At 45.5% G+C, this 57671-nt stretch carries 51 protein-coding genes (2 of these 51 cut by a window edge); 23 read left to right on the top strand and 28 right to left on the bottom strand.

Annotation, left to right across the window (positions count from 1 at the left end; all coding sequences use genetic code 11):
* Positions 1-249 carry the 5' portion of a HEPN domain-containing protein gene (locus ABD852_RS16885; RefSeq protein ID WP_345031037.1) on the bottom strand. 1356 nt of this gene lie to the left of the window's left edge, so only the first 249 of its 1605 coding nucleotides appear in the window; the start codon lies at positions 247-249; its stop codon lies beyond the left edge, outside the window.
* Between the two features lie 154 nt (positions 250-403).
* On the opposite strand from ABD852_RS16885, the gene ABD852_RS16880 reads away from it, so the two are divergent.
* Entirely contained in the window at positions 404-811 is a 408-nt protein-coding gene (locus ABD852_RS16880) for a helix-turn-helix transcriptional regulator (RefSeq protein WP_345031036.1), read from the top strand.
* A 242-nt stretch (positions 812-1053) separates the two neighbouring features.
* On the opposite strand, the gene ABD852_RS16875 is transcribed toward ABD852_RS16880, so the two are convergent.
* The 10 genes from ABD852_RS16875 to ABD852_RS16830 form a co-directional block, all read right to left on the bottom strand.
* A complete protein-coding gene (locus tag ABD852_RS16875; protein ID WP_345031034.1) occupies positions 1054-1893 on the bottom strand; it encodes a hypothetical protein in 840 nt (279 codons plus the stop codon).
* A 50-nt stretch (positions 1894-1943) separates the two neighbouring features.
* Positions 1944-4061, bottom strand: a complete 2118-nt coding sequence (locus tag ABD852_RS16870; RefSeq protein ID WP_345031033.1) for an NACHT domain-containing protein — start codon at positions 4059-4061, stop codon at positions 1944-1946.
* Between the two features lie 159 nt (positions 4062-4220).
* A complete protein-coding gene (locus tag ABD852_RS16865) occupies positions 4221-4595 on the bottom strand; it encodes a hypothetical protein (RefSeq protein ID WP_345031031.1) in 375 nt (124 codons plus the stop codon).
* Between the two features lie 452 nt (positions 4596-5047).
* Positions 5048-5893, bottom strand: coding sequence for a relaxase/mobilization nuclease domain-containing protein (locus ABD852_RS16860; RefSeq protein ID WP_345031028.1), 846 nt, complete (start codon positions 5891-5893; stop codon positions 5048-5050).
* Positions 5883-6560, bottom strand: coding sequence for a plasmid mobilization protein (locus ABD852_RS16855; protein ID WP_345031027.1), 678 nt, complete (start codon positions 6558-6560; stop codon positions 5883-5885). Before ABD852_RS16855 ends, ABD852_RS16860 begins: the two co-directional genes overlap by 11 nt.
* Before the next feature lie 188 nt (positions 6561-6748).
* Positions 6749-7291 carry a hypothetical protein gene (locus ABD852_RS16850; RefSeq protein ID WP_345031025.1) on the bottom strand — a complete coding sequence of 181 codons (543 nt, stop codon included), beginning with the start codon at positions 7289-7291 and terminating at the stop codon, positions 6749-6751.
* A complete protein-coding gene (locus ABD852_RS16845; RefSeq protein WP_345031024.1) occupies positions 7284-7982 on the bottom strand; it encodes a P-loop NTPase family protein in 699 nt (232 codons plus the stop codon). The genes ABD852_RS16850 and ABD852_RS16845 overlap by 8 nt, the downstream gene beginning before the upstream one ends.
* The gene (locus ABD852_RS16840) at positions 7979-8350 is read right to left on the bottom strand and encodes a hypothetical protein (RefSeq protein WP_345031023.1); all 372 of its coding nucleotides are present in this window, start codon (positions 8348-8350) and stop codon (positions 7979-7981) included. Before ABD852_RS16840 ends, ABD852_RS16845 begins: the two co-directional genes overlap by 4 nt.
* On the bottom strand, positions 8343-8639 hold the full coding sequence (locus tag ABD852_RS16835) for a hypothetical protein (protein ID WP_345031022.1): 297 nt from the start codon (positions 8637-8639) through the stop codon (positions 8343-8345). Before ABD852_RS16835 ends, ABD852_RS16840 begins: the two co-directional genes overlap by 8 nt.
* Before the next feature lie 123 nt (positions 8640-8762).
* A complete protein-coding gene (locus ABD852_RS16830) occupies positions 8763-9647 on the bottom strand; it encodes a forkhead box protein (protein ID WP_345031020.1) in 885 nt (294 codons plus the stop codon).
* A 916-nt stretch (positions 9648-10563) separates the two neighbouring features.
* On the opposite strand from ABD852_RS16830, the gene ABD852_RS16825 reads away from it, so the two are divergent.
* The 11 genes from ABD852_RS16825 to ABD852_RS16780 all read left to right on the top strand — a co-directional run bounded on the left by ABD852_RS16825 (position 10564) and on the right by ABD852_RS16780 (position 23257).
* Positions 10564-12228: an ATP-binding protein gene (locus ABD852_RS16825; protein WP_345031018.1), complete on the top strand. Its 1665-nt coding sequence runs from the start codon at positions 10564-10566 to the stop codon at positions 12226-12228.
* 297 nt (positions 12229-12525) lie between these two features.
* Positions 12526-13269, top strand: coding sequence for a peptidoglycan-binding protein (locus ABD852_RS16820; RefSeq protein WP_345031017.1), 744 nt, complete (start codon positions 12526-12528; stop codon positions 13267-13269).
* A gap of 2 nt (positions 13270-13271) precedes the next feature.
* Complete coding sequence (gene hxsD, locus ABD852_RS16815) at positions 13272-13628, top strand: His-Xaa-Ser system protein HxsD (protein ID WP_345031015.1); 357 nt, start codon at positions 13272-13274, stop codon at positions 13626-13628.
* A gap of 19 nt (positions 13629-13647) precedes the next feature.
* Entirely contained in the window at positions 13648-15126 is a 1479-nt protein-coding gene (gene hxsB, locus ABD852_RS16810; RefSeq protein WP_345031014.1) for a His-Xaa-Ser system radical SAM maturase HxsB, read from the top strand.
* A gap of 6 nt (positions 15127-15132) precedes the next feature.
* A complete protein-coding gene (gene hxsC, locus ABD852_RS16805) occupies positions 15133-16257 on the top strand; it encodes a His-Xaa-Ser system radical SAM maturase HxsC (RefSeq protein ID WP_345031013.1) in 1125 nt (374 codons plus the stop codon).
* The gene (locus ABD852_RS16800) at positions 16254-18254 is read left to right on the top strand and encodes a hypothetical protein (protein ID WP_345031012.1); all 2001 of its coding nucleotides are present in this window, start codon (positions 16254-16256) and stop codon (positions 18252-18254) included. The genes hxsC and ABD852_RS16800 overlap by 4 nt, the downstream gene beginning before the upstream one ends.
* 1 nt (position 18255) lies before the next feature.
* Positions 18256-19620, top strand: coding sequence for an MBOAT family O-acyltransferase (locus tag ABD852_RS16795; RefSeq protein ID WP_345031010.1), 1365 nt, complete (start codon positions 18256-18258; stop codon positions 19618-19620).
* 436 nt (positions 19621-20056) lie between these two features.
* Positions 20057-20383 (top strand): ISAon1 family transposase N-terminal region protein, encoded by a 327-nt coding sequence (locus ABD852_RS23100; protein ID WP_425568821.1) that lies wholly within the window; start codon positions 20057-20059, stop codon positions 20381-20383.
* A 198-nt stretch (positions 20384-20581) separates the two neighbouring features.
* Entirely contained in the window at positions 20582-21574 is a 993-nt protein-coding gene (locus ABD852_RS16790) for an SDR family NAD(P)-dependent oxidoreductase (protein ID WP_345031009.1), read from the top strand.
* Positions 21529-22326 carry an SDR family NAD(P)-dependent oxidoreductase gene (locus ABD852_RS16785; protein WP_345031007.1) on the top strand — a complete coding sequence of 266 codons (798 nt, stop codon included), beginning with the start codon at positions 21529-21531 and terminating at the stop codon, positions 22324-22326. Before ABD852_RS16790 ends, ABD852_RS16785 begins: the two co-directional genes overlap by 46 nt.
* Positions 22327-22444: 118 nt before the next feature.
* The gene (locus tag ABD852_RS16780) at positions 22445-23257 is read left to right on the top strand and encodes a helix-turn-helix domain-containing protein (RefSeq protein WP_345031004.1); all 813 of its coding nucleotides are present in this window, start codon (positions 22445-22447) and stop codon (positions 23255-23257) included.
* Positions 23258-23627: 370 nt separating this feature from the next.
* On the opposite strand, the gene ABD852_RS16775 is transcribed toward ABD852_RS16780, so the two are convergent.
* A complete protein-coding gene (locus tag ABD852_RS16775) occupies positions 23628-24617 on the bottom strand; it encodes a WD40/YVTN/BNR-like repeat-containing protein (protein WP_345031003.1) in 990 nt (329 codons plus the stop codon).
* A gap of 501 nt (positions 24618-25118) precedes the next feature.
* Between ABD852_RS16775 and ABD852_RS23095 the strand changes: the two genes are divergently transcribed.
* The 3 genes from ABD852_RS23095 to ABD852_RS16765 all read left to right on the top strand — a co-directional run bounded on the left by ABD852_RS23095 (position 25119) and on the right by ABD852_RS16765 (position 29177).
* Positions 25119-25556 carry a TlpA family protein disulfide reductase gene (locus ABD852_RS23095; RefSeq protein ID WP_425568820.1) on the top strand — a complete coding sequence of 146 codons (438 nt, stop codon included), beginning with the start codon at positions 25119-25121 and terminating at the stop codon, positions 25554-25556.
* Between the two features lie 1010 nt (positions 25557-26566).
* Positions 26567-27583 (top strand): alpha/beta hydrolase family protein, encoded by a 1017-nt coding sequence (locus ABD852_RS16770; RefSeq protein ID WP_345031002.1) that lies wholly within the window; start codon positions 26567-26569, stop codon positions 27581-27583.
* Between the two features lie 229 nt (positions 27584-27812).
* The gene (locus tag ABD852_RS16765; protein ID WP_345030999.1) at positions 27813-29177 is read left to right on the top strand and encodes an MATE family efflux transporter; all 1365 of its coding nucleotides are present in this window, start codon (positions 27813-27815) and stop codon (positions 29175-29177) included.
* 91 nt (positions 29178-29268) lie between these two features.
* On the opposite strand, the gene ABD852_RS16760 is transcribed toward ABD852_RS16765, so the two are convergent.
* Positions 29269-30417, bottom strand: coding sequence for a sensor histidine kinase (locus ABD852_RS16760; protein ID WP_345030998.1), 1149 nt, complete (start codon positions 30415-30417; stop codon positions 29269-29271).
* Between the two features lie 472 nt (positions 30418-30889).
* Between ABD852_RS16760 and ABD852_RS16755 the strand changes: the two genes are divergently transcribed.
* The 5 genes from ABD852_RS16755 to ABD852_RS16735 all read left to right on the top strand — a co-directional run bounded on the left by ABD852_RS16755 (position 30890) and on the right by ABD852_RS16735 (position 38717).
* Positions 30890-35038 carry a DUF6923 family protein gene (locus tag ABD852_RS16755; protein WP_345030997.1) on the top strand — a complete coding sequence of 1383 codons (4149 nt, stop codon included), beginning with the start codon at positions 30890-30892 and terminating at the stop codon, positions 35036-35038.
* A gap of 141 nt (positions 35039-35179) precedes the next feature.
* Complete coding sequence (locus tag ABD852_RS16750; RefSeq protein ID WP_345030996.1) at positions 35180-35839, top strand: response regulator; 660 nt, start codon at positions 35180-35182, stop codon at positions 35837-35839.
* Between the two features lie 23 nt (positions 35840-35862).
* A complete protein-coding gene (locus ABD852_RS16745; RefSeq protein WP_345030994.1) occupies positions 35863-36540 on the top strand; it encodes a response regulator transcription factor in 678 nt (225 codons plus the stop codon).
* Positions 36537-37811, top strand: coding sequence for a sensor histidine kinase (locus ABD852_RS16740; protein ID WP_345030992.1), 1275 nt, complete (start codon positions 36537-36539; stop codon positions 37809-37811). The genes ABD852_RS16745 and ABD852_RS16740 overlap by 4 nt, the downstream gene beginning before the upstream one ends.
* 63 nt (positions 37812-37874) lie before the next feature.
* Positions 37875-38717: an HAEPLYID family protein gene (locus ABD852_RS16735; RefSeq protein ID WP_345030991.1), complete on the top strand. Its 843-nt coding sequence runs from the start codon at positions 37875-37877 to the stop codon at positions 38715-38717.
* Positions 38718-39273: 556 nt separating this feature from the next.
* Here ABD852_RS16735 and ABD852_RS16730 read toward each other — a convergent pair.
* From ABD852_RS16730 to ABD852_RS16675, 12 genes are all read right to left on the bottom strand, one after another.
* A complete protein-coding gene (locus ABD852_RS16730; RefSeq protein WP_345030990.1) occupies positions 39274-40332 on the bottom strand; it encodes a hypothetical protein in 1059 nt (352 codons plus the stop codon).
* Positions 40333-40468: 136 nt separating this feature from the next.
* Positions 40469-41545 (bottom strand): NAD-dependent epimerase/dehydratase family protein, encoded by a 1077-nt coding sequence (locus ABD852_RS16725; protein WP_345030989.1) that lies wholly within the window; start codon positions 41543-41545, stop codon positions 40469-40471.
* A gap of 174 nt (positions 41546-41719) precedes the next feature.
* Positions 41720-45613 carry a T9SS type A sorting domain-containing protein gene (locus tag ABD852_RS16720; RefSeq protein ID WP_345030987.1) on the bottom strand — a complete coding sequence of 1298 codons (3894 nt, stop codon included), beginning with the start codon at positions 45611-45613 and terminating at the stop codon, positions 41720-41722.
* 548 nt (positions 45614-46161) lie between these two features.
* Positions 46162-46827, bottom strand: coding sequence for a ferredoxin reductase domain-containing protein (locus ABD852_RS16715; protein WP_345030986.1), 666 nt, complete (start codon positions 46825-46827; stop codon positions 46162-46164).
* 186 nt (positions 46828-47013) lie between these two features.
* The gene (locus ABD852_RS16710) at positions 47014-47409 is read right to left on the bottom strand and encodes a YciI family protein (protein ID WP_345030985.1); all 396 of its coding nucleotides are present in this window, start codon (positions 47407-47409) and stop codon (positions 47014-47016) included.
* Between the two features lie 49 nt (positions 47410-47458).
* Positions 47459-48157, bottom strand: a complete 699-nt coding sequence (locus ABD852_RS16705; RefSeq protein WP_345030983.1) for a dihydrofolate reductase family protein — start codon at positions 48155-48157, stop codon at positions 47459-47461.
* 90 nt (positions 48158-48247) lie between these two features.
* Positions 48248-49528: an RNA polymerase sigma factor gene (locus ABD852_RS16700; protein WP_345030981.1), complete on the bottom strand. Its 1281-nt coding sequence runs from the start codon at positions 49526-49528 to the stop codon at positions 48248-48250.
* 32 nt (positions 49529-49560) lie between these two features.
* Positions 49561-49959: a VOC family protein gene (locus tag ABD852_RS16695; protein ID WP_345030979.1), complete on the bottom strand. Its 399-nt coding sequence runs from the start codon at positions 49957-49959 to the stop codon at positions 49561-49563.
* 76 nt (positions 49960-50035) lie between these two features.
* Entirely contained in the window at positions 50036-50437 is a 402-nt protein-coding gene (locus ABD852_RS16690; protein ID WP_345030978.1) for a VOC family protein, read from the bottom strand.
* 10 nt (positions 50438-50447) lie between these two features.
* Positions 50448-50897 carry an SRPBCC family protein gene (locus ABD852_RS16685; RefSeq protein WP_345030976.1) on the bottom strand — a complete coding sequence of 150 codons (450 nt, stop codon included), beginning with the start codon at positions 50895-50897 and terminating at the stop codon, positions 50448-50450.
* A 21-nt stretch (positions 50898-50918) separates the two neighbouring features.
* On the bottom strand, positions 50919-51311 hold the full coding sequence (locus ABD852_RS16680) for a DoxX family protein (RefSeq protein ID WP_345030975.1): 393 nt from the start codon (positions 51309-51311) through the stop codon (positions 50919-50921).
* Between the two features lie 24 nt (positions 51312-51335).
* On the bottom strand, positions 51336-51758 hold the full coding sequence (locus ABD852_RS16675) for an SRPBCC family protein (protein ID WP_345030972.1): 423 nt from the start codon (positions 51756-51758) through the stop codon (positions 51336-51338).
* Positions 51759-51900: 142 nt separating this feature from the next.
* On the opposite strand from ABD852_RS16675, the gene ABD852_RS16670 reads away from it, so the two are divergent.
* On the top strand, positions 51901-52878 hold the full coding sequence (locus tag ABD852_RS16670) for a GlxA family transcriptional regulator (protein WP_345030969.1): 978 nt from the start codon (positions 51901-51903) through the stop codon (positions 52876-52878).
* Between the two features lie 22 nt (positions 52879-52900).
* On the opposite strand, the gene ABD852_RS16665 is transcribed toward ABD852_RS16670, so the two are convergent.
* Both ABD852_RS16665 and ABD852_RS16660 read right to left on the bottom strand, forming a co-directional pair.
* Positions 52901-53347: an SRPBCC family protein gene (locus ABD852_RS16665; RefSeq protein WP_345030967.1), complete on the bottom strand. Its 447-nt coding sequence runs from the start codon at positions 53345-53347 to the stop codon at positions 52901-52903.
* A gap of 100 nt (positions 53348-53447) precedes the next feature.
* Positions 53448-54182 carry a YoaK family protein gene (locus ABD852_RS16660; protein ID WP_345030965.1) on the bottom strand — a complete coding sequence of 245 codons (735 nt, stop codon included), beginning with the start codon at positions 54180-54182 and terminating at the stop codon, positions 53448-53450.
* A 321-nt stretch (positions 54183-54503) separates the two neighbouring features.
* On the opposite strand from ABD852_RS16660, the gene ABD852_RS16655 reads away from it, so the two are divergent.
* The gene (locus ABD852_RS16655) at positions 54504-55493 is read left to right on the top strand and encodes a glycosyl transferase (RefSeq protein ID WP_345030964.1); all 990 of its coding nucleotides are present in this window, start codon (positions 54504-54506) and stop codon (positions 55491-55493) included.
* Between the two features lie 79 nt (positions 55494-55572).
* Positions 55573-56400 (top strand): methyltransferase, TIGR04325 family, encoded by an 828-nt coding sequence (locus ABD852_RS16650; RefSeq protein ID WP_345030963.1) that lies wholly within the window; start codon positions 55573-55575, stop codon positions 56398-56400.
* Here ABD852_RS16650 and ABD852_RS16645 read toward each other — a convergent pair.
* Positions 56379-57671, bottom strand: partial view of a glycosyltransferase gene (locus ABD852_RS16645; RefSeq protein ID WP_345030962.1) — the 3' portion only. It continues 303 nt past the right edge of the window; the window shows 1293 of its 1596 coding nt (coding positions 304-1596); its start codon lies beyond the right edge, outside the window — the gene reads right to left on this strand; it ends in the stop codon at positions 56379-56381. The genes ABD852_RS16650 and ABD852_RS16645 overlap by 22 nt on opposite strands.

Here is a 57671-nt window from a genome sequence, read left to right as displayed (position 1 = left end):
AGTAAGGTATACCGCCTCGATCATGGCGATCAGGTTTTCAAAAAAGTACATCTGACCGCCCGGCATAGCTTCTATATGCGGATGATCATACGAAATAGAATTGCTGAGCATCTGCCACAGGTAAAACCGGCAATCGGTCAATTCCCATGACCGGCAGAACTCTCGTACTAATTCACCTGGCTCAGCCATTTCCTCGGGCGACATCCAGACGGGATGCTGAAATTCGGGATTACAAGTAGCATGTCTCATGATCGGGATATTTAGTCGATGATGCTATCGAAATTCCTGACTGCCAAATTTCTAGGTTATCCCTACCTCGTATATTTTATTCAGAAAATAGCTGGCTTCCTCCCAAATACACCTTCAAAACCTTATATTTGAGTGTTTATATCACATCTGTATTATGAGCAAGACCATACATCAAGGAAGGAATATCAAGCGCTTCAGAGAAATGCTCGGTGTCAAACAGGAAGCACTTGCGTGGGAGTTGGGTGAGGACTGGAGCCAGAAGCGGGTTTCACTGCTGGAGCAAAAGGAAGAAATTGAGCAGAGTATTTTAGAGCAGGTGGCCAAGATTCTGAAAATACCTGCCGAAGCGATCAAAACGTTCGATGAACAATCAGCAGTAAACATAATTGCATCGACAGTTAATAATCATGATCAATCAGCCTCAGTCTTCTACAACGCGGTAATCAATCCGGTTGAAAAATGGTTTGAAGCATTAGAAGAAAACAAAAAACTGTACGAGCGTTTGCTTCAATCGGAGAGGGAGAAGGTGGAGTTGTTACAGAAGGTGTTGGATAGGAATTGAAGAACAATTCTCTGACGCTTATTATTCTGTAATCAAGTTATACTGAATTAAGGATTACTTATTCACAATGGAGATGTCTCTGCCACTCTCCGATTTCTTGCCGTTAAATATTTTTTACCATACTAGACCTAACAGTCTCTTGTTTAGTAGTTCAGCAGTAAAAAGTGTACGATTAAATAGAATCTTTTCTTAAGTAAAACCTTTTTCTAGAATATGCTTTGTCAATGATCAATCAATGAGTATCAGTTTTTAACGACTTCAACTAAATTTTTAAATTCCGAACTAAGTACTTCCGGTGTTGCTTCTGTAAGGTGCGTGTTCTTTATAAACCTATAATTTATTAAAAATAAAAAATTCTCCAAAGTCAATGGCATAATAATACCACATTCAAATAAATATTTTACTACCTCATTTCTGTCAATCTTATAGTATTCTTTTAAAATAACAGGGGTGATTAAAGCGGATACATTTTCAGATAAAATAAAGCTTTCAAATCTCAGTCTAAATTTAGTTCTTAGCATTGCTATAACATTCTTCGATTTAAAGTGTCTAAAGCTTAATTGATCAAATAATCTTAACGTAGCATATTCACTTGTCTCCAAGGTTGCAAGAATCCCATTAAAGCTCCTTGATAAGTCTGAACTATTATTCCAATCATCTCGACATTTATACCTTAAATCATGATCTACCTCATGCCATCCTTCAGACAAAATCGTTCTTAATTGAATTTCGAAAGTTGCATCTATCGTATTGTCATTTACTATAGATTTAAACTCATCAATATTTTCGAGAGGAAGTTGACAAACTAAATTGATTCTAATCGGCTCAAAATTTGTTTCCGTCGCTTTATCAATAGTTTCTTCAACAATATTAAATAGTTTGGAAAGTCGAGAATATACAATTGCTATATCATCAGAAAAGTATAAAACTATTCTAATGCCAATTATATCTCGCATAAGCTTTGTTTTTCCATTATAATAGTCACTTCCCTTCATTTTTCTTTTCGATTCTACAGATGAGAAAGACTTAACTCTTTCAAAAATTCTAAAGAAAATACCAACCCTAGAAAACTCATCTTGCATACTTGATGAGAGGTTTCTAGAGAGCCTATTCAAATTTTTACTTTGATACATTATTTAAGAATTTCAGCTTTAATTATAGGTAATTTATTTATGTTTAATCCAACTTGCCCGCCCCTAATCTTCATAAAGTCTCGCTGAACAAGTCCATCTATTGATCGCATAACACTCTTATGTTGGCTTTTGTCAAAACGATGGAGAAGATGCATTATGTGTTGCGACCTAGCATCCGATATTTCCATTACTTTCCTGAGTATTTCTGCTTCAAATTCCGTAAATAGAGATGTTTGGTCATTATGATATGTGTAATTTTCAAAAATCTGACAATCTTTAAGCTTGCATTTTACCGTAGAAATCTCTGGACTTGAGTCTATGTATAAATCGTTAGACACTAAACATGCATCGAATATACAGTCAACAAAGCCTACACCTTTTAAAATGTCTAAATCGAAGTAACAATTTTTAAAGTAACAACTTAAAAAGATTGTATTTTTAACCTCAAAATCCTTAAATTTTATTTTAAAAAAAGTTGTATCATAAATCGTTAACTCTTGGTAATTCCTTACAAGTTCTTCTCGTAAAATAATATCGTAATTAAAAATTGATACTGGCTGTAATTTCTCTTTAACATCATTGATTTTCCCCCAGAGCGAAAATTTATTTTGTTTATTCTGAACTTTATAAGCAGTGCAAGCTAAGTCCAGCATATAGAATGAATAATCACGAGCAATTATATCAACAGAGGTTTCGCATATAATCTCTCCAATCAAAATACCAAATACAAAATCATTAATGAATCCAATTTGAGATTCATCGCGCCCTTTTCTGTCTAACAGTGCATGAGTAGCCAATGTGTCAACAAGATTATCTAGGCTGGGCTTTTCTTGGCCGGAATATAAAGTCCTTGTATATTCAAGTAATTTATAATTTTGATCTTTTATGATTTCCTTAAAAAACTCCTTTGATTCGACTGTAATATCAAATTCAAGAAGCATTTTAGCTACATTTTTAAAAATTTCATATTGCTTTTCAACTGTAATTATCAAATGTTGCCTTTCCTGCTCTCTCTCTAACATTCGATCAAAGTATTGTTTAATAAGCAATTCTGGATTTTCAATTTGTGTTATAAATTCATCTTCACTGATATTTTTTAGATATGTTAACAGAACAGGGTTTGCAATATATTGTATTGGGATATTACGATTTTTCGCAATTCCAAACCTATGCTGACCTAGCCAGTCTTTAATTTTGGGTTCTTTAATTGAAAATCGGCTTACAGAAAAACGATCTTCCCATTTTAGGAACCATTTTTCAAACTCTGACCCATTAAAAATTGCTGTTTTTCGAGTAGTTAAAATAACCTTTGCGTTATGCTCAAGTAAACTACCAATAGTGTCCAACATAGACTCTATTTCCTCAAATCCTTTAAAAATGTCAATATTGCTAACATTTACTTTTTCAAGTAATTCGTCAAATCCATCAATTATAAGTGGAATACGACCTTTTTTTATCTCATTTATAACCAATTCTGAATTCAAAGTCGGAAATTCAACATCTATCTCATCAAGAAGTATGTATCTAAAGATTTTTGCTCCTCTATTTTTTGCCAACTCTGTAAACAGCGGAGATATTATTTTTTCATCTTGGTTTAATAAAATGCTGAGTATTTCGTAAGCTGCACAGGTTTTACCATATCCAGCCGCAGCCTCTAAAATAATCAATTGAGGTTTGGGTCGTTGTAGGATAGTCAATACATTTTTTAATAAATCGTTTGATGTGTCTCCTATATCTCCGTCGAACAATTCAAAGGGACTTCCTATGTATTCATATTGAGATCCTAGTAAGCTTTTTGTTTGTTTAGCAACAAAATCTGTATATTTCTTTTTGAGCCTATTTTTAGTTGATTCATAAGAAAAAAAACTCTTAAAAAGTTCTAATTCTATATCTTCTTCCGAACTGCCAGGTTTTATATTGACGGCATATCCTAATTTTGAATATTGCTCCTTAATTTGTGATGCTCTATCCTGAGTTTCTTTTGAATTTGAAAACAAGATTATGTCAACACCAAAATATCTACCTTTTTTATATAAAAAAATTGCCAGATTTTCCTCATCTCTTTTTATTTCAAACCCATATGTAGCATATACGCTCTCTATTTTTTTTATATCCATAAGTAAACCTGTTCTGATAGAATTGGAAAGATAAGCGAGAAGTCAATTTGTAGATTAATATACTTTTATTAAGGCTCTGTTTAATAACAAGATAGACTTGCCTTTTGCTATTGGTCTCTTAATGTTAGTAGCCATTCTTTCCGAATGCATATCTCCATACTATAGGGCCATTACTTCATTCAAGCTTAACTCAGTAGAGTAAGCAGAAAATTCAGAAATGACACAACGAGCTAAAACAGAAGCCAGCGACAAATAGGTAGGGGCATAACTATTTTCGTTAGAATAGGACAAATCGGCACTCAATTTATACAAATCCTCTTTATTGTTCAAGATAAAGTCCATCGGATTTAGCAAACAATATTTGGCGCAAATCGTCAAGATTGTTATAATACTATATTGCATATATAAATCTGGGTCAATTTCAATAAACCCGCTTGGTTTAGTACAATTATAGCCATGCGCAATCTGTGGGTGCACCTCGTTGAAAAAATAGTCAATATTATATGGGACTGATAAGAACTGCTCACGAGCCATCTATCCGACGTTGGAGAGTCGGGCCGTGTAAATTAAAGTGCAGCAAAAAGGAATATTAGAATACGATTTTTCAACGAAAACTCAAACTCCTGAATGAAAAGTTTGATCAACCATTACTTCGAGCTTAGGAACGATAGATATATCAATCAACAAAACCGAAGTAAACACATTCGAGGAGAAACAGGAAGCTCAATAAAGGATGATCTGCTTAACCCTCACGGGCAACCGCCTCCCCCACTCAAAGAAAAAATGACGGGGCCTGTCCCCCTGGATGCAAGCCCATTCGGCGGTTTACGGCGCGTAGGGCTGTGCGCTTGAGCTAAATAGCCGGATGACGAAGTGAAGGCTTGCGGCCGTCATTTTTTGCTTTGTAACTTTCGTTTGCCCTGGCCGAGGCATCCTCGAAAAATTGATCCACAGTAAAAAACCTGTAAAATGACGCGGATGTATATCTAATAACCAAATCCCAAACCTCGTTTCCTCCTTCTCACTCTTCTCTGACGCTGGTTCAATTCGACACTGATATCTTGAGCCATCGCCTTTTCAAGAGAAGCCAGCGAATAACTCCGCCCCAGATCAGAACCTTTCATCTTGACCCTAGTTTTGGTATGAAAGAAGGCTATTCCTCTGCCGAGGTAGGTTTTGTAGCCCTCGCCTGCTAATTTTTCTTTCAGTTGCTCCATTGACGAAACCTGCGGTAGTAATCTGTCAATTGTTGTCTTCAGCTTTAAATGCACCTTATCTTTTAATTCAAGTTCATTCCTGTTTTTCTGGTTGATCCGCATATCAGGAGTCGGTATCAAGGAGAGCTCCTGTTCCATTCTCCGGCAGAACTTTCCGGTGCGGGCGTAGTTGTTGAAATGATCGGCGGTGTTTTTACCGTTATAGTTGATCCGGTTAGCAATGAGATGAAAGTGCATGTGCTCGGTATCCTGATGCCGGAAGACGACCATCTGATTTTCTTCAAAACCAAACTCTTTGGCAAATTCGGTTGAGATCCGGATGATCTTGTCATTGTCAGGCCGCTCGCCCGGAGCGAAGCTAAAGGACTGGTGCCAGACGTATTTAGTGAGCCGTTTGTTGTTTTGGTGATTCTCCAGGTACTGTCTTGCCAGGTAATCCAGGTTGATCCTGCCGTCACCGTGTGTTTTTATAGCCAGGTTCTGGATATAGACCAGCTCGCCCCGGATATCCTGGGGCTTGAGCTCCTTTTTCATTTTGGCCGTCAGCTCTTTGTCGTAGTAGCAGTATTCCAGTATCCCCTTGATGTAGCTGCCCAGGCTTGCTTTACCGATCATTTTGTTTCAAGTTATCGTTTTTGGTCGTTACGGCTTTCAAGGTATCTGCGATCACTTCGTGAATTTTATCCGGAGTTTCGGGATTGGTCTTCTCCGCTTCCCGGATTTCGTCCAAGGCTTCAGAGTAGTAAGCCTCATATTTTTCAAGGAGTGCTTGTAGCTGTTTTGCCATCCGGTTTCCGCTTTCCAGGATCAGCTCCTTACTTTCGCCCGGTTGGAGCATTTCTTCCAAGTAGCTGTTCGTTTGGCTTATCCAGGCATGGACTTGGGTGATGGTATTTTGAAAGCTACGGATTTCAAAGCTTTCAAACGCCCATCGGGTAACCAGGTTAGCCAGCAGCCTGATCCGCTGGCTGCTTTCCTGCCACTCTCTGGATAGCATCTGCCGGTCTTTGGTTTTCACTACTGCCAATGAGAGGATTCCCGCGAGTTGCTCCAGTACACGGATCGTTTTTGCCATTTGGGGAGGCAGCGTTCTTTTCTGCGGTCTTTTAAAAGGTACGTCCAGCGCAAGTGTCAAAAAATACTCACTTGCTGACAGGCCGCTTTTCCGGATTAAATCATTGATCCTGGCTTTCTGCTCCTGGCTTACCCACACTGAAAAGTGGGCTCTTTTGGCAGTCCCCTCTGCTTTGGGTGGTCTGCCGATTTTGGTTTGCTTTTCCATATTCTTCGAGAAATTAGCTATGAGCCTGATAAGGCGAATAGCGGGGTCCAGGGGTTTTCCCCTGGCCAGTTTCGCCGGTCGTCGCCCTTTTGCGACGTACCGGCGATAGCTGGCTGTGAGCTAAGCCACCCCTACGCCCTATTGATGTTTACGTATGGCAGCGTTTGGCCGCAAAAGTTTAAAAAAGTTCACTTGGCTGTTTTACGTGCTGATTTCTGGTTCAACGGTACCAAGACTTCTTGCTTTTTGGAGTCAAACACAAAATGAAGCCCTGGTGTAGGTTCACCTTCTGGCGCTATTTTTAGCACCAGGTAACGAACCTTCTTTTTTTCTGTGACCCTACCATTTTGAGATAAGACGGTGTAGTCTTTTAGATTCTCATACGTATTGACAGCATTCCGGATTTCTTCAAACCGCCTTTCTGTATACGCCAGGTAAAAGATAAGTATCGCGATCAAGGTGATCGCTGCTGCTATAGGCACTGCTATCCCCAGTCCCAGTAACCAAGCTTGTTTGCCTGAAGTGATTTGAAACACCCGCTGACTTTTTCGGATTTTGAACTGGGCTTCTTTGATGATCTCTGTGGTATCTTTGACCTGGCCTGTTAGTTGCTCGAAGAGTTCGCGAAATTCTTCCAACACCATCGAAGTCCAGTCATCCATGAGGGTACCGTACTTTTGGGCGTACTTCCCCTTCAACCGGTTGAGCCTTTCTCCGATTTCCTCACTCATAGCCGAAGTTTTCTCTCAGTTCCCTCTTCAAGGTGATCCTGGCACCCGGGTAATACTTGTCCAGGTTGAATCCGCTGCGAATACCGTCCAGTATCTGAATCCCCAACAAACTGTTGGCATCAAAATCGCCGAACCTTTTGTACGCTATCCCCATGGCATGGCACCGGGCGGCCAATTCTTGGGATAGCTCCGGGTATTGTTTGAAGGTGCTGATATTCTCCCAAGCCGTTACTTCAAACTGCCCTGCAAGGACCTGCACCATTTTGTCGAGGTATTCCCCGCAGGCTCTATACGCTCCGCCTGCTGCCATGATGATGTGAAATACGGCCTTGAAACCTACTTCGTCGCACCAGGCCTTAAAGTCAAGATCACGGGCAACCAGGGCCGGGAATTGTTCGCTTTCCGGTGCGCCGAAGTCCATAAAGACTTCCTGGAACGGGCTTTCAGAGAGGCTTTCCACGTAGCCGACGAAAATATCCCTTACCAGTACGTCGCGCTTATCGATCAGAGAAATACTCTCGAGTCTCTCTTCGCCCAGGAACGTGAGTTGCCTCAAAGAGGTTTTGGTCGAACTGTCCACATCGACAAACAAGGAATGGCGATTCGATTCAGCCAGGGCGCGTAGGTAGGTATGCAGACTTTTACCGACCCCACCTTTGGCCTGGAGTATAAAATGAAATGTACGCGTCATGGTTCTTTTGCAAATTTGGATTTAACAATCAGGTTTTTCTGTAAGTCGATTTTGTCTGGGTCTGTCCAACCGGGATTCTCTTTTGCCTGTAGGGGATTTTCAGGCTGAACTTCCCTGGAAATAAAAGCCGGTGGATGGACTGTCTGTTTGGTTAGCGGTTTTAAGGGGCGCTTTTTAAAATGGTACCGGCAGAATTTAATGTCGGCTGCGTTAATCATACCTTCTCGCCCAAGCTGTTTACAAATCATATCGGCGATATAGACGGCCGACATTTCCGATTCGATTAGCTGTTGATAGAGCCGGTAGAGAATACGCCTGCGTTTCTTGTCCCGGCGCTCAAACAGGTCGATGAGGGTTTGTTTATCCATCGTGCTCATCTGTCTGAGATTGCGCTTCGGAAAGAATACCCTCTTCCTGCTTCCACTTGTACACGTTGGCCCTGATGTATTTAATGTCATGCTGGGTTACCCAGGCTTTTCCCAGATCCTGGTTGATGAGCTCTGTCAGGTACGCAATCGAATAGGGCTTTTCAAAAAGATGCCGGTAATAATGGTAAAGGAATCTTCTTCGTTTGGCGTCCTTTCGCTCGTAAAGCGTGAGGAGCAGCTCTCGTGTGAGCTTCGGGCCGCTGGTTGATTGGCTTGGTAGTTGGTTCATTGGCAAACGAGCTTTCAAGGTGAAACATACCCCAAAGCTCGCTTGCCGTTTATGCCAAAACGTTCCTGCCGTTCCGGCTGGAATAAAAAGAATGTTATAGGAAATTTCCGGATTTTTCCGGTTTTAAAGGCTTTTGATCAAAAGACTACAATCCCTTACGTATTTGTAACGCGTTTGACTTGGCGAGCAGTTGAACGTATCCTGCTCTTCGGCCTGGAAAACCTTTTCAAAAGATTTAGGAGAAATATCGTGTCGGAGCCAGGAGTTGAATAATCTGGCTACCTGCGGGCCGGTAAGCTCCTTCTGGATTTGTCCTTGCTGGTTCAAGCAGTAGTAAAGTGCGCCTAACAGCAGCCTGGAACCATTGCCGCTTTTTCGAAATTGGTAGATACCTCGGGTTTCTGTTTCACAAATCCACTGTTCACCTAAAAGGACGCTGAGGAGTTTTAAAAATTTTGCTTTTCTGGTCTCTTCGTCTTTCCCGGTCAAAATGTTATGAAAATGAAGATAGAAGACATTTTTCGAAGATCTACCTTTCCCCACGTCGCCAGGTGATTCCAGTAGGCTGCCAAAGCTTGCTTCCATGTCTTTCTTCCAGCTCGCTAAGCTAGGAGCAGATTCTTTTTCTTTTGGTCGGCTATTTAGCCACTGGTAGATTTCAGCTATGGTCTGTCGTTTAGCTTCGGTGGTGCTATAGTCAGGTCTCGAAAGGAGATTTTCGACAATTGAACGCTTGTGAGAAAGTAGTTGGCAGAACCGGCCACGCATCAGATTAATCCGTCTACGCTTATACGCTGGAATAGTCCAAAACTTCACCGGCTGGGTCAAATCCGCTCGTAACTCATCAATAAACCGATGGTGGTCATCATCGATTGAGAAAACAAACCGGTTGTGATACAGGATCAATAGCCGGTTTAAGAAAGTAAGCTCGTTATTGTAGAATTTACCTGTGAACTCCTCCGACAGGTATTTGAGCAAGGGGTATTGTAAATTGGAATGCAGGTTCATCTTTCTCTTCGTTTCGTTTTACACTTGGACCTGGGGGCAGATACCCCTATTTCACGGAATTGACTACTAAAATAGAGAATCAGGACCTTTTCCCGAAATTGTTTTAAAGAAAAATATTTTCCGAGAAGGTATACGATATACCAGCCCACACCGAGTAGAGATAAAATAGTAAAACTGCGAAGATTTGCGCAGTTTTACCACAACTATAGGGTAGCGCCATTTCTTCGTCTATTCAGCTCGTATGACACGCATTACAACAATGGTAGCAGCCATTAATTCTAACGTACCGATACTTGGATTTTGCAGTTTCTACGGCTGTTGAACAAGAGTAGAATTCTCCCAGATACGTATAATTTGACGAAGGAAGAAAACGACATCCATCTTTGTGAACCTCGTTATCGCCGTTTGATTGTTGATTGTGATTTAAGTAATACTTCGCCATGATTTTTAGTTGTTTAAAAATGCACCAAAGTCGTGTCCCAATCGTGTAGCATCGCTTATTTTCGTACGGAGTACCAACATCCCACGGAAAGATTACAGCTATCACAAGGATAAAGCCTCGACAACTTAGGCTTCAGAACACTTGCTTTCTTAGTATACTCTTTAACGTTCAAAAGATACTACTGCAACTATCTCAAGATCAACACATTTATCTCCTTTAGTATATAGGTAAAACTGTCAGTATCCATATGTTGATTTGGTATAACTCGTCTCATATTGCCATATTTGCATTTGCCGAAGGTAAAATACGCTAACCGCTTCTGTTCCAAAATGGTCAAATTCCGAAACCTTATACGGAAAAAGCCAGGGGCCTGTCAAAAGCTATTGAGACCTAGGTAGCGGGCCGGAATGTCGATGCTCCTCTTGACAATAAGATACTCGGACTTGTTTGTGATTAAATGGCGTATAGTTTGATATGGATACAGAAAGCATAACCATTGAGTATAAAAGCCTCAGAAAGGTAACTTCTGGTGATGCTGGTTTCAAAGACCTCGCTGTTACCTGTGTATGTTTTGCTAATACCCTGGGCGGTAAAATAGTGATTGGCATAGAAGACAAGGACAAAGAGCCTCCCTCAAACCAGACTATATCAAATGAGCAAATGAATGCCACGATCAGCCGATTGCGCTCATTGTGCTTTAATGTAGGGTTGGTGTTAAATGACAAGGAGACACATCCTAACGGTGGGGAATATTTTTCTATCGCGGTACAACCGGCGTTGAAATCGCTGGCTACAACTTCCGACGGCAAAGTTTACATCCGGATAGGCGATCAGTGTCAGTCGGCAAGAGGCGAAGACATACTCCGGATAGCCACGGAGAAGGATGCTTTTCAATGGGAGCTTCAACTTCGTAATTACCCTATATCTCAGATAGACACGGGCAGTATCGCTCAGTTTTCCAATGAAATAAGGGCTTCCGACAGGGTAAAGCAGTTTGTTAAAGATTTTGATGATATAGCCATCCTGGAACATTATAATCTGATACAAAATAGTATTCTGACTAACCTCGGTGTACTCTGGCTGGGAACGCCTCAAATGCGGAGTAGATTGGTGTATCCCATAACGGTTCAGTATTTGGTATATGACGAACTGGATAAGAAAGTCCGGAAAGAGGAATGGCTGGACTATATGCAGACACCAAAAGAGTTAATTCTGGATATTGAACAGAAAGCGGTGGAGTTGACCTATTTTGATGAATTTCCCCAGGGATTCTTTAGAAATAAAATACCTCACTATGATAAAAGGCTTGTAAGGGAATTGCTCATTAACGCATTTGTCCATAAGAGCTTTAGTATCTCCGGCGATATATTCATAAAAGTGTATCCTGACAGACTGGAAGTTACCAATCCGGGAGGGTTGCCCCTGGGCATAACCAAGGATAACATATTACATACTACCAGCCGAAGAAACCCTCACTTGATAAGGGTTTTTCACGACTTGAAACTCATGGAAGGCGAGGGCAGCGGTTTTGATTTGATGTATGAAATTGCCAGCAGGGACTCCAAGCCCTATCCTGTGCCGATTTCTGATTTCAACACGACTACTGTTGTCCAGTATTCGGAAATCCTGGATGAAGAGGCTTTGATGATCGTCGATTTTATCGGCAGGAACTACCAGCTTACCCAAAAAGAGACAATCGCTTTGGGCGTGGTAGCCAGACACAAGAAGATCCTGGCCACCAATCTTACAAAGGCACTACAGCTCACAGAAGAGGATCGGCTGAGAACTTACGTGAGCAAACTGATTGAGCGGCACATCCTTATTACAAGGGGGATCAAAAAGGGGACGGAATACCTGATTAACCCTAAGCTGATTTCCAGTGCAAAAATCAATGTAAAGCCGACCTTAAAGGTAATAGAACCGCATAGGCTGGAGGCTTTAATAGAAGCCGACCTGGGCAGATATCCGAAAAGCCAGATTATCGATGTACACAAGCGGTTAGAGGATGTTCCGATAGAAGACATAAGAAAAAAGGTCTACTCGATGGTCAAAAATGGCGTTTTGGAGCATACACCCGACAAAACCTATCGCAGGTACTGGTTGGCAAAAAAAAATAGAACTGAAAAAGAAAACAAATAAGAAATAACACAATGTATTGACAAACAGAGTATTAATTCTTTTTCGTATTACTATTCTTAATAAAGAACAGGCCTCCTATCTCCAGGTAGGCTGATAAGGATCTCAATCAACAAGAGTTGATGGAGTCCAAAACTATATTGGAGCACGACCTTATCACTCTGCAGACATAACTTGCCGTGCAAATAAGGTAATAAGCAAGTAGAAAACACTCTTTTAAGTAAAGAAAGTGCCTAAACGCTTTGAGAGTTTTATTATATTTACTCTTTGACTGGTTCAATATGAATCCTACCTCCTCTAATGACATCAAAAAAACTAAAACTTTACAAAGATATTTTCATCTCTTCGTTGGTAAGTTTGATTTCATCACACTCTGCCAGTAGTGAAGACCTCATACAGTCTACTTTCTCAGAAAATACCAGGGATGACTTAAAAGTTTTACCCAATGACGCGACGCCTAATGTAACTGGGACAGCTAAACCGAAACTGACCAAACCTTTCATTTTAAAACGATTCGATGAGCTTCATGCCCTGAATCTATCACACAGGAGTCATCGCTCACATAGCTCTCACAGATCCCATTATTCAAGTAGCGGATCTTCTTCAAGGGGCTCATCAAGTAGTTCTTCATCAGGTAGCAGCTCTCCATCGCGAAGCTCTTCTTCCGGTAGTTCTACCAAGCAACCTAGTAACGCCCCCTCATCAAACCTCGGAGCAACGTCAGGACCAGCTTCAAATCTAAGCCAGCCTGTTACACCTCGCTCCGGTGATCAAGCACAGCAACCAGCGTTTAAACTAGCAGATCCTAAAAGATTTAAGTTGGGAGACCGGGTCATTCGGCTAGGGATGAAGGGCTTGGATGTTACCGAGGCAATAAATATTCTGATAAAGAAAGAATACTTGATTTCGGAATCTCAATCTTTCACCGTTGAACTCGAATATACTCAGGTTATCAGCGACGCTATTAAGAGATTTCAGACAGATAATGGTATTGAGGCGACTGGCATTATAAATTCACAGACCGTATCACTATTAAAACTCTGAAAATGGAGATTATAGAGTGTACAAATAAAGCGATCATTCTACGAATTGATACGAGTCTTTACAGCGAAACTATACTCTTTAAGGCTCTGTACTGGCTTGGTGAGGAAATTTCATTTTCTATAACAAAGCACCTGGAAGGATTCCTTATTGTCAACTTGGCTCATGTAACCGGTAGCTTTGAAGCTGATGATTCAAGAAAATTGATATCTCAGGTGAGCAGAGCCTTGACAGATTTCAAAGTTCGGGACATCGTAAACCGTGAAACCAGCGATATAAGAAAAATGATAATCGCTAAAGCTTTCCTTGATGATGAATCGTTCTTCACAGAGGACAATGATCTAATGAGAACGGAGAATTGAACTGCGCTTTGTAAATGCAATGGAAAGAGATACCAGGAAGTTCAAAAGTGTAGAGAAGTATCAGGTAGATAACGAGATTTACTCGTTGTTACCTTTCCGGTTCCATTCTATTGATGAAGAACGCGAAGTATTAGTCAACGAGATCGGAGATTACCTGTTAGTGCCTTCCGGTACGGCTGCCTCAATAGCCGGGAGAAGAATAGATAGATCGTCAAGTTTATACCGGGATTTAGTAGCAAATTTTTTCATAAGCATTAAGCCGGTACCGGATTTATTAGATCTAATCGCAGCACGTTACAGAACAAAGCACGCTTTCTTACATTCTTTTACTTCCCTACACATTTTTGTTGTCACTTTGCGATGTAATCATACCTGCCATTATTGTCAGGTATCCAGGGCAACCGAGAACAAGGTGGATTTTGATATTTCTTACCAGGATATAGATGCTGGCATAGAACATATTTTCAAGTCTGCCTCCGAAGATATCACCGTCGAATTCCAGGGTGGAGAACCGCTGCTGGCCTTTGAAAAGGTTCGGTACACAGTTGAGAGAATTCTCGAACAAAATGAAGTTCCGGAATTCAGGAAACATATTCAGTTTGTGATTTGTTCAAACCTGACGGTCATCGACGAGCAAATTCTCTCATTCTGTAAAACACATGAGATATTGTTATCCACGTCCCTTGATGGACCGGCATTTATACATAACTCAAACAGATTTAAAAATGGCTCTGGCAGCTACGAGTCAGTTATAGAGGGGATTTCCAGAGCCCGCTCCGTATTAGGTAATGACAGGGTATCTGCTCTTATGACTACTAGTACATTAAGCTTGAAGTACCCAAAGGTGATCATAGACTCCTACCTGGAGAATGGGTTTCATAGCATATTTCTGAGACCGGTTAGTCCTTATGGATTCGCTGTCAAAAATAAAAAGAAGAATGCCTATCATACCGACGAGTTCCTAAAGTTCTATAAAGAAGGCCTCGAATATATCTTAGAATTGAACAAAGGTGGGATCTCGATAAGAGAAGACTATACGACCATCTTGCTCCAAAAGCTACTTACTCCTTTCGCGACCAACTATGTGGATCTCCAATCACCCACCGGACTGGTGTCAAATGTAGTAGTATTCAATTATGACGGATTCGTCTATGCCTCCGATGAGGCCAGAATGCTCGCTGAAATAAAAGATTACACCTTTCGGCTAGGTCATGTGTCGGAGCCTTACGAGGATTTATTTTTTGGTAAAAAGGTACAGCAGATTTTGAATGCCGGAGTTGCGGAATCTCTTGCCGGGTGTAGTGAATGTGCCTTTTTGGCTTACTGCGGTACCGATCCTGTGTTGAATTACGCTACTCAGAATGATATGCAGGGACATAGGGCTTCTTCCATATTTTGTAAGAAAAATATGGAGATTTTCAAACATCTTTTCCGGATTCTTGACTCAGGAGTACCAGAAATAGAAAGTATATTCCGGTCTTGGGTTTACCAGAAATAGTTGAGTATGATAGATTTGAGAAGAAAGGGTATTGCAACTTCCATCCCTGTTTCTATCGTAGGGCGGGTTAGCAAAGCTGATTCAGACTTCGTTGTGGTATCTTCTCAAGAAAATGAGTTAGAGCAAGGTTTTGGCGGGAAGGTAGTGTTAACCACCAAGTCTTTATCAAATTTTCCGCAGCCACTCGTTCACTCCGTTAAAAGTTTGGAGGGGATAACTGTAGGAGATGTTATTCAAATCCTGCCGAGTGGTGTCTTACATGTACTTTTTCGAGCCGGTTCCTTAGATAATTCCCTATTTACTACCGACCAATGTAACAGTAACTGTTTGATGTGTTCGCAACCTCCCAAGAAGGTCGATGACATTGAATACCATTTTGAGTTGAACTGTAGCATAATTCGCCTGATGCCAGCTACTACCGAAATAGTCGGAATTACCGGAGGAGAGCCTACTCTTCTGGGTCAGAAGCTTTTCGAAATGTTTCGGATGCTTACTGAAATGCATCCTCATTGCCTGGTCCACATACTAACCAATGGACGAGCTTTTGCTTATCAATCTTTCGTTAAACAATATCTATCTGTATCAACGGAGAACCATATCTGGGGCATTCCAATCTATTCAGACTTTTATAGTGATCACGATTATATTGTGCAGGCAAAAGGGGCATTCAATGAAACCATTCAGGGTATCTATAACCTCGCCAGAATTGGCGCCAGAATTGAGCTCAGAATTGTCGTTCATAAATTAACCGTATTAAGATTAAAACAGCTTACGAAATTTATTTCGAAAAATCTGACTTTCGTCGAACGAGTTGCATTTATGGGTTTGGAGTATATCGGTTATACTCCATTTAATGATCAACTGCTATGGATTGACCCCCTCGATTTCCAGGAAGAGCTTCACGATGCGGTCGTACTTTTAGATGATTTAGGCATAAATGTCTCCATTTACAATCTGCCCCTCTGCTTGTTACCTAAAGAGGTAAGACGCTTCGCCATAAAATCAATCTCTGATTGGAAAAGAGAATATCTTACTATGTGCACCGGATGTGCTCTTAAAACAGATTGCGGCGGTGTCTTTGGTACTTCAAAAAAACTAAGTGAGAATATACAAGCGATAAGAATAGAATGATCCAAAACTATCGAAATATCTCGCTTCTCCTTTTTACAGTACTATTAGTAAATCCGGCTATAATTTACCTGATTACCAATAGCGCTGTATTTGTTGTCCTGGCAATGGTTACAGTAATTGCTACATTCCTGATAATAATAAAAAAGGCGCCTGGTACACTTGTATACTTCATAAACTTTACTAGCTTACTAGGACTATTTATATATGCTGAGGCAATCTTTACCTACTCTTTTCGTGAATATGTGATTAGGGATCTGTACGATATCAGGCAAACCTACTACTTCAACAAACCATTTTTACGCGAGCATTTCAGTGACAAGGAGTACATTGTCGACTACGTAACAAATACCCAGGGGTACAGGATCGGTGCTGAAGACGATCAATCAGGGGGAATTGACAAGGTTGACTGGCTTTTTTTGGGAGACTCTTACACACAAGGAGCACAAGTCGCCAACGAACAGCTTTTCACCTCGCTACTGTACCACGATTTTCCACAAAAGATTATTCTGAATGCGGGCATCAGCGGTTTTGGCCTTCCCGAGGAATTAAATTATTTCAAGAACGAAGGCCGTAAGCTTCGGCCCAAAAAAGTTTTCTTGCAAATCTGCAACTTCAATGATTTCATGAAGGTGATCGAACGTAAAAGCGATTTTTCCGATTATCTGATGAACTACTCCAATCTTTATCGCTCGCTATTGTATCCCATCAAGTTCGAGAATCCGGCTGAACTCCCTCTAGGGAGGTGGACTGAGCCGTTTTATCCAACCAAGAAGCTAAATACAGATTACAATATTTACTTTCGAGAGCAATCGGAAATAAAGAAAAAGGACCTCGATAACTTCGAACGGCTACTTACTGAGATGGCAACTTCGGTCAGGGAAATAGGTGCGGAACTGGTTGTTTTCCAGCTACCATCTAAGGAGCAATTGTACTTTCATTATTTAGATGAGGTTATTACCGGATTCGATCTCGACATACGTGAGTTTGATATGACTATCCCAAACAGATTTCTCAAAAGTCTTTGTGAGAGTAGGGAGATCAAATATTTAGATCTGTTTGATGCCTTTAGCAGCGCAGAAAAGGAAGTATTCTTTGCATACGATGAGCACCTAAACCCGCTCGGGCATGAAATGCTGGCGTCTGCACTTTCAGCGTTTTTGATTTCTGAAAGATCTGATGTAGAATATCTTAGTCAAAGTAACTCCGGTGACCGTTATCCTAGCTTTAATGATGACGGATCAAAAATCTGCTTTCAGTCGATGCGTGACGGTAACATGGAATTGTTTTTGACGGACCGCGATCTTCTTCACCAGACACGTCTGACTTTTAACAGCATCGATGAACTTCACCCGTCATTTTTTGATAAGGAGACAAAAATAGTGTTTACAGAAGGAGATCAGGAGCGAGGAGATACAAGGATTTCCTGGTTAGATCTGGAAAGCAGGACAAGAGGATATATTGAAAGAGACAGCTTTGGAGCGATTCCGAATGCAGTTCATGACCAGATTGTTACCTATGCCAAATGGACTAAAGACAGCTTTGGAAAAATGACACTGCCAGTAATAGCGGCCTTTGATATTTCCCGACAAGAAGAGAAAATAATTACTTCAAGCCAGTACGAAAGTTGGAGGCCCGTCCAATGGCAAGACTCGATAGCTTACATATCAAATCGGAACAACGTATTCGGTCTGTATGTATATTCCCTGAGTAGCGAGACAGAGTCAGTCTTGATGGAAGGGGCCGGCGATATCTGGGATCCGAGTTTTTCCCCAGACGGACGTAAAATAGTTTTCTCTATGAAACAGAATGATCAGTGGGATCTATTTTTGATGGATTTGCGAGATAGAAAACCTATCCGACTGACAGACACAATTGGGGACGAATGGGATGCTACGTTCTCGCCAGATGGGAGATTCATCTACTTTGCCGGCGTCTTCGGTCTTCGGAACGGTATTTATCGAATGGCTGTAAGAAACGGTCAAGGCAACAACAAATAAGATGAATATGTTCGGGGCACAAAGCATGTTGGTTTGGCTGCCGGTCACAATTCTGATCTACACTTTGCTTCCACAACGGCATAGGTACTTCTCGCTCCTTTTCGTTAGCATTGTCAATTTAAGCCTGCTGGACTTTGATAGCGTTATTGCAGCTATCTCAGTGTCTGTTGTAACATATGCATGTGCAAACGCTATGTTGCGGTCTAGCCATCACAATAAAATCGTTTGGCTAGGTATCGGAATCATCATTACAATTCTCTTGATGCTGTTTTCAAGAGATGGTTCAGAATCACTTTTGGGGGTACAATTCAGATGGATTGGCCTTTCATACTACGGGTTAATGAATATCGGATTTTTACTTGACATAAATTCCGGTAAATCTAAGAATACCCCTCTTCCCTCGACCTATATTTTGTCGAGTATCTTTTTCCCTTATATCCTGGCTGGGCCTGTATGCAACATTAGGGAACTCACACCCCAGTTTGAAAGAGGCGCGTTTCCCCCAAATAGTACAATATGGATTCAACTCAAAAGAATACTCTACGGAGCTTTTTGCAAAATCGTTGTCGCCGACAATCTTGGCAAATATATTACTTCTACCTTAAGCGAGCAGGGAGATATGAGTGTGGTAGTCCTGGCAACAGTAGCAATTGGTTATTCTGTGGAAATTTATTTTGACTTTTTGGGCTATACGGAAATTGCGAGAGGGGTAGCCGGGCTTTTCGGAATAGATATCCCCCCCAATTTTAACAAGCCTTACCTAGCAACCAATACCAGGGATTTTTGGAAGCGGTGGCATATGTCATTGACCAACTGGTTTAGGCAGTACTTATACATCCCGCTTGGAGGGTACGGAACAATTTTCTTTCCTCTATTGATTCTCTTTATTTTTACGATCAGTGCCATTTGGCACGGTTTACGCCTCAATTACCTGATTTGGGGACTTATGCACGCCGGTAGCTATTTGTTGTTCCACTACTACCACCGTTTTCAACAATCCAATCATACTTCGGGAAGTGCGAGTAACATCGTAAGTATTAATGTGAGACGTATCCTTTTTTTCCTTTGGTTGTCTGCTACCTGGCTCGTGTTTAGAACTGAAGACTTACAAATCCTGTTTAACAATGTCACACTTGATGGTGAGCTGTTACCAAACAATGACTACTATTCTTTATTCTGGGTTCTGGTAGTCTCATTAATTCTACTAGTTATCGATCACAGCGGGACACCGGAGCGGATCATCATCACGCGGGCGCAAACTAACAAACTGATCGCCCAGGAATTAGTATTTGTCGACCTGTTGATATTGAGTCTTTTTATTCTTGCAACTGGCGGGCACGGTGATTTTCTATACTTTAAGTTTTAATTCTGGCCTACTAAGCAAATACACTTTTTGATGAATGCCAGTCTGTTTCCAAAATATCGTACCTTTGAAACGAGAACCTAGTCAAACTAGCTCAAACTCAATCATTTCCTTTGGTAACCTATCCGGTAACCTGGGATTTGAAAACCAGAAAGATCACTGTTTATCAGGCGGTTAGGCGATAATTTTGATCCCAGCGGGATCACAAAAAGCGCCTCAAAGGGCGCTTTTTTGTTTTATAAATGTCGTTTACGGGCTGTTTTCGGATCAAGCGTAAAAGTTGGGGGGAATGGATGGATCAAGTGCCAAAGTTGGGGGACGTGTTGTATTTTTCTAGGTTTGTGTTTTTAATCAAACCTATTTTGTTTTAGAGAGTTTCTTGCACCTATTAGAGTACCTTTTACCCGATTTCATTTTGTCGTATTTTGAGTTGACGCGTGTGGGGAAGTCATCGGGTGTGCTTCATGTTTATTTGAAAGTGAGGAATTACGAAACTTCCGATCCCGCCAAACGTGATTTAGAATCTAAAGGTTTTTTACCCGAGACCACGATCCAAGACTTTCCGATCCGGGATAAGCGTGTTTTTCTTCACGTCAAACGGCGCCGTTGGCTGAATACCAGGACGGGTAAGGTCGAACAACGTAATTGGCAAGAAGTATCTTCAGGGACACGAATGACGGCTGAATTTGCCGCTTTTTTTAAAAGAGATCAGTCGATACTAATCCAAAGAGCGCTTGGAGTATACGTCGAACAGGTGCATGGGTGAGTTGGCACCTGGACTACGGGGCAATGGTTATTCACAAGCATCTGCCAACGAGATGAAAAAGAAAACTTTACGCGGACTTGATTAGTATCATCCTAACACATTAAAGCCTGGCCTTTTGAACAAAGCGACTTAGGCCTTTTAAACAAACTCGATGCCGTTGCGCCGCTGTACTTTTGTTCCAACAAAACAAATAAAAAAATGGAACAGAACAATTATCAGGGAGCCTTACAACAACCAACAGGCTCCGGCTTCAACGCAAAATCAACAGCTAGCGATGTGATCAAAGGCATTGATCTCACAGGAAAGATCGCTATTGTAACCGGCGGCAATGCGGGCATTGGCCTTGAAACAACAAAAGTACTGGCAGCGGCAGGCGCAACGGTCATAGTGCCTGCAAGGGATATAGAGAAGGCTACGAAGAATCTGGTAGGGATTGCTAACGTAGAGATAGCGGCAATGGACTTAATGTCGCCTGAATCCATCGATGCATTTGCCGACAGCTTTTTGGCATCAAACAGACCGCTGCATGTACTCATCAATAACGCCGGAATTATGTGGGTGCCCCTTCGCCGTGATGAGCGCGGCGTCGAATCGCAGCTGGCCACCAATTACCTGGCACAGTTCCAACTTACTGCAAGGCTGTGGCCTGCGCTTAAAAAGGCTGACGGCGCCAGGGTGATCAATGTGTCTTCCCATGGGCACCATTTTGCTCCGTTTAACTTCGAAGATCCTAATTTCCTGCACAGGGAATACGAAACATTACTGGGCTATGGCCAATCCAAAACAGCCGTCAACCTTTTTTCAATGGAACTGGATAATCGGGCTAGCGTCAGTAACGTAAGGGTTTATTCGGTGCACCCTGGTTCTATCGGGGGAACGGAACTGGGAAGGGAAGCACCATTAGAACTGTTCCAGAAAATGGGCTTTGTAGATGCAGACGGCAATCTGCTCCCCGAAGTAGCCGCCGCATTAAAAACAATTCCGCAGGGTGCTGCCACGACAGTCTGGTGCGCGACTTCCCCTTTATTAAACAATATCGGCGGTGTGTATTGCGAAGATGCGGACATCGCTCCATTAGCTTCCGATGCTTCCAACCCCCAGGGGGTAAGCCCTTATTCCGTGGATGAAGCCAGCGCTAAAAAACTGTGGGTGCTTACCGAGGAAATGACAGGGCTACAATTCACACTATAACATTCAATCAGAATACTAAGACAATGCAAGATTTAAATAATAAAGTTGCTGTCATCACGGGTGGTAACAGCGGTATCGGTTATGCTACCGCAAAAAGGCTGAAAGAAGGCGGCGCTGATGTGATCATGACCGGGAGAAGAAAGGAGGCTGTTGAAAAGGCTGCAGCAGAACTGGGGGTAACCGGGCTGGTGGCGGATCAAAGTAAATTGGCGGATATTGAGAATCTTGTGCGCCAGGTTAAAGAGCAATTTGGCAAGGTTGATACCCTACTTGTCAATGCAGGTATCACCAAATTCTTTACGATAGAAGACATAGAAGAAAGCCAGTTTGATGAAGTAATGAATGTCAATTTTAAGGGTGCTTATTTTACCCTGAGCCGGTTTATTCCTTTACTCAATGAGGGCGCCTCTGTGATTATGCTCTCCTCTACATCGGCTACCATATCCCCGCAAAGTGCTTCTGTGTATGCGGCTAGCAAATCGGCTATCAATGCGGTAGTCAAAATAGCGGCGCTGGAACTTGCTTCCAGGAAAGTCCGTGTAAATGCCATAAGTCCTGGGCCGGTTGCCACAGAAATTATGAATAAGATCGGGCTGAATGAAAGCTTGGAAAATCAGTTGGTACAAAATATTCCTGCCGGAAGAATGGGGAAAGCCGAGGAAGTGGCTAGTATGGTCCAGTACCTGGCAAGTGAGGAAGCGTCCTTTATAACTGGTGCAAACTTTTTGGTCGATGGCGGGCAATCAATTTAACCGCTCCGGGGGGAGAATAGCCACGGTTCTCCTCCCTCCATTAAGGCGTGGCCTTTTCAACAAAGTGAAGTGTAAACTATGTGCTATCTTTGGTTTACTGGTTTCGTTAAAAGATAAAATGATGGAATACAAAGCACGGTACATTACCGATGACATAAAGTTGTCCAGCTATGAAGACAAATTTTTCAAGTCGGATATCATGTTTGACGACCACATGCTGGTATGGTTCCTTTCCGGCGAAACCAAAATCGTTCAGTCGGATGCCACTTACTTTTTTAAGAAGGGCGATATTTTCCTGATCCCGAGAAATCAACTGGCGACCATTATTAACTATCCCAAAGATGGGCAGCCGCATAAAACGGTAGTAATGCATTTATCGGTGGAAACGCTCAGAAGTTTTTACAGCAACAAGAATGTAAAACCCAAGCCTTTACAATCACCCAAAATTTGCAGCTTCAGCAATCATCCGCTACTGGAGAGCTGTCTGGCTTCGCTCATCCCTTATTTTGATATGAAGGATATACCAGAGGACATTGCTTCTATTAAAATAACTGAAGCGATCAGCATCCTCAGAACACTCGACAAGGACATTGACGATGTGCTTGCCAATTTTGAAGAGCCTGGTAAAATAAACCTTGTCGACTACATGGAAAGGAATTTCATGTTCAACCTGCCGATGGAAAAATTTGGCTATCTCACGGGCAGAAGCCTTACCACCTTTAAACGGGATTTCAAAAAAGCTTTCAGCACCACCCCGCAACGTTGGCTAACCCAAAAGCGGCTGGAGCTCGCGCATTACCAGCTCACGGAAAAGGGGAAAAAGCCATTGGATGTATGCTACGAAGTAGGCTTTGAAAACCTGTCGCACTTTTCATTCGCTTTTAAAAAACAGTTCGGAATCGCGCCAAGCCAGTTGGCAGAACAATGTTAACGGTCGATGTTTTTTATTACTACGACGGATCTTGTTTTCCTTTTAGCAATTCGATCTTTTCGCGTTCGCTGGAGTAGACGCTCGTACGCGCCCGATTCGGGTGTATTGTGTTCGTGCAGCTTTAACGAATCAGCCAAAGGAATATCAAAATACTCGCTTAGCGTCTGTCGAAGCGCACCAGTTGCCGGAGCGTTCTTGGGACAAAGGAGACGAAGTTTACGTGACCATCGGCATTTTTGTGCTTTTCTCGTAATACCTTTTCTTGGGCCATCGATTGAAAGGAGAGAAAAAAATACCAATTAGTAGAGCAGGATAAAGTAAAATTTTCTTCATAATGATCACGAGTTTATGTAAATGAATGGTATTGAGGTTATAGTTCCATTGTGAAAATTAAAGCCCTGCCGGACCTGTTGCCGATCATCAGGAATTTATTAGTCCCCAATTTTGAGAGCGTCATAATTCCGGCATCCGGCCGCTTTTCGGGCCAGGTTTTAAATTGGTCGATAGTAGCGTATACATAAGTAGTAGGTTTTAAACCGTTAGGGCCGGTCCTGCCTCCTACAGCAACCCCCTTGCCATCGTTGGTGAACTCAAGCACCCCGGAGCTCGGGATAGGTAGTACGTCGCTATTACGATTAGATGAGAGGGATTTGTAATAAAGACGGGTGTCAGATTTTAAGACGACTTCATCGCCCTGGAAATAGATCTGTTGAAGATCCTCGGATGTGGGCTCTTTGAAACGATTCCAGGTATGGCCTCCATCCAGCGTCTCGTAATAGAATCCATCGGCCGATGTAATAAATCCATACAATGGGTCATGGAAGCCCATTTTGTTTGCAGACTCTATGTTGACCGTAATCTCTGACCACGTGGCACCGCTATCCAGCGTTTTCAGCAAACGTTTTTCATCCAGAAGAATATAGCCGGTCTTCGCGTCGGGGAAGCTTATCGCGGCTCCTTTCATTCCGTCGAATTGCCGGAAAATCCCCCAGGAGTTTCCGGCATCCCCAGTTCTTAAAATAATACCTTTTTCCTCCTCGTTATACCCCAGGATATACCCGACATTACCGTTCATAAACCGGATGTCGTAAAGCGTAAAATCAGTATGGGAATCTATTCTGACCCAGTTCTTCCCGCCGTTGACTGTCTTCATCACAGCTCCCTTGGCACCTACGACAAGTCCGGTGGAATCGTTCATACACCATGCCTGTAGGTAGTATTGATAGGGAAGGTCGGTTTCCATTTCCTGAAATGTACTGAAAACCGGCTCTTCGACCGGTGTGGCGTTTTCCTTCTTACAGGCCAAAAGTCCTGTCAAAAGCAGACAAGAGCAATAATAAATTAGGGATTTCCTTTTCATAGTGCAAGTTTCTTATATCCAAGCAGATAGGAGGAAGAGTTAAGTTAAGAAGAAGTAGTTTCAATTATTTGATAAATAATTGAAACTAACAAGTAGTAGCGTGTTTTGGATAATCTCAGAATGACTGCTATGTTTCTCGCGCGCTGAACTTCCAAAGCCTGCCGGGACTCTAAGGAAGGTTGGCGGATGCGCGTATTTTTTTAGCCTGACATTAGCTGCATGAAATGAATGAGCATATAAGTTATTTGATTATTTTTATTGACCAATATGAAATGAAAATATTTCCATTTTTGTCTTCTATTGATTCTCTAATATTGGATTGATCAATCAATTCGGCACATATAGTAAAGAGGGGTATCGCCGTGATAAGCGATTTGATTTTGCGAAAGGTTTTCATAGGTAAAGTTAAATTAAGCTCGAAACTAATTTATATTTAAGTATTGAAGCATTTGCATTGGTTCCATTAGTGTTTAGTCCGAAAATGAGTAATTAGTTGTTTTTATCGTTGATGAGAACGATTCGCTGGTTACACTTAAGCAGTTTGAAGGACAGGTAGTTTACCTTAGTTTCTGGTTTACAACCTGCGGACTGTGCATACAGGAGATTCTTTTTGAAAACAAACTTGCCGCTCAATTCGAAGGCAGACCGTTTAAAATCGTTAGTATTTGTACGGGCACTCCGGGTGCGGTGGAAGATCAGCAGGCGACAAAATGGAACGCTGCCTCAAAAAAGTACAATCATAAAACAATCAACCTTTACTCAAACCCTTCCTGGACAAAAACGTTGCGGCAAAACTATATAGTAAGTGCATATCCTCATTATGTACTCATAGATCTCGACGGAAATATCATCGAAAACTTCACTGAACGTCCCAGTCAGAATATCGCGGCAAAAATTGAAAAAGCTCTGGCCGAAGTAAGGACCGAAAAATCACAATAGCTACAGCATCCCTGAAAAGCTGTATTTTCGTAAATTTAAAATCGGTCAGCAGACCTATAACGTAAGCAAGTAGTCCTGGGGACAGCGCGTAAATCGGACTATTTGAGACTGTAAACTGAATTTTTTATATGGAGTTCTTATATAGACTATACTACACCTTTTATCAAAAAACGGTAAAAGAAAACAGGGCTGGAAAGGGCCGGGATCCAGCATGGTGGTATGCTCTACTACAGACATGTTGTTGCTTCACTATACCCATGCTAATAACTATTAGTGCTGTTAGGAAGCATGTTTTTAACAAAGGCTTCTCCCGTATCGAAATCTATATCGTAAGCATTCTGGTTAGTGCGATAGCTATGATAAGTATTTACTATTTGATTTTCAACTATTATGGCGTATCCAAATTGAGTGGACTAACGGAAAAGTCCCAATACGCACATAGTAAGACAAATGCTAGACGCTACTATTTGATTGCTATAGTAATGCTGGGGGTTCCAATAGCTTTTGTTTTTCTTTCCAGAATATTTCTCCATTAGATGAAGATAAATTCGTCGAGACAGAGACGGTGACTACTGCCGTCGTTTCGATCCTCTGGCAACAGGAAGCTGGTATTCCATTTAATGAGATTTGCAGGCAGTATCGCATTTCTAAAGCGCTCTTGAAAAGCTACTTACGGCGAAGAGAGTAAACGAACATGGGCCAATTTTCCCAATTTTAAAAAGACAACCGCGATTGGCTAGTATTCCCTTCGTTTCCGCCATCTCCTACCGCTAACTTTCCTTTCTACCAAATTTGAGATTATTCTTTTCAACGACCCCAAATTGACGAGTTGTTCTCGCGATATTTTTACCTTTTTGAAGAGTAGCTCGTTGAGAATACCCGGACCGACAGAAATGAAAAAGGGAATACGAGATTATCGGCCCATCTGTTAAATAAACCTAAAAGACAGTAGTTCAATATGCTTCGCCGGGCTTGCGTTGTATTTTTGATCGTTATCAATTCAACGATCCATGCGCTTGCTGTTACTTACAATATGGGGAATTTTCTGGTGCGTGGAGGGGCGGGGTCAGGCGACGTTGATAGACAGCCTTGGAGTGCGCCATCTGCAATTCACCTTTAATGGTATGCCTGTAGACCTACTTGTAGCTTCGGCGAAGAACGAGGAAATGGTACCGAAGCCGGTCCTGTTTTTCTGTCAGGGGAGTATGCCGAAGCCGCTGATTATAAACTCGGATAAGGGACCGTATGGGGTATTCCCCTTTAAAACCGATATACTCACCCAGCACTACCACCTCGTCATTGCTGGTAAACCGGCGGTACCCCTGGCAAGTCATGTCCGTAACCTGGGCAGCAATTTTGTGTATACCAACCAGGAGGGGCATCTTCCTGAAGAATACGTAGTGAACAACCATCCGGATTTCTATATTTCCCGGAATCTGTTTCTTTTAAAGAAGCTGGGGCAAATGAGCTGGGTGGCGCGTAAGCAGATTGTGGTGGCGGGTCATAGCGAAGGTGCCCATATTGCTGCCGGCATGGCCGTGAAGAGCAGAAGGGTTTCTCATCTGATCTATGCGAGTGGCAATCCTCTGGGTCGGATCCATGATATCATTGCGCAAGGAAGGAGAAGGGAAAGTGATACGGATAGCACCCGTTTCGGGGAATCTGCTTTTGACTACTGGAAGACGGTATTGAAGGACAAGGACGCCCGCTCTGCTGAAACCGGCGACCCATTTTACACGACTTATACTTTCTCTCAACCGCAGCTAAATGCAATTTCCCATTTGAAAATCCCTGTGCTTATCATGTATGGTACGAAAGACACCAACGCACCGCTCAATGATTTACTAAGGGTAGAGGTGATGAAAAAGGGAAAGCGCAACTTTACCTTCAAACCGTGCATCAACTGCGAGCACAACTTTTTCCCGGTGTACAGTGACGGAACAGTTGACCACAGCCAGTTTAATTGGGATAAGGTGGCCAGGTTCTGGGGGGAATGGATTGCTCAGTCGGTAAACGGCAAAAAGTAGGGTTCGGGGTATTCCAAACAAGGAGATTTGCAGGCAGTATCGCATTTTTAAAGCGCTCTTGAAAAGCTACTTACAACGAAGTGAGCAAACGAATATTTATATACGATTCTCCTACAGCTAACGAGAAGCTTCTCCCCTTATCTAAAAACAAGATTTTCGGTCTATATCACAGACAATCAGATATCTGATTACCTTTGTGCCCCTTTTTTCTTTTGACCCGCTACGCTACATGGACACAACGAATCGACTGGGAGAAGCGCCGATCAGGTCGTTGTTTTTCCAATTTTACACACCGGCCCTTATCAGTATGCTATCGTCAACTGTCCATCAGGTCATCAATGGGATTGTCCTGGGCCCACAGGTAGGCAAGGAAGGGTTAGCGGCGGTTGGACTGTTCGGGCCGGTTGTCGTTGTGCTGGTGGCTTTCGCTTTACCCATTATGATAGGAGGAGGCGTGCTGATCGGAAAAAGCCTCGGTGCAGGCGATTATGAAAAAGTGCAGCAGGTCTTTCAATTCGCTACTACGCTCGTGCTTGTCATCGGCGGAAGCATTGCGGTTACGGTGCCCCTGTCCGCCGGGGTTCTCGCCCGGTTCCTCGCCGGCGCGGATCACGCCGTATTGGTAGATTATACGTCCGATTATGCTTTCTGGCAACTGGTCAGCTTACCACTTTTCTTTCTGAATATGGTATGGGGCAACTTTGTACGGGCTGACAACGCGCCCAAAGCGGCTCGGAATGCTTCCGTTCTGGCCGCTGCTGTCAACATCATGCTGGATCTTTTTCTGGTCGTTTGGCTCGGGCTGGGAGTGGAGGGCGCATCTATTGCAACTGCACTGGCATTCCTTTCCGGCTCCGCATACCTTTTTGTCTATATCCTGAAAGGAAAAACCCACTATCGTTTTTCGTCATTCCGGTTTACGCTCCGGCTCAGCCAATGGCGTGAGCTTACTAAAACAGGAATGCCGTCGTTCGCTTCCGAAATTGCTTTTTCATCGGGGCTGCTCCTGATCAACCAACGTCTAACCCGGTACGGCGCCGTACCGATAGCCGCCTTCGGACTAATCAATTACGCTAGCTTTATACTCATCCGGCCCTTCACAGCGGCCATGATAGCCTCGCTGCCGGTCATTTCCTACAATATCGGGGCCGGGCGTCCAGACAGAGTTTTAGCAATGCTGCGATTCTCGCTTACCTTTACTTTCGTGTTGGGGGGCTTCATGGCTTTGCTGGGAGTGCTCCTGCCAGGATACCTGGTTTCCTTGTTTTCCGAACACAAATCAGATACTTACCGACAGGTACTCAGCCAGGGATTCGGCTTGTACTTTTTGCTGTTCCTTGCCGCCGGGCCCAACTATATTTTGGGGGCTTATTTACAAAGTACCGGTAAAACGACGCTATCTATACTAATAAACCTGATGAAGGGTTTTTTGCTGGTGGTTGCAGGTTTGGCAATACTGCCCGACCTGGCAGGACTACCGGGCGTATGGTTGTCCAGGTCCCTGGCAGAAATACTGACCCTGTTATTGATCGGCCTTTATATGCTGTATCACAAAAGGAAGTTTTTCGGTGAGCGTGCGATTCGCCCGGTATAGGCTTTGTAACGTCGGTGTCGGGTTCTTCAAGCTGTAAGTTTTGGTTTCCCGGAAACTTTTCTTTGGTTAAGGGTATTTACATCTTCGGATATCAAATTCCGGCTATGGCTTTAGTCTTCTTCCCGGGAAACATCAGGTGAACAATGGTGCCGTCTTCCACTTTGACGGCGATCTGAATCCCCAGAATCTGCGCAATTTCGCGAACCATTATCAAGCCAAGTCCGTCGTATTTTTCGGGCATCGGCTTGGCCCGGCAGGTTTCGCTCAGCGACAGGTTTAGCCATTTCACCAGTTCAGGCGGCATGCCCGGTCCGTTGTCGTGGATCGCCATGTGAACGGTGCCTTCCCGCGTGTCGGCAGCAACTTGGACAGTGTTGCCATCCCTGACCTTAACGGCATTGTCGACCAGGTTATGAATGATCACAGCCAGCAGGTTGGGATTGACCACTACCATGAGGTCGTCAGGGATCTGGATATGCAATCTCCCTTGTTGTGCCGCCAGGATAGGTTTGAAGAGTTCTGTCTTTTCGATAACCAGATGCCTGAGGCTGATTTCCTGCAGAAGCGATTGGGGGGGCGACATTTCGTATTTCGTAAACGCGACCATTGAATCAAGTAAATTGAGGAGCCGTTTGCTGGTTGTACAGATGGTGGAAGCCAGTCGCTTCGCGTTGGGAATTTCGTCGCTTTCAAGAGAGCTTTCGATCCCCTCTGAAGCCAGCCGGATGTAATGTACAGGGGTACGTACGTCGTGGGAGATAGCGGCGATCATCCTGATATGAAAGCGTAATTGCCTTCTCAGCTCTTCTTCCGAAGACCGTAAAGCGTGTAAGGTCTCCTGAAGCTCTTGCGTGTGTTCTGCTACACCCAGTTTTAAATCATGGTTTCTTTTTTCAATTCGCCTGACGGTTGCTCTTGGAATCAAGTAAACGACAAAGGCGGCGACAAGCACTATAAAGGTTTTGGAATGCCAAGTTTGGTACCATGCCGGTAGGGCGTGTTCCCGATCAAGCGAAACCGGGCTCTTTGCGTTGGCCTGGCGCCGGCTGGCCCAGTCGTCATGATGGGTGACAGAAAGGTCTCCGTTGTTATAGCGGGCATCCTGCTGCGCAAGTGCCGGACGTGTACAAAAAATGAGCGCTAGTTCGAGATAGAAAATAAAAATTGTATTATGAATCCGGTGAGTTAGGGTAATAGCAGCCATAAACAAATGTTCTTTCGGGTGGGATAATTCGGGCAAAATAAGGAAGGATAATTGAAAAATAAATTAGAAATACTTCTAGTAATTTGTTGAAAATTTTTCTCTTTTCAGCTACGAAATTGTGCTTTGGGCAGTGGCTTCCCCGAAGCTTATACCGGCAGATGTATATTGATGAAGCATGACTTCTGAGGTCGGTAGGGTTCTTAAATGGCTTATTTAAGGTGAATTGATCCTGCGTATAGATTCGGACCGTCGGTGTATACTATGAATACTTCGGGCATTTTACCGTCGAATCGACCTCTGGCAGTGCCCGGCAAGTAGTAGCATTATTTCGAAAAACATCGTGATATATTGCTAGAATACTCCTCGATTTATCAATCTAATTTTGTTATCTGTCGATTTAAATATCCTTTCGACTAGCATATAGACGCTGTACACACCGACTAAGATTTGAAGAGAATCGAATCACTAGCGTTCCATTTTTCAACTATAACCACTTAACCATTCGAAAATGAAGAGAAGTCTATTAGTGAGAGCGCTCCTATTGTTCATAGGCGTGCTGTGCTATGGAGCAGCCATAGCTATTGACATTACCGGTACCGTTTGGACCGACCCCAATAATAACCTTCTGGTCGATCCCGGGGAAACGTCCACGGACTTTGGCGGAACGATGTATGTCAACGTCGTCAACGCGTCCGGGACGGTAATCGCGTCAAGACAGGTAGGCGCGGCCGGGGGCTATTCGTTTACCGGCCTGCCCAACAACCTGACCGGTTACAAACTTGTACTGACGAACACACCGACTAATCCGAAAGGCGGACGCGTCCCCGGTAATTTTTGGGTAAACCGGGATGTGGTGGGTGCAAGCAATACCGCCAACCAGGCCAATGCCCCATTGCTGGGGGAAATTGCACTGACTAACCAGGCGGCCAATATGGTAAACCAGAATTTCAGGATGAGCACGCAGAGCGCATTCGGTTGCCTGGACGGAATCGCCTACCAGATTGCTGTCACGGCGGGGCAAACAGAGTCTTCGCTTTTCAGCTACAATGTCAGTTCCGGCGTACGCACCCAGATCGGTGCCGTTACCCCGTACAACATGAACTCCCTGATTTACAGTACTGCCGCCGATAACTTCCTTTGGGCAACGCTCGATAACTCGAACGATATCGTGCGTATTGGAGCAGGCGGCGGGACGGTCGTGTACGACATCGCTAACCTGCCAACCGGAAGCTATTTCGTGGGGGTGGAATTACCCAATGCCTATATGATGATTTACAGTACTTCCGGTGCTGAATACTTTGTAGTGGACGTAGACCCTTCCCGCGCGACCTATCTGGAGCTGGTGGATCCGACCAACGGTTATGCCCTTAAAACCGGACCCGCCTACGGTATTCCCGTCTCAACCGCCTTCAACACCTCCGACATGGCCTATCTTGCCTCTACCGGTTTAGGCTATGGCATCAATACTTCAGCACAGATTACCACGATCGATCCGACAACCGGTGTCGTAACTGTTAACCCAACCGCGGTTGCCGGATTGCCGCCTGCCGCATATGGCGGTATGTTCAGCGACAAAGCCGGTAAATTATACGGATTTAATAATTCAACGGGTGGTTTCTATCGCATCGATCCTGTTGCCAATACAGCGGCACTCCTTTCTACCAGTACGCCCGGTGGCGGCAACGACGCCGCAAGCTGTCCAAATGCATTTGTGGAATGTGATACCGATATTCCGGTAGTACCGGCCGACGTCACCCTCTGTCCTGCCACTTCAACTACCTTCTCTGTTTCACCCGAGGGAAATGGCCCGTTTTCGTACCAATGGCAGCAAAGTACCAATGGCGGAAGCAACTGGGCTAACTTGCAAACTACTCCGTTTACCGGACCCAACGGCAGCTATTCCGGTGGTGGTACAAGCACGCTCACTGTAACCCCCTCCACCACGGTCTGGAACAACTATCGTTACCGCTGCGTGATTACGAGCAATCTTTGTACGACAAACTCCTCATCTGCAACGATGAACGTGTTTGCGATTCCGGGGGCACCCACGCTCCGTGCCGGCACCGATGCACCGATTTGTCCGTCAGTGACCTACGATCTGAACCGGCTGGTTATCGACACTCCTCCGGCGGGTAGTACGCTGCGATTTTACACTTCGAATACCCCTTCGGCGGCTACATTGGTTGCTGATCCGGCAAATGCACCCGCAGGCACCTACTATGCCCGTTTTGAAAATGAGGGCTGTACGGGACCTGTGAGCCAGCCGATTACCATCACAGGGTGTCTTACGCCCTTCGCTTGTGAAAACGGTGTAGCCTACCAGGTGGCAGCAGCGGCGGGTGAGCCGGTTTCATCGCTATACGGATATAATGTGAGCAACGGTACCCGTACGCTGATTGCCCCGCTGACCATAACGGTAAACTCGCTCATATACAGCGAGGTGGATAACACGCTTTGGGCTACAAAAAACGGGACGAACACCATCGTGCGGATAGATGCAACGGGTACAACAGTTGAATATCCCATTCCCAATCTGCCCAACACTAATTTTAATGTAGGCGCTGCGTTGCCTAACGGCTATATGCTGGTTTATACTTCCAACCAATCCAGCTATTATGTGATCGATATCAATCCGGGTCGCGCCACTTACCTGCGGTTAGTAGACCCCGCCAACGGATACGCCCTTCAGACCGGGCCGGTTTACGGAAAGTCGGTAAGTGCGCCGATGGGCGTAGCAGACCTGGTGTATGAACCGGTTACAGGGTTGGTTTACGGGGTTGAGAGTACGACAGCAAGACTGGTGACGCTCAATCATGTTACCGGAGCAACGACTATCGGGGCGGTAGTGACTGATTTGCCGACCGGTACGACTTTCGGAGCGGTGTTCGCCGATCCTACCGGTAAGCTGTATACATTTGCCAATGATCCGGGTACGTTTCACCGTATCAATCCTACCGCTGCCACATCCGCACAGCTGTCGACCAGCATTACCTCGAATAGCAACGACGGGGCGAGCTGCCCGAACGCTATTCTGGAAGTAATGCCGTTCGACTGTACCGACGGTATCACCTACCAGGTGGCTGCCGCAGCCGGTGAACCGGTTTCGACTTTGTATGCATATAACGTGGGTACGGGCGCGCGAACAGAAATCGCTCCGCTACCTATGACCGTCAACTCGTTAATTTATAATTCGGCGGATAATATGCTATGGGCGACCAAAAACGGTTCCAACAGCATTGTACGAATCGACCGTGAAGGAGGGACTATGGAATATCCTATCGCGAATTTACCGGCGGGCAGTAACTACAACGTAGGGGTCGAGATTCCAAATGGTTATATGATGGTTTACCTGACGAATGCAAGCCACTATTATGTAATCGATGTTGACGCCAACCGGCCTTCTACCTTTCTGAAACTGGTAGATCCTACCAATGGTTTCGCACTGCAGACCGGACCCACCTATGGGGTTCCTGTGAGCGCTCCTTTCGGGGCATTCGATTTTGCGTACCTGCCCGCGACACAACTCGTTTACGGTTTTACAACGGATGGGCGCGTTACGACACTCGACCCCCTGACCGGTGAGGTTGCCGTAGGTCCCCTCATATCGGGCCTGCCTGCCAATAATGGCGGCTTCGGGGCTGCTTTCGCTGACGCTACCGGTAAATTATATGCTTTTCACAACAATACAGGTCGGTTTTACAAAATAGACCCGGTGAACAACTCTGCAAGCTTCATGTCTACCTCGGTTCCATCCAACAGCAATGACGGCGCCAACTGTGTTACCGCTACCCTTTGTGATATTGAATTGACCCAGCCTGATCCGCAAACGCAGACAACAGAGCCAGGTCAGGCGGCCTCGTTTACCGTGAATGCCAGCGGTACGGGGACGCTGATTTACCAGTGGCAGGTCAGCGTAGACGGCGGCACTAACTGGACGAACCTGGCGCCCGCCGGTGCAACCGATGCCAACGGAACTTATTCGGGTGCGGCCACCGATTCGTTATCGCTTACGCCAACCACGTTCGCCTGGGATGGATACCAGTACCGCGTTATCGTCGACAGTGACAGCGAGATCTGTACCCTCACTTCAGCGGTAGGTACGCTGTTTATCACGTCGCTCCCTGTCACCCTGGTGTCGTTCACTGTAAGGAAAGAGGGGAGCCGTGGGCAGGGTATTTCTATCCTGAACTGGGCAACCACGGAAGAGATTAACGGCGATCGGTTTGAGGTCGAGCGCAGCACTGATGCGCGCAATTGGATAACCATCGGTATTAAAGAGATGCAAGGGGAAAGCGTAGCATTGAAACGGTACACATTTGTTGACAATACGCCTTCTGAACACATCAACTATTATCGTTTGAAAATAGTAGACAAAGACGCGACGTTCAATTACAGCAATATACTAAGCGCGCAATTCGATGCCCCCGGATTACTGACAGCTTATCCGAATCCAGCGAACGACCATCTGAAATTCGCGGATTTCGCGCAGATCCGGAGGGTTTCTTTGCACAACCTGTTGGGTGTGAAAGTGTTGGATGCTTCGTCGGTAACACCGGATGGGTTGGATATCAGCAGGTTAGCCACCGGCATTTATTCGGTTACCGTTACACTCAATAACGGCAGCCGGCGTGTACAGAAAATCGTAATAGCAAGGTAACAGGGCATGTCGCCTCAGTACCGGATGGCCATCCCGAAGTCGGGATGGCTATCTTTGCTTTATCCGTAGTTGGAAGATATTTTAAATCGCGGGCACTTAATAGGCCTATTGACTAAATTTGGCTATCTAATTAATCCATTCATGAAACAAATCCTCATCGTTGATGACCATTTTCTGACTAGCCTGGGGCTTGAACTGCTGATCAAAAAAGTGATCAAAAAGTGTTCTGTCTGCATGGCGGGGAACTTTGAGGCGGCAATGCGAAAGTTAAAAGACCAGAGGTTTGACGTAATGCTTCTGGACCTGGGAATTCCGGGCGGGCATGCATCCGAAATGATCCAGACGTTTCTGAAAGTCCAGCCGGGCCTCAGAATTCTCGTCTGCAGCGGAAGAGATGAGCTTGCCAATGCACCGGGATGCATTCACGCGGGAGCATATGGGTTTCTCCCTAAGCATGCACCGGATACGGAGGCACAAATGGCCATTGAAATGGTTGCCCAAGGTAAAAAATATATCAGCAACGCCGTGCAGGCAAAAATTGTCAATGATTTTATGTACGGCCAGAATAGCTCGCTGAACCCGATTGAAACGCTTTCACCGAGGGAGAAAGAGGTCATGGACCTTATGTTAAAGGGTTGTACCAGTAAGCAGATTTGCGGTACTTTGCGCATTAAATTTTCCACCGTAAGCTCCCATAAAAACAGGGTCTTTCAAAAAATGGCGGTAGAAAATAGTATTGAGCTCTTTAAAAAGGTGGGACAATACTCCGACGAAGTATTGACGCGGGAGGGGCAAAGGTGATTCAGTAAGTTAACTTTTCCGGTATGAAAATTCTGATCGTAGAGGATGAGCCCGAGTTGGCTGATGCGCTCCGCCAGTCGCTTGAAACCGAAAAGTTCTTGGTCGAGCATGCCTGCAATTTTCACCAGGCACTCAACAAAATTATTTCCTTTTTCTATGACTGTATCCTGCTCGATATCGGCCTGCCGGGAGGAAGCGGTCTGGACCTGCTCCGCGAGCTGAAGCAAATGGAGCGGTCAGGTAACGTGATTATTATTTCGGCCCGGGATTCGCTCGACGACAAGCTCACCGGTCTTGATCTCGGCGCTGACGACTACCTGGTCAAACCGTTCCACCTGGCCGAGTTGCATGCCCGCATCCGCTCGGTGCTACGGCGCAACGCACCCGGTGGACGTACCCTGCTGGAAGCCGGCAATGTAGCGCTTGACCCGGACGAACGAACTGCAACAGTGGCAGAGAAAGAACTGGTGTTGAACCGGAAAGAATTTGACGTATTGAGCTACTTTATGGTGAACAAAAACCGGGTTGTCGACAAAACCTCCCTCGCAGAGTATGTATGGGGTGATTATATGGATGACGCCGACGACTATGAATTCATCTATTCGCAAATAAAAAACCTGAGAAAGAAATTAAAAGACAGCCTGGCCGACATAGAGATACAAGCGGTATACGGAATGGGGTATAAACTGGTACTGCCATGAAGCTTAACCACTTTACGCTGAAGTACCTTGCAGCGGCCATGTTGGTGATCCTGTCTGCCTGGGCGGCCGTTTTTTACATCAATATTCTCGATGAAGTTTATGACAGCCTGGACGACGGGCTCGACAATTACCGTTTGCTGATTATACGCAAGGCTAGGAAAGATAAGACGGTCCTGGAGAAAGCAGCGTTCGGTGAGGGCAACTATGAAATTCGCGAAATCCGGGCGGGAGAAGCCCTTAAAAGAAAGGATGTTTACAAGGACACCCTGATGTATATGGATTTCGAGAATGACCTGGAGCCGGTCAGGATGCTTACCACGGTCTTCAGGGACGGCGCGGCCAATTACGAGCTTAAAATCATTTCGTCGATGGTGGAAGAAGACGATTTGATGGAAGATTTGTTTTATGCGCTGATCTGGCTGTATGTGATTTTGTTGACGAGCATCCTGCTGGTCAACCATGTTTTGCTTCGCAGAACCTGGCGTCCATTTTACGCGGCGCTGGACAGGCTCCGAGATTTCAGGCTTGGGAAAACCGCGGCCGCGCCGGTTGGTAAATCCAATATTTCTGAATTCAGGGAGTTGGACCGGGAGGTAACCGATTTGCTGGAAAGAACCAACAGGGCCTACGAAAGCCAAAAGCAATTTCTGGAAAACGCGGCCCACGAATTGCAAACTCCCCTGGCCATCAGCCTCAGCAGACTGGAGCTGCTTGCGGAAAAAGATACTGTAGCAGAGCCTGAGCGGAGGGCAATCGGCGAAGTGATCCGGACGCTGGAACGGATGAAGCGCCTCAACAAATCGCTGTTGCTGCTGTCGCGGATCGAAAACCGGCAGTTTGCCGGAGAAGAGCCTGTTGATCTTCGGGCAATGGCACTGACGATCCTCGGTGAATTTGAAGACCTGACCGGTTTCCGGAGATTGAAAGTCTCGGTAACGGGAGAATTCCATCCGGTTGCCAGAATGAACCGGGACCTGGCGCAGATTTTTTGGACCAACCTGTTAAAGAATGCAATCGTTCACAATATTGAAGGGGGTGTGATTGAGCTGATCTTTGCGCCACAGGGGTTTCTGCTTCGAAATTCGGGTATCCACAGGCCGCTGGCCGGGGAGCGGCTCTTTCAACGTTTTTACCAGGAAGATACGGCCAACAAAAATTCGACCGGGCTTGGGCTGGCAATTACCGGGGCGATCGCCGAAACCTACGATATCCGCCTGATCTACTCTTTCGACGGCCTGCATCAATGGCAGGCGTTATTTCCGGCGCCCTGACCAAAATTCCCGATTCTTTCCGGATTCAAATGGTAATGTTGTTCTGCTTACTAAACAACATTCATGAAACCATTAACTGTTATCGGGCTTAGCCTTCTTTTCCTGGCGATCGAAAGCCCTGCCCAAATTGTGGATTCACTTGATGAACGCCCGTTGAAAATCCATCATGCGGAGCCTTTGTACATGGACCTGGTACGCGACATAGGCGCCAGGAAAGGGGAGCGGGAGTGGAACCTCGGCTGGGGGCTTGAAAAAAACAGCCGGTATTCGGCGAACTCCGGGTTCATCGAATATGAATTTGCCCCGCTGAACCGCCTCGGATTCGAAGTGGAAGTGCCTTTCACACTTTACAGGTCTTACCTGGAAGAAGGGCAGCGGGAAACCTCGGCGGTCCCTCACAACCGGATCGAAGGCGTAAAACTCGCTACGCAGTACACCTTCCTGGTTTCAGACAAGCATCAGCTGTCGATGGCCGCCGGGTATATGCATGAGTTGGTGACCCACTCATTCTATACGATCTCACAGCGGCACAGTCTCTGGAAGGGGCACCGGATGACACCTTTTTTGATTATAGCACGGAAATGGGGTGCCAATATCCATTCCATGCTCTACACCGGGCCTGAATTCGACCTCGTCAACCATGGCGGCCCGGCCGAAATGTACTACCAGGCCAACCTGAGCATGCATTACGTGCTGCCCCACTCCGGACATTTTATAGGACTGGAAATGAACCAGGAAACGGCAAAACACTTTTATTCTCTTGTTTTTCGTCCCCAGGTCAAGATCAAGCTTGCCGACGGACTCGCATTGGGGCTCGTCACCGGGCTGCCGCTTCACATGAACTCCGGGAATAGTATCAGTTTTTTGACGAGGCTGATTTATGAACCGCGGCACCGGACGCACTAACCGGTTGGTGGAAAATGAGCAAACCGGCCGCAGGGGAGTTTTTGGAAAAAAGTCATTCCGCCAATTGCTGGAAACAGTGCATCCCGCCTAATAGGATTTTGTCCCGAAAGACAGGCTCGATCATGTATTGGATAGTAAGGCCAGGCTTCCTGACCGGGATATGAGGGCGCTTAATACAGAGGTGAAACCGGATTCCCCATGCAGAGGTACCTGTTGGCTGTCAGCAACAATCCATACAGGGGCCGCGGAACAATTTCTGACTCTACCGTTATTCCAACGATAGAGGATGTACCAGGCGGAGTGGATATGGAAATGAATTTTATGTTGAAACTGATACGGGCAAACAGGGGAGATTTTTAGAAGGAAGGTTTTGGTGGCTCCAAATGTAGCTCACCCGTATTTACTTTGAAGATTCGTTTTGGGCTGCAGTAATCTAGGCTATTGATTAGTGCGTCTCATGTACATAGTGCTTTGAGGCAAGTAAAATACCGCCTTTGAGTGGTTGCATTGAATGAGTGATGGCTTTTTTATCTCTCCGTCAAAATTCTATAGAAAATTATTTTGTAACGACTTTAATGAGTTTGTCAAATCCGATGTGCCAGATGCTATGGACATTGGTAATCTGACTATCGAAGAAAATTACGGGAGAAATCAATGATAGCAGAAAAATAACACACAAACCAATCTTTATGGTTTCGGTGTTAAAATAATCTTTTACAATAAATAAGCTTAAAAACAGGAGTGGAAATGCAAAAGACAGGCTTCGTGTAAAATCCCATACCATACAGGCAACGATCGCTTGCAACAGAAAAGGTATAATCAGAAATAACAGTAACAGGGGTCTGTTTTGCCTGATAAGAAGAAGCCCCGCAGTAAGAATAACGGCCCATAAAGCTCCGAAAGTGGAATAGGTCAATAAAGGGACAAAAGAAGTATACTCTTTTACAAGCAACAAATCGGCACGACCCATTTCGAGCGAAAGCGGTGTATAAAAAGTAAGCAGGAAGCGTAATGCAATATAGCTAAGTCCACTTAGACAAACCGCTACCGCTCTGCTATCCGGATAGGCCGAGAAAGAGGGTACGCGCAGACGATTTGCATTTTCATCCTGTAAAAACCACCACATGAAAATAAAGGAAGTCGCCAAAAAGGCCCGTTCATCACACCAGGAGGCAAGGAAGCAAGCAAAGAATACTTGTAGCGGATGCCGAAAGTACATTGCGCCAAATAAAAATGAATAGGCGAATGCGTCAAGATGACCGGTAGCCTCATGATAAGAACTCAAGATGGTGTACAAAGGAATCATTGAAGCCATAAAAAGCGATGAAACCTTACTTTCCGAAGTAATTCTTCTGGCCAGACTTATCCCCATTCCAAGCATTACAAAGAATGTTGTTACCTGTAACAGATATATTCCTTTCCTTTTGAGGTCGAGAGTTTTGGCAATTAAGGGTACGGTAAGCCTGAAGGTCTTTTTGGCCGCATGACTTTCTCGGGGAGCGGCAATCGGGCCAAAGATATTTTCAGATTGCTTCTCTACCGTGTACCAATAGGAGTGATCATCTGAGAAAAATGTAGCATCTATTTTCGGGGGAGCCGACAATAGTGCCAGCAATGTGCCAACAAGTATAAAATAAAAGCACCAATAGCGCGAGTATAGGGCTTTACTTATTAATTGTAGCATATATTCATCTGACCTGTTTTAGGTGAAACAGAAAATTTAGTATTCAGTTTTATAGACTGACGATAAGTTACTTATGGCTCTCCGTCAGCCGTGATGCGATGCCGTCATGAATTTGCACCAGTGTTTCTTCCAGTCCGTATTCCCAGTCCCAGCCCGGATAGTGACTTTTGAATTTGGTAAGATCGCTGATATACCAGATGTGATCTCCAATTCTGTTGGTTTCCGAATAGGAGAAGTTGACTTTATTACCAGTTATTTTCTCGCAAAGCGCAATAGCTTCCAGCATGGAGCAGTTTGCGTATCTTCCCCCGCCGGCATTATAAACCTCTCCGGATCTGGGATTCTGATAGAAATGCCAAAACATATTGACGAGATCATGGCTATGAATGTTGTCGCGTACCTGTTTGCCTTTGTATCCAAAAATTGTATAGTGAATACCCGTAATTGCACACTTCATCAAGTAGGCGAGGAAGCCATGGAGCTGTGCACCGGAGTGGTTAGGCCCGGTGAGGCATCCGCCCCTGAAGATCCCCGTTTTGAGGCCGAAATAGCGCCCATACTCCTGCACCATAATATCAGCAGCTACTTTGGATGCTCCGAAAACCGAGTGCTTGGTGTGGTCTATGCTGTGCTGTTCGTCTATCCCGTTTTTAAAGTAGGGGTGATTGTTGTCAATCTCCCATCTTGTCTCCTGCTCAATGAGTGGCAGGTAGTTAGGGTTGTCACCGTAAACTTTATTGGTAGAGGTAAAGATAAAAACGGCCTGTGGAGCGTGTAGGCGTGTCATCTCCAATAGGTTAAGCGTTCCGGTAGCATTTACACTGAAATCCGTAAAGGGTTCTTTTGCCGCCCAGTCATGACTTGGTTGCGCTGCTGCATGGACTATCACTTTGATATCTGCTCCGTATTCTTTGAAAATCGGTTCAAGTTCCGCAGTTTCCCGGATGTCAGCCGAGTAATGCTTATAGTTAGAAAATGACTCTTGTATCCGACTGCGATTCCATTCCGTATTTCCATCTTTTCCAAAAAAATACTGACGGAGATTATTGTCGATACCGATCACCAAATCAAATTTATTTGAAAAAAAGGTAACAGACTCACTTCCGATTAGCCCCGCTGACCCCGTTACAAGCGCAATATTCATTTTAAATAGATTTTGTTATGTAAAAAGATGTACTAATAAAACGGCCTATTTATAATTATCGATGCAATTTGCATACAATCCGTCAAAATGCTTGTACGCCACGGAAAAAAGAAATGAGTATCTATTGTTAATGAAGGAGGAGCTGTCTCCTATAGGTACAGCCCCTCCACGATCTTATTTTGCCACAACTATTTTCTTCCTGGTCCAAATGTAACCATCATACAGTTGTACTAAGAACACACCTGAGGTATGACTAGGTAGGGCGATTTTATCCTTGTGCCTGCCTTCAGCAACTATCCGTTTGGTGAACAACTGCGTTCCCTGCATATCAACGACTGATAGCGTTACTGCTTTTCCCTTTCTTACAGAATAAGTTACCACAAATTCCCCAGAATTAGGATTCGGTGAAACGACAATATCATCTACGGAGTCAACCGTCTTGTCCAGATCAATTTCTGTTCGCGTTCTTGCATTGGGGCTGCAGGTAATTGTCATCGGAGAATTGGATAAAGTGTAATTGGGGCATCCAGTGACTTTCACATCTAGGGTATGCGGCTGTCCGTTTTTTAATGAAGTCGGTACGGGAAATCCAAATGCATGATAACCATTGCCAATCCCATTGTTTAGCAAATCCTGCCTGAAGGTTCCTGCGGACACATTTCCAACCAGTAAATTTGTTCCCTCGTAAAGGTCGACGGTTAAGGTAAGGTTCGGCTGACTTGAATCGTAAATCCAGCCCTCAATACCTCCGTTACAGTTCATGCCATTTAAATCACCGGATAAGCTTGAGCAATTGACTGTATTGTTATTTACCACTCCCACAGGATAATTCACCACTTTATTTGTGCAGCCACTTTTCGAAGCCGTAACTGTGTAAGTATAATTGCCAGCTGTATTGGGCGCTGTTATGGTTTTGGAAGTTCCGGTTCCGCTGATACCGTTGCCGCTCCATGTATAAGTAATTCCCGAACAGTCTCCGCCTGAGCACGAGGCCGTGAGTGTAAAGTTGGAACCGGCCGAGGGATTCGTAGTGGTGGAAGTTACATTGATCGTCTGGGTACACGGATCACTTGGACATGTTTTCGATTCCAGGAACCATTTGCTTGCTCCATGCGTATTCAGTTCGGATATGGGTGCCAGTTGAATATCCGTATTGGCATCTGCAATGCCGTCGCCCCAGTTTCTCCTGCTCGAAATGATAAATTGTGCGTTTTTGCGCTGGAAGCCAAATCTCTCACCCGTTTCTCCGTCATTAACCAGTAATTTACTCCATTGTTGGTGGTCTCCTCCGGTATATGACTGAAGTACAACTTCGTCATAATCGGCCTGACCTCCATTCAAAACCCCTAAGGAAAGATTGCTACCGTCAGTTGTGCTTACCTTAACATAGGAGCCAACCTCTTCAAGTTTCCAGATTTGACTTTGAGAAGGTTGTCCTCCGGATAAGTTCTGTACTTTTAATACTGAATTCTGCCGGGTAAGGTATTTGTTATTTATTTTGAGGCGGAGGGCATAGCAACCGGTGGGTGTAGGAGGCGGCACACCTATCGTAATATTTGCTACTTTATTTGTGCAGCCATTTTTTGAAGCTGTAACTGTGTATGTGTAGTTGCCGGCAGTATTGGGCGCTGTTATGGTCTTGGAAGTTCCGGTTCCGCTGATACCATTGCCACTCCATGTGTAGGTAATACCTGAGCAATCGCCTCCTGAGCACGAGGCCGAGAGTGTAAAGTTGGAACCGGCCGAGGGATTTGTAGTGGTGGAACTAATGTTTATCGTCTGGGTACACGGATCACTTGGACATGTTTTCGATTCCAGGAACCATTTGCTTGCTCCATGCGTATTCAGTTCTGATATAGGTGCCAGTTGAATATCTGTATTTGCATCTGCAATACCGTCGCCCCAGTTTCTCCTGCTCGAAATGATAAATTGTGCGTTTTTGCGCTGGAAGCCAAATCTCTCTCCCGTTTCTCCATCATTGACTAGCAATTTGCCCCATTGTTGGTGGTCTCCTCCTGTATATGACTGAAGCACTACCTCGTCATAATCGGCCTGACCTGCATTTAAAACTCCTAGTGAAAGATTGCTGCCATCAGTAGTGCTTACCTTAACATAGGAACCAACCTCTTCAATTTTCCAGATTTGACTTTGAGAAGGTTGTCCTCCGGATAAGTTCTGTACCTTCAAGACTGAATTCTGCCGCGTAAGGTACTTGTTATTTATTTTGAGGCGGAGGGCATAACAACCGGTGGGAGTAGGAGGCGGCACACCTATCGTAATATTTGCTACTTTATTTGTGCAGCCATTTTTGGAAGCTGTAACTGTGTATGTGTAGTTGCCGGCAGTATTGGGCGCTGTTATGGTCTTGGAAGTTCCGGTTCCGTTGATGCTGTTGCCACTCCATGTATAAGTAATACCTGAGCAATCTCCTCCTGAACACGAGGCCGTGAGTGTAAAATTCGAACCGGCCGAGGGATTTGTAGTGGTGGAAGTAATGTTTATTGTCTGACTACATGGAGTTGCACACAATGAAGCAGTAATGTCATTGATCATTGTTAATTGCACCGGGCCATTCGCGATATTATGAGCGCTGCGCCAGTTTTGATAGGCGTCGCAATCGGAAGCGGTGAGGTCTCGGTCTGTGGTGTTACAGCCGCCATTGTCAACCATGCTTGACAGGGTGAAGGTAGCATTCTGGGTGGGTGTAATTACAGGGACATTGCCATTTGATCCATTAATAAAATCGTTCGCTATGGTTTGAAGCTCTGAGACGGAGTGTGCTTGCAGATACTCGGCAAGTTTAAAAAAAGCGACAAGGTCCGCACCATAATTGAAACATTCTTTAATTTGGTTGATTACGGCATTATCGTTCCCGCTAAATTCCAATTCGTTCATGACAAGTTTTCCGGGCATATTGCTCCTGGCCAGATCCATGGCAAACCGATGGTCCTGTGCATTTGAAGTATTGATTTTTATGCCGTCTGAATTGGCTTCAATAGTCGGGAAATCAAATGTGCCTCTTTGAACTGTTAAAAAATCAAAAACGGATCCGTAGTCGGAGACCACTTTTATTTTGTTGTCCACGCTTTTTACAGCATTAATAAAAGTATCGTTGGTGTTCTTAAGTACCTGAGTCCTGTATCGAAACCAGTCACGTCCGTCGTTTCCTTGAAAAGCGCTTTGAAAACTGCCTGCGGGTCTCTTGGGAGAAATTTGCGCAAAGCCGCCATAGCTTGATCCCCAGGAGTTATTTAAATCGGTTATTGAACAGTATCGCTGTTGTAGCCAAGTTCTGAACCCCGCAATCATTGGCTCGGAGTAATCATATAGAACGTCCGTTGTCGCCAGCTTGGTCGTTTGAGTATCGAACCCAATCTCTCCGCTGCTGTTGTAGCGTAGATTTGCAAAAAGAAGTTCGTTTGTTCCGGTCAGATAGCTATATCTAGTGAATACTTCTGTCGCAAAATTTTGAATTCTCTGAATGGTTGAATTTGCCGCAAGGGATGTCATTACCGCATCAACATGAATTTCAGGATCTGCTTCTGTTGGCCCCGCTGCCACTTGGTATACATACAAAGGGTCGCTCCCGTCTATTTTCGCACCAAACATTCTCTCACTGGCGAGCCATCCATCACACGTATTTTGGAACATGCTTGGGTCGTGTTGCCTTGGACATCCGGTATTCACGTTGACCTTGATGCCTATTTTCATACCTAAAGATCGAGCCTTCGCAATCTGATTGTCATATTGCGTCCAGCCCGAAATACCAGGATATTGAGTGGAGTGAAAGCCATGAATATAAGTCCAATGTACTCCAATTATTACACAATTAAAGCCGGCATCGTGAGCGTTCTGAATCTGGTCTAAATTTTCTGCCTTGGAGTCATTTCCAAGTACAAGTGCAAGATATCTTCTGTTTTGTGCCAGAGCATCGTTTACCGAAGTAAGGAGAAGAGAGTACAGGAGAAAAATCGACCATAATATTCTAGATTTTATTTTTGAATAATGAGACGGAAGTTTTGATGACGTGTCAATTAAAATAGAAGTAGTAAACGGCTTTTTTTTCATAAAAATAAGTATTAGATGTATGGGAGAATATATAAATGCAGTACAAGGTATGTGATTTGTGAGGGTTTTAAAGAACAATATTTCTATTTACTATGAAATAGTATTGCTGAACGTCGACGAAACTAAGCCGGGTTCAGTATAGTAGAGTGTGCTTACTTTTTTGTAACGTCAATATTTTTTGATAGGTTGGGGTTGGTTTTTATCGCAATAATAGTCAAAGAAATGCAAACTTGAAATTTTGTTAAAAATGATTTTTTTGCGATATGTGTTGGGAATGAAAAGGCAGGTCGATATCAGGCATCGGATTAAAACTCATCTTGCCAGAAGAGTCAATGTATAAATTGAGAATGAAAATATGAGCATTGAGAGGGTCTCAAAAATATCTAAAATGTGTGTAGTATTTATTCGAATAGGTGGCTGAATAATTGTGTATTAAGTGCTTTTTATGCGCCTCGGTAGCTTTTTCGTAGGGATGGGAAGAAAAATAGGAAGTACCATAACGCCAACTTGAAATTGGTATTGTCTTTCGAAAATCTCCCCTCCCTGCTTCACAATTCAACAATAACCGATGACCCGCCCAGGTTTTCTATCGCCTGCTGTACGGACTCGATCATAGGCGGCGGTCCGCACACGTAAAAGTCCCGGGAGAAATCCTGGATATTATCCTTCAGGTAGGTTTCATCAATGATACGATGGTCGTATGCAGCAGTTTCTTCGCTGGTAATGGTATTGATGAAATTTCCTCCCAATATCTTTTCGAATTCATCTTTCAATATGATATCGGCTACCGTTTTGTTGGAGCAGAACAGCTTGTTGCTGCCCACTTTCCCGTCCTTGTACAGTTGCCGGAAAATGGCAATAAAGGGTGTGACACCGGCGCCTCCGGCTATGAAGTTCCCTTCACCTTTGTACTGGATGGCGCCCCATACGTCATGTAGTATAAGTTCGTCGCCCGGTTGCAATAAGCCCAGCTGTTGGGTGACGCCCTTGTGTTCGTTATAGATCTTGATGGTGAACTCAACAAAATCCCATTCATTCAGCGAGGTAAAAGTGAAAGGGTTGCGCTCATCCAGCCAGCCTTCCTTGTTGATGGTAATCTCGGTGGCCTGCCCCGGTATAAAGGTATAGCCTTCCGGTTTTTCGACCCGGAACCTCTTTACATCATGTGTAACAGGTTCAACAGATAAGATCTTGACAATATGCTTCTCTTCCATTGGTGTAAATTTGATAGTTGCAGACTTCGGTTCTGGAAAATGACCCCGGTATCGAATATACACAAAACCATCGTTTGCCCGGAATTTTAGCTGCACTAAAACCACCATAGCCACGCCAACGGTATGGGATGGTCAATGGCCGTTGAGGAACCGGCCATTGACCTGAAGCAGACTCCGCTTATAAAATTATGACCGTCGCTGCCTGCTTTCTTCCGTAAACGTCGTCATGTCGAGCGCCGGCCGGATTTCCCAGCTGCTGTTCTCATGCCCTAACCTTAGAGAGGGGTGCCCGGACATCAGCCGGATGGCGTGATTCAGGTCCGTGGCCTCCAGTATCATGATGCCGCCGATCTGTTCTTTGGTTTCGGCAAAAGGTCCGTCGGTCACCGAGACCTTGCCTTCGCGCCACCGCAATGTGGCAGCATTACGGGCCTCCTGCAACCCTTCGCCTCCGGTGAAGTGGCCTTTATTTCTCAGCTCCTCGTCGTAAGCAAAACATTCGTCCATAAAGGTGTGCTGCTCGCTTTCGGACATGGTTTCCCAGATCTTTTCATTCATGTAACCCAGACAAATATATTTCATGGTGATTTTCGTTTGGTGTTTAATTTGACCGCCTGGTGCCGGTAGGCCGTCAGGCATCGGGTTTGCGTTGGAGAATAATGTGCATGGCTTTTTCTGAAGCTCCGAACCTGGTGCATTCGTAACCGGCCTTGTGCCAGTCGACTTTGCCGAAAAGTCCTTCACCTTTACCCAGCAGGGTAGGGGCAATCGCTATGTGAAGCTCATCAATCAGTCCTTCGCGGAGGTACTGTTGTATCGTGTCGGCCCCGCCGCCTATCCGGATGTCTTTCCCGATGGCGGCTTCCCTGGCCCTGTCGAGTGCTGCATGGATGCCTTCCGTAACAAAGTAAAAGGTCGTCCCGCCTTCCATTTCCAGGGGTGGCCGCGCGTAATGCGTCAGCACGTAAACCGGGACGTGGTACGGGGGATTGTCCCCCCACCAGCCCTTCCAGCGCTCATCCGGCCACGGGCCGCGCACCGGCCCGAACATGTTTCTGCCGATGATCCAGGCGCCGATGTTTTCATTTCCGCGCATTGCAAAATCGTTATCGACGCCCTCCGATCCGCCTGCCTGTTCATGCATCTGCCGCCACGAACGGGTAGAGGTGACCCATTCGTGCAGGGATTCCCCGCCGATGCCCAGGGGGGAATCCAGGCTTTGGTCAGTCCCTGCCCCGTAGCCGTCAAGTGAGATGGTAAAACTTTCCACCCGGACCCGTGTGCCTGCACCCTGACCGGCGTCTCCGCCGTCCTTTTTGTTTTCAGCCATAATCCGCTTTTGTTTTTGGTGATTTGATTTTGGTGTTTCTACTGGTAGTCGAATGGAAGATCACTCAATCGACAGGCAGACCTGTTTTTTTTACAATTTCGGATGCGAGGTTCCCAGCTCGCGGAGCTTTTGTTCAATAAAACGGCGTTCCGGGCCTTGTTGTGCCAGCGTAAGGGCGAGCGTCCATGAGGCGCGTGCATCGTCTGTTCGCCCCGTCTTCTGATAGAGTTCGGCCCGGGCAGAATGCGCCAGGTGATATCGGGTGAGGTCACCGCGTTCAAGAATAGCGTCAATCTGCTGTAACCCGGCCTCAGGACCTTTGTGCATGGCGATGGCAACTGCCCGGTTCAATTCAACAACCGGGGAGGGGTTTATGCGCAACAGGAGGCTGTATAATCCGGCGATTTGTGCCCAATCTGTATCGCCGGGGCGCGCTGCGCCGGCATGCAGGGCTGCGATGGCCGCCTGCAGCGTATAAGGGCCCTGTGGTTTGAAGGAAAACGCCTGCTCCACCAGCGCCAGTCCTTCCTCGATCATAGCGCGGTCCCAAATCGACCGATCCTGATTTTCGAGGAGAATAAGATCTCCTTCAGGTGAGATCCGTGCACCCCGGCGGGATTCGTGGAGCAGCATGAGGGCGAGTAACCCTGTAACCTCCGGATCGGGCAGTAATGCATAAAGCAGGCGCCCGAGCCGGATCGCTTCGCCTGAAAGGTCAACCCGGGTGGCCGAAATGCCGGATGAAGCGTAGTAACCTTCGTTGAATACGAGGTAAATCACCTGGAGTACGGCTTCTAACCGGTCCGGCAGCTCATGCTCGGACGGTACTTCAAACGGTATTTTCGCCTCGCGGATTTTGGCTTTTGCGCGGACAATCCGCTGGGCCGTAGTTGCGGGCGTAACAAGAAATGCGCTGGCAATAGCTTCGGTAGTCAGGTCGCAGACTTCCCGCAGTGTCATAGCAGTACGTGCATCGGGCGGCAGCAACGGGTGGCAGCAGGTAAAGATCAGCCGAAGCACATCGTCTTCAATCGTTTTGTCAACCAGCGAGGACGGATCCGTATTTTCGGCCATCATTTGCCTGGTTGGCTCCTCCTGCAAGGGGGCGAGTTTTGCTTCGCGCCGGGTACGGTCAATTGCCTTATGCCGACCGGTGGAAATAAGCCACGCCCTGGGATTTGACGGAACACCCTTTTCGCCCCATTGCTCAAGCGCTGCCTTAAAGGCGTCGTGCATCGCGTCTTCGGCCAGATCAAAATCTCCAAGCAGACGGATCAGCGTGGCAAATATCGCGCGGGACTCATGGCGATAGATCTCGTTTACGACCCTGGAAATCTGCCCCGGAGAATGGATAGGTTGATCTGATTTCATAACCACAAATTTCTGGCGCCTGTTCCCGCGGATTATTGGAGGTCAAGCTGCCATGAAACGCCAAACCGGTCCTCCACCCAGCCAAACTTCCGGCTGAATCCGTAGTGATCGAGCGGCATATAGACTTTCCCGTTTTCGGACAGTTGCCTGAACAGGTTTTCAAGTTCTTCGTCTGTCCGGCAGGAGACGTACAATGAAATTGCCGGCGAAAAAGTCCAGGCGTGCCTCACGTAGCTATCGCTGCAAATAAAGGGTCGCCCGTTCAGCTCGAACCTGGCGATCATAACCGTACCTTCTTTCGCCGGGCCATCCTTCCCGTATCGTTTTACTTCGTTTATCCTTGAATTGTCAAATAACCCGACGTAAAAATTCATGGCTTCCTCGGCATTGTTCTCCTGGAAGGTAAGGAATGTGGTGATTTGGTTTTCCATATGAGCTCGTTTTTTCTTTAATTGAAAAAATCCGCTACCCTCCGGGAGTAGCAGATCAGTATTTTGGTATCGTTGGCTAGACGCTCAATACCCAGCGGACGTCAAAGGCATCGGTTACTTCAACCAGTTTTGATGCTTCGTCATGGCCCGCAAAGGATAGCGGCCGCTTAAAACTCAGTTTTTCAATAAGTGCGTGCCTGTCCCGGCTATTTCTACAATGTAGGAAAATTGACAGATAATTGCCGAGCGTTCTGCCTTCATTGGGTACCAGGTCGGAGCCATGGATGGTAATGTACTCCGAAACCAGCGATCCACTTACAACCGGTGATTCCCTGTATCCGTCCAGCTCTTTTTCAAAAGTTTCAAATTGCAGGACGCCGCCAAAACAGGTCTGGTAATAGGTGAGCGCTTTCCTGCAATTACCTGAAAAAGTAATGAAGATCGCGCTCACCAATTTGCCACGATTGGGGTCATTCATGACGGGTAAGTTATGCGTCCGGGATTTCAGGCTCTACCAGTTTGATAAGTTTTTCCAAAGACTCCTGCCAGCCGAGATAGCACATTTCAGTGGGGATAACTGCCGGGATCCCTTCCTGTACGGCGGTAAGCTCAGTGCCGCATGAAACTTTTTTCAACGTTATGGTGGTCGTCATTTCCCCGGGTAAATTGGGGTCATCGAACTTGTCGGTGTACCGGATCAATTCATTGGGTTTAATCTCCAGGTACGATCCGCCGAAGGAATGCCCGTGGCCGGTGCTGAAATTGATAAAAGTCATGTGGTATTTTCCGCCTACTCTAAAATCCATCTCCTGGACGGTACATATGAATCCATAAGGAGGTAGCCACGTTGCGTGCGCCCGCGGGTCTGCGAATGCCCGAAATACTTTTTCCGGGTTTGCTTTAATGACCCGATGCAGTGAAACCGAATTGTTTTCCATAGTAATGAACTTAGTTTGTGGTCAGATATTTGGTTGATTAAGGACGTTTGTGCGGATTTTGCGGCCGTAAACGTAGGAAACAGTCAGGATGCCCAACACGATCAGGGGCAGCAGCATATAACTGAGATTCTGATCAACGCAGGCATGACTGATGAATGCGAAGATTAGCGTAAAACTGAGTCCCGCATAGGCCCATTCCCTGAGTCTGCCTGGTGTGCCGGGGTAGCAAATAGCCACTACACCGAGCGCCTTAGCGACGATAAGCGCCTGGGCAAAATAATCAGGGTAACCCAGCGGCCTGGTGCCTATGTAGGCATATTCCGGGTTGAAGAGCAGCGTGCTTACCGGCATCACGCCCTCCCAAAGGGCGATAATGACGGTTGCCACCCAAAAGATGATCTTGTTCTTCTTCACGTTAGTAAACGATTAAGTGTCCGGTTAATTGGTTGATTCAACATATTTTACAAAGTTGTCCAGGATCGCCTGCCATCCTTGTTTCTGAAATTCAGGGTCATTTTCGGTTTCAGCGTCAAAGGTGGTGGCAATATGGGTCCGGTTGTCCTCCGGGGTAAACAACGTAATAGCCTTTCTCCCATCAGGCATGATATACGAAATTTCTTTATGGAGCTCTACCCGGTCATAAGTGCCTTCGAAGTCAAAACCGTAGCTGCCGTCCCGGGCTTCCATCCTGTTCTTGAATTTACCGCCTGTTCTGAGATCATTTTCACTGCTGGGGCTATGCCAGCTTGGGTCCGGGCTGTTCCATTGCATAATGTCTGCAGGGGTATTCCAGGTTTTCCAAACGTTTGATACGGGAGCATTTGCAGTGGCTTCTACCGTAATTCTTGTTGCTTGCTTCATTGCCGGTTCGTTTTGTTCATTAAATTTTACGATTCAAAATTACGGCGGGGTACAGAATTGCAGCGGTTGTGAAAATGACATTCTTAGGGGTGGATTATGACAAAGCTATTTTTTAACTTGTTGCCTCATATCGCTGTTTAATATGCAGATTTCTGTCTTTGTGCCTGAATATGGCGTAATTGAGGCTGTTACGCCGCCTTTTAGAACCTTTCATACTGCCAATGAGTTTTTAACCACGTTTGGCAAGAAGCCTGTTTTTGAAGTGGAGTATGTAGGGCTGAAGCAATTCGTGCCCGCTAACAATGGCGAATACACCATCAAGACAGACCGGCTGCTCAAAGATTTGGTTACGACCGATTTACTGATCATACCGCCTACCTTTGGCGATACCGCCAGGGGGATTCAAGCCAATGCCGAGGCGATCCCTTATTTCAAGAAGCTGCATGAAAAAGGCGCTAGCCTTGCCAGCCTGTGCATCGGCGCTTTTCTGCTTGCCGAAACAGGCCTGCTCAACGGTAAGAAGTGCTCCACCCACTGGGCTTATATCAACGAGTTCAAGGAGAGATACCCCGATGTGAAAGTGGAAGACGGCGCGATCATAACCGAGCACGATAATATTTACAGCAGTGGGGGAGCGAGCAGCTTGTGGAACCTGATACTGTACCTGGTAGAGAAGTTTTCGGACCGGGAAACGGCTATTATGATCTCAAAATATTTTGCACTGGACATCGGCCGGGACAGTCAATCCCAGTTTGCAATATTCAAAGGCCAGCGGAATCATGGCGATGAAGGTATTCAAAAAGTACAGGATTATATTGAAGCGAACTACTGCGACAAAATATCAATAGAAACTTTGGCAAAGCTGATCCACGCAGGCCGCAGAACATTTGAGAGGAAATTCAAGGAGGCTACCAATAATACACCCATAGAATATATACAAAGAGTGCGGATAGAGGCGGCCAAGAAGATTTTCGAGGCTTCGAGAAGAAATGTAACCGAAATTATGTTTGACGTCGGCTACACCGACACCAAGGCGTTCAGAGATATCTTTAAAAAGATTACCGGCCTGACGCCTATTGAATACAGGAATAAGTTTGCCAGGGTAGTGAATGAGGTGTAAGCCTTTCCGGCTTCTGGGGCGCTCAATTCCAGTTGTCTATTTTGGTGTCATCCGGGTCGGGGGCGCCTTTGCCGGTTTCAACAAGCGATTTGAGGCTCATCAGGAAAATGGCCCACTTGGTGCTGCAGTGGTACATGAACTCAATCGGCTCTTTCCAGTCCAGATGCTCGAAAAGAACGATAACGTAGTCGCCTTCCTGCCGTAGCTTCCAGTTGATGCGGGTTCCCACCCATTCTTCCGGCCCTTCGATTACTTCCCAGGTCACGGCGGTGGCCGGTTCAAGTTCCGTAACTTTCATATCGAAGCCGCCTGCGCCGAAACGAAACTCCAGTATGCCTCCTTTGCGGTTGCCTTCTCCCTGTGTATTGCGCGTCCACCAGCCGGCAAGACCCTCGCGGGTGGTAAGCGCCCGGTAAACATCATCGATTGACGACGATTTGATTCCAACCCTGTGCAAGATAGCTGCCATAATCGTTTTTCCATTAGTTGAACATGCAGCAAAGTTAAGGTCTGAAATGCAGACACACAGGGGGGAATACAGACATTCTTACGGGTTGATCCGGACAAGCTTACAGCTTCTGGTGCCGGCCCCGTTCGATCCGGGCCAGTCTTACGCCGACTTTGAAATAATCGATTACAATACCGGTTAACAGGATAAGGGCTGCTACGGCCAAAATCCGGATCTGGTAATTCATGTATGCGGCGCCGGCTGCTACGCCCCCTGTAAAGAAAGCAATAATGATGGTAAATCTTAACCGGATGGAAGAAAGCAGCTTTGTCTTTTGGGGCCCTGTCCGGTAGAAGAAAAGCTGGGCCAGCTCAATGCCCAGATCGGTAAACAACCCCGTCAGGTGGGTGGTTCGAACGATTGAATTGGAGATTGAGGTTACCAGGGCGTTTTGGAGCCCCATAGCAAACAGCAACGTACAGGCAATGAAATTCGGGTTGGCAAGGATGAAGTCGTAATCCAGAAACGCAGCAAAGAGCAATATGAAGGCTTCTGAAAGCACCGGGATGATGAAAATATGCTTGTCTGTCAGCCGGTGGACGGTTTCGACCACAAAACTGGAGAAGAACGCTCCTGTAAAAAACGAAAGGATATACATGGCATAAAACACCGCCTGTGCCCAGTTGGTGCGAACGGCTTCTTCCACCATAAACGCGAAATGCCCGGTTACGTTCGTCGTTAATTTCTGAACGGATAAAAAACCGACTACATTCACAGTTCCCGCGACAAAGGACAGCAGTGCCGCTATTCCTATATTGTGTTTTAATGTCCTGCTTTTGCCCTTATGTCTGAACATTTTCTCTTAAAAGGCGCGGAAACGTTTCCTTTTTGACGCCGTGCCGAATCCGGCCTAAAATACAAAACAATTCTTGTCTAATCTATTGTTCTCTCCAGGTGATTGATCAGTTTCTCAAATTCGAGGATTGGCAAGAGGCCCGGCGTCTGCAGTAATAGCTCCCGCTGCTCCGGTCACCCGCGGAAATGTGTCCCGTCGGCCGCGGCATTTACAGCGTCGGGTGATTTTCAATCTGCAATATTTTTTAACTTTGTTGTTTAAAAATATGCTTTTTTAAACACTCCTCAAAAGATAGATGACTAATGTGGTCTATCAGTAGATATGCAATATTTCTGTACACTTTTCAACTCCGGGTACCTTTCGCGGGGACTTGCCATGTACGAGTCACTGGTTTTTTCAGCCAGGGATTCGCATCTTTTTATCGTTGCCTTCGACGAGCCGTGTTTTAAGACATTGCAAAACCTTTTTCTCGCCAATGCAACCATTATTTCCCTGGAAAGTTTTGAGCGGGAAGAATTGCTGGCCGTAAAAGATGACCGTACCACAGGAGAATACTGCTGGACCTGCACCTCCTGGGTCATATGGTACTGTATCCAGACTTACGCACTTGACCATTGCACCTACCTGGATGCGGACCTGTTGTTCTTTGCCGATCCGAAAGTACTTACAGATGAAATGGGCGACAACTCAGTGCTGATTACGGAACACCGGTATAGTGCCCGGTATGACCAGTCCGCGCTGTGCGGAATTTATTGTGTGCAATTTATGACTTTCAGAAACACCCCTGCGGGCCTTACCGTCCTGGACTGGTGGCGAAAAGCTTGTGTAGACTGGTGTTACAGCCGCATAGAAGACGGTAAGTTTGGCGACCAGAAATACCTGGATGATTGGCCGGAAAGATTCGAAGGCGTCCATGTACTGAAAAATATCGGGGGCGGTGTAGCGCCCTGGAACAACCGGGAGTACCGTTTTGAAAAGGCCGGAGACGGCGTGCGGGTAAAACAACTCCATCAATCGCAGCGGCTGGTCTTCTACCATTTCCATGACTTCCGGTATTGTACAGGAGATACTTTTCGCCTTACCTCAGAATGGTATGCGATTAAAAAGCAAGTGGTTGACCTGGTATACAGACCCTATGTGAAAGCGCTTGAAACGGCCGAAAAAAAAATCCTGCAGACCGGTCCGTCTGTTACATTCCATGAGCCGCTGTATCCCCTGGACTGGCTGAGTGAAAAGCTTGGCCGGAAGCTGGCTTTCCGGTTAAAGGGGTACTATAAAAATTATTACAGGAGAAAAAAAATCAGCCAGTAGCAGTCTTTTGATATATACAACAACCGGTCTGTAATCGGGAACGGAATGTAAAAAACGGCCGTATCAAACCGGATAATTAATGAAAATGGCAATTCGCTTATTTAAGAAAAAGTCCTCCCGGCCGGCTTACGGATGGTTCGGCAATTACCCGACCTGGCAGGAAGCTGTCCGGGTTTCGGATGGTTATGACAAACATAACATCCTTGAAAAAACGAAGGCGGCTTTGCTGAAGGTGAAGTCGGGGGAGGCGGTTTATGAAAGGGATTCTGTGCTGTTTGAGAAAAAAATGTATCCCTTCCCACTGATCACCTATTTGCTGCACAGCGCGAAACAAAAAAGGACACCGTTGAATATCCTGGATTTCGGAGGCTCGCTGGGCAGCACCTATTTCCAGATACGGGAATTTCTGTCACCGGACCTGTGTTCGGGCTGGAACATCGTGGAACAAGCGCACTACATCGACTGCGGTAGGTTATTTTTTGAGGATGAAGTGTTAAAATTCCACTACTCTATAGAGGATTGCCTGGCCCATGGCCCGGTAGATCTGGCAATTCTTTCCAGCGTGGTGCAATTTCTGCCGGAACCTCACGCATTCCTTGAAAAACTGGCGGCCTATGGATTCAGGCATATTATTTTCGACCGCACGTTTTTTGTCAACGGGGACCGTGACCGCATTACCGTCCAGAATGTATGGCCCTCCGTCTATGAAGCCTCCTATCCCTCCTGGTTCTTCAATGAAGAAGGCTTTCTCCGCCATTTCCAGGCCAACTATATTACAGGCGGGGAGTTTAGCAGCTATGTGCCCGGCGAATCGGTCCTCGAGATTGACCGGGAACCGGTTGCCTATGCCAAGGGCTTTTATCTGACAAAAAAGGACATTACGGATCAACCGGGATTGGCTTCGTAATAGCGGTCCTGATCCTTCCAATAAACAACAGGGGAGCCAGCCCGTTTCGGAAAAAGCTTCGACGATCGCAGATTTTCCTTCAAGCACTTGAACAGGAAACGCAACCAGATCACGACTCCGTAGTGCCGGTGGATAAGCCTGGCTTTTTGCTGTTCGAACAAAACGTCCTTACTTAACGAAGAGATCCCGGTTGTGTTAAAGGTGGCGATAACGTAATCCCGGAATTCAAAGGCGAACTCCGGATCTTTCCAGCACCACATGTTCAGTACGTGATCAGCGGAGATGGCATAGGCGAGATCATACCGGTATTTCCGGAATACCGCCATCGGGTACACGATGGCCTGATGGTTAATTCCTGTTTTGGCCTGATGGTAGGCAGAGAGGTGCCCCAGGTATTTTTTATCATTCTTCCAGACGCTACCGTAGTAGATCTTCTTATTGTCTTTTAATTCAGTGGCAAATTTTGAAAAATCAGCGCTTAGCTGGTCGTCAGCGCCGATGAAATATACCCAGTTGCCGCTTGCACGGCCGATCGCCTTGTTCATGGCATCATAGATTCCCAGATCCTTTTCGCTTTTCCAGTAGCTTATTCTTGCCGCATTGGCTTCCAGGATAGCAATTGTGCCGTCGGTACTCGCGCCGTCCATGACAATCAGCTCCAGGCTGGAATATTGCTGACGGAAGATACTATCCAGGCATCGCTGCAGATAATGCGCCGCGTTCCTGGTCACCATAATGATCGATATCAACGGCTGGTTATCACAAACAAGGTCGCCGTACTGGTCTAGCCCCTGCTCGCAGCGGGTCAGCTTACGGGTTATGGTATGGGTCAGCAGTTTTTCATTTTCTTCGTATCCCGCCCTGCTTTGTTCATTATGATAGAGATGAAAAACAATGCCGCCGAATTTCAACATGCGTTTCCTGATTCCTATGTTAAGAAGCCTTGCCGCAATTTCATTGTCTTCCCTTCCCCAATAGCCGAAGGCTTCATTATAGCCGTTCACCCGGACCAGGTCTTCCCTCCAGAAGGCCATATTGCATCCGCGTAGCTTGCGGATACAATCAGCTTTATAACGGGTGGCCAGAAACTGCATCATCCAGCTGGCGTGCAGTCCGTTTAAACGATTTTTTATACCGTTTTCAAGGAGGTAGACCCGTTTTTTTTCTCCGGCCAGTAATTTTTCGGTCACGCTTTTTAATAATATTACCCTGCTTCCGGTCACGAAAGTACCGGGCTCGCTTAGCCTGATATGGTCACTGACGAAGTGCCT

The sequence above is a fragment of the Ravibacter arvi genome (assembly GCF_039540405.1).
GTDB classification, from domain to species: domain Bacteria; phylum Bacteroidota; class Bacteroidia; order Cytophagales; family Spirosomataceae; genus Ravibacter; species Ravibacter arvi.
This window is presented reverse-complemented; position numbering and strand designations above follow the sequence as displayed.

Coding starts and splice junctions, on each gene's coding strand:
- ABD852_RS16880 (WP_345031036.1), top strand. CDS start 404: ATGAGCAAGACCATACATCAAGGAAGGAATATCAAGCGCTTCAGAGAA.
- ABD852_RS16875 (WP_345031034.1), bottom strand. CDS start 1,893: ATGCAAGATGAGTTTTCTAGGGTTGGTATTTTCTTTAGAATTTTTGAA.
- ABD852_RS16870 (WP_345031033.1), bottom strand. CDS start 4,061: ATGGATATAAAAAAAATAGAGAGCGTATATGCTACATATGGGTTTGAA.
- ABD852_RS16865 (WP_345031031.1), bottom strand. CDS start 4,595: ATGGCTCGTGAGCAGTTCTTATCAGTCCCATATAATATTGACTATTTT.
- ABD852_RS16860 (WP_345031028.1), bottom strand. CDS start 5,893: ATGATCGGTAAAGCAAGCCTGGGCAGCTACATCAAGGGGATACTGGAA.
- ABD852_RS16855 (WP_345031027.1), bottom strand. CDS start 6,560: ATGGAAAAGCAAACCAAAATCGGCAGACCACCCAAAGCAGAGGGGACT.
- ABD852_RS16850 (WP_345031025.1), bottom strand. CDS start 7,291: ATGAGTGAGGAAATCGGAGAAAGGCTCAACCGGTTGAAGGGGAAGTAC.
- ABD852_RS16845 (WP_345031024.1), bottom strand. CDS start 7,982: ATGACGCGTACATTTCATTTTATACTCCAGGCCAAAGGTGGGGTCGGT.
- ABD852_RS16840 (WP_345031023.1), bottom strand. CDS start 8,350: ATGGATAAACAAACCCTCATCGACCTGTTTGAGCGCCGGGACAAGAAA.
- ABD852_RS16835 (WP_345031022.1), bottom strand. CDS start 8,639: ATGAACCAACTACCAAGCCAATCAACCAGCGGCCCGAAGCTCACACGA.
- ABD852_RS16830 (WP_345031020.1), bottom strand. CDS start 9,647: ATGAACCTGCATTCCAATTTACAATACCCCTTGCTCAAATACCTGTCG.
- ABD852_RS16825 (WP_345031018.1), top strand. CDS start 10,564: ATGGATACAGAAAGCATAACCATTGAGTATAAAAGCCTCAGAAAGGTA.
- ABD852_RS16820 (WP_345031017.1), top strand. CDS start 12,526: ATGACATCAAAAAAACTAAAACTTTACAAAGATATTTTCATCTCTTCG.
- hxsD (WP_345031015.1), top strand. CDS start 13,272: ATGGAGATTATAGAGTGTACAAATAAAGCGATCATTCTACGAATTGAT.
- hxsB (WP_345031014.1), top strand. CDS start 13,648: ATGGAAAGAGATACCAGGAAGTTCAAAAGTGTAGAGAAGTATCAGGTA.
- hxsC (WP_345031013.1), top strand. CDS start 15,133: ATGATAGATTTGAGAAGAAAGGGTATTGCAACTTCCATCCCTGTTTCT.
- ABD852_RS16800 (WP_345031012.1), top strand. CDS start 16,254: ATGATCCAAAACTATCGAAATATCTCGCTTCTCCTTTTTACAGTACTA.
- ABD852_RS16795 (WP_345031010.1), top strand. CDS start 18,256: ATGAATATGTTCGGGGCACAAAGCATGTTGGTTTGGCTGCCGGTCACA.
- ABD852_RS16790 (WP_345031009.1), top strand. CDS start 20,582: ATGGAACAGAACAATTATCAGGGAGCCTTACAACAACCAACAGGCTCC.
- ABD852_RS16780 (WP_345031004.1), top strand. CDS start 22,445: ATGATGGAATACAAAGCACGGTACATTACCGATGACATAAAGTTGTCC.
- ABD852_RS16775 (WP_345031003.1), bottom strand. CDS start 24,617: ATGAAAAGGAAATCCCTAATTTATTATTGCTCTTGTCTGCTTTTGACA.
- ABD852_RS16770 (WP_345031002.1), top strand. CDS start 26,567: ATGCGCTTGCTGTTACTTACAATATGGGGAATTTTCTGGTGCGTGGAG.
- ABD852_RS16765 (WP_345030999.1), top strand. CDS start 27,813: ATGGACACAACGAATCGACTGGGAGAAGCGCCGATCAGGTCGTTGTTT.
- ABD852_RS16755 (WP_345030997.1), top strand. CDS start 30,890: ATGAAGAGAAGTCTATTAGTGAGAGCGCTCCTATTGTTCATAGGCGTG.
- ABD852_RS16750 (WP_345030996.1), top strand. CDS start 35,180: ATGAAACAAATCCTCATCGTTGATGACCATTTTCTGACTAGCCTGGGG.
- ABD852_RS16745 (WP_345030994.1), top strand. CDS start 35,863: ATGAAAATTCTGATCGTAGAGGATGAGCCCGAGTTGGCTGATGCGCTC.
- ABD852_RS16740 (WP_345030992.1), top strand. CDS start 36,537: ATGAAGCTTAACCACTTTACGCTGAAGTACCTTGCAGCGGCCATGTTG.
- ABD852_RS16735 (WP_345030991.1), top strand. CDS start 37,875: ATGAAACCATTAACTGTTATCGGGCTTAGCCTTCTTTTCCTGGCGATC.
- ABD852_RS16725 (WP_345030989.1), bottom strand. CDS start 41,545: ATGAATATTGCGCTTGTAACGGGGTCAGCGGGGCTAATCGGAAGTGAG.
- ABD852_RS16720 (WP_345030987.1), bottom strand. CDS start 45,613: ATGAAAAAAAAGCCGTTTACTACTTCTATTTTAATTGACACGTCATCA.
- ABD852_RS16715 (WP_345030986.1), bottom strand. CDS start 46,827: ATGGAAGAGAAGCATATTGTCAAGATCTTATCTGTTGAACCTGTTACA.
- ABD852_RS16710 (WP_345030985.1), bottom strand. CDS start 47,409: ATGAAATATATTTGTCTGGGTTACATGAATGAAAAGATCTGGGAAACC.
- ABD852_RS16705 (WP_345030983.1), bottom strand. CDS start 48,157: ATGGCTGAAAACAAAAAGGACGGCGGAGACGCCGGTCAGGGTGCAGGC.
- ABD852_RS16700 (WP_345030981.1), bottom strand. CDS start 49,528: ATGAAATCAGATCAACCTATCCATTCTCCGGGGCAGATTTCCAGGGTC.
- ABD852_RS16695 (WP_345030979.1), bottom strand. CDS start 49,959: ATGGAAAACCAAATCACCACATTCCTTACCTTCCAGGAGAACAATGCC.
- ABD852_RS16690 (WP_345030978.1), bottom strand. CDS start 50,437: ATGAATGACCCCAATCGTGGCAAATTGGTGAGCGCGATCTTCATTACT.
- ABD852_RS16685 (WP_345030976.1), bottom strand. CDS start 50,897: ATGGAAAACAATTCGGTTTCACTGCATCGGGTCATTAAAGCAAACCCG.
- ABD852_RS16675 (WP_345030972.1), bottom strand. CDS start 51,758: ATGAAGCAAGCAACAAGAATTACGGTAGAAGCCACTGCAAATGCTCCC.
- ABD852_RS16670 (WP_345030969.1), top strand. CDS start 51,901: ATGCAGATTTCTGTCTTTGTGCCTGAATATGGCGTAATTGAGGCTGTT.
- ABD852_RS16665 (WP_345030967.1), bottom strand. CDS start 53,347: ATGGCAGCTATCTTGCACAGGGTTGGAATCAAATCGTCGTCAATCGAT.
- ABD852_RS16660 (WP_345030965.1), bottom strand. CDS start 54,182: ATGTTCAGACATAAGGGCAAAAGCAGGACATTAAAACACAATATAGGA.
- ABD852_RS16655 (WP_345030964.1), top strand. CDS start 54,504: ATGCAATATTTCTGTACACTTTTCAACTCCGGGTACCTTTCGCGGGGA.
- ABD852_RS16650 (WP_345030963.1), top strand. CDS start 55,573: ATGAAAATGGCAATTCGCTTATTTAAGAAAAAGTCCTCCCGGCCGGCT.